This is a genomic window from Actinotignum urematis, assembly GCF_051264595.1.
GTDB classification, from domain to species: Bacteria; Actinomycetota; Actinomycetes; order Actinomycetales; family Actinomycetaceae; genus Actinotignum; species Actinotignum timonense_A.
Genome location: NZ_JBOZBG010000004.1, coordinates 57672 through 115212, shown reverse-complemented (window position 1 = coordinate 115212; position 57541 = coordinate 57672). Strand labels below are relative to the sequence as shown.

Genomic DNA, 57541 nt, shown 5'->3' with positions numbered 1-57541 from the left:
CTGTGCGCTCGTAGCTCAGTGGATAGAGCATCTGACTACGGATCAGAAGGTCGGGGGTTCGAATCCCTTCGAGCGCGCGAAGCTCCTCCTCGGTGACCCAAATCCCGGTGGGGAGCAATTTCTTTTTCCGCGCTCAAGCCCGAAGCCCCAAGCCCGGCCGCAAAACCAACCTAACGTGAATGCTTCAGGAACGCCGGCAAATTGACCGGGTTGAAACTGAAAACTCCCGGATGGTTAATATCCGCTTCCCAGGTCTGCGCCTTACCCTCCGCGGTCCAGCTAATAAGCGCGGTAGTGGCTTTGCGCTCCACATGAAAATCGATCACGCTCTCCCACGGGTACCGCCGGAAACGCTCGCCGTCCGCCCGCGAAATATTCGACAGCCCCGACTTCCCCTCCGGATTGATCACAATAAACTCGGCATCGGTCACCACCAGCACCCGGATCACCGCCGCGTCGATTGCATTCCACAGGTTCGACACCAGGAGCTTGCCAATTCTGCCCAAGAAACTTCTATACTTGCGCACCACCAGGTAGTTCGCGCCCGCCTCAATGCCGTGCTCGCGAAGAAACGCGAGAATATCTTCTTCCGTCACGCCCCGAATAACGCCCATGACCGTGCACCCTTCTCGCGACTACCGCGATACCCGAGGAGACCCCTTTCCCCGCACCCTTGCGCGAAGTTTGTCACCTCAATAATTTGAGTTTATACCTTTTTACGACGACGCACACCCGCCTCACGCCTCCTTTTCGCACAGCACCGCCGATTCACACCCAGCCCTACCCAGCCCCTCCCCGCGCCAACCATCCACCCAACTCGCACCACTTGAACATTGTCCTATCAAGATCGCTTTAGCTAACACTAAATTTCATTTAGGGTTAGAAGCATAAGTAACCACAACTCTGGATAGGACATCATGGCAAAGATGCGCAAGCTCGCTGTCGGAACACTATCCGCCCTCACGGTCCTGGGATGCGGAATCGTAGCCCCACTCGCCGTGGCGGACGTTCCCACAGCGGATAACCCCAGCCCGGCCATCGTTTCGGGCCTGGCAGTCGGTGATGGCAGCCTCATCACCCCGCAAGATAAGAACGGTAAAGACGCAAAATTCAGCGTAGGCATGCAACTGCGCGCCGCCGACGGCTCGGTTTCGAATAATTTCCCGATGCCTGTTGACCCTCGCGTGGATCCGCTCAAGCGTTTAAAGTGCATGCGGAACAATCTCATTGACCTCACGCAAACAACCCAGCTCACCGCACGAATCCAAGTGCGTAACAATACCGCTTCTCCCCTCTACGGATTCAACTACCAGGTCGGGTTGCGCGATGGCGATGCCGAGTACGATACCACTGGCAGTCAATCCGAACCGTCGGGTTTCGTCGTCGACGGCCCCAAGCTCAAAGAATTCATCACCACCTCCGGCGTATCCTCCAAAGTCACCATCTGGCTCATCCTCAAGGACGGCACCCAAAAGACCCTCGATATGATGACCGATGCGGATTGGGGCAACGTGGCAACGGTGTGGATCCGTGGCATCCTCCCGGCTTCTACCGGCCCGGATGATGTGATCACGGTGGACGTTCCGCTCAAGTTTAATCAAGACCCGGCTACGTTTACCGGCTTGACACCAGTTGCTTCACTGCAGAACTACAAGCTGGTTCTGGCTGGAACCGACTATGGCGAAGCTATGTCGAAGAAGGCCGAAGGGTATAAGCGGATTATCCGCTTCCGCGGTTTCACTCCGCTCACGCAGCCCGATAACGGCGCTGCTGCCAGCCAGCACGGCACCACCGGTAAGTTCGTGGCGGTAGAAAAATCCGATGCCGCTAATTACAGCGACCTCTCCGGCCCCTTCACCCAGGTTCCCCTCGCCGTGCAGCAGGCCATGCCCGCGGTGAAGCACCGGGATGTGAATGCCGAGAAGAAGGTGCCCTTCGCTGACGGTTTCAACCTGCAGTACCAGGCCACCTACGCCAATGGGCTACGCTCGCAATGCGAGGGCTACGAGAGCATGATCTCGAAGATTTCAACGGCCACGGTGAATTCCTACCAGATTGACCTCATGCCGATTCGGGATGCGATCCGCGATAAGGGTTACTCGGTTGGGGCAACCGCTGACCAGATCATGCCGGTCTACACCTACGGGATGTCCGCCCAGCAGCCCAGTTTCGTGGATGCCCAGGGCAATCCCATCGCGATGAACGAAGGCGCTTATGCCCCGCTCGCCGCGGAGCTCTCCAACGCACATGTGCGCCTGGTCAAGGTTATTGAGGCCAGCGATATCACGATTCCGCAACACAGTGCTTACAATTCCCGCGCTCAGCTGAGCACGATCCGCGGCCTCGCGGAGCAGGCAGCGCAGGCGGGCAACCTCGACCTGGCCACCCTCACGAGCGACCGCGATCCGCAGGCGCTCACCGATGCGAAGCAGGTCATCACCTATTCCACCGCGAATTACGATGCCCCGGATGGTACCGGCATTCCCACCCGCGTGATTATCGACGCGTCCCAGGTGGATACCGCCACGCCCGGCGTTTACCCGGTCACCTACAAGCGCGCCGTGAAAACGCAGGACGCCGCGGGTACCTGGGTGGAAGATATTGTGTCCACAACGGCGCAGGTCACCGTCACCGCGGTGAACGCTGCTTACCAGCCGGCCTCCGCCGCGCGCGAGAATCTGGATCCGGTCACCGTGAACGTGCCCGCCCCGAGTTTCACGGATGCGAACGGCGCTGCGGTCACGCCCGCGCTCAGCGTGAACGGTGCTTACGCGCTCAATGACGGCGCGACCCTGCCGAAGGGCTGGGATGTTGTGGTTAATCCGAACGACGGCGCACTCACCGTGACGATGGGGAAGGACGCTGCCACCGGAACTCACGAGCTGCCGATCAAGGTGACTTTTGCCGATGGGAGCAGCACTGTTCTCAACGCGCAGGTGAGCTTCACCCAGAAGGCTGCGACGCTCACCCCGGGAACTCCGATCCCGCCGGAGCCCACGGTTGAACCGACTGTTGATCCAACGGTGGAACCGACCACCGAGCCGACGGCAGACCCGACTGTTGATCCGACTGCTGCCCCAACGGTAGCGCCCACGGAACCGAGCGTTACACCGACCGCGCCCACAGCTGCTCCGACCACCGAACCGACCGTTGCGCCGACAGCCGCACCTGCGGCCCCGAGCACCGCACCGGCCGAACCGACGGCGCCGAGCAAGCCCGCCCGCGTCGTCAAGAAGAAGCTGCCCGCTACCGGCGCGGAGAGTGTCTGGCTGCTGGCTGGCGCTCTCGCCCTGGCGGGAACCGGTCTGCTGGTACGGCGCCGGCATAGCTAAGTAACGCCCATCCAGGCGCGGCACAGCGCCCAGCTAAGCAGCGCATAGCCAGCTACAAACAGGTGTGGCCCGGAACCGCGAAGGTTCCGGGCCACACCTGTTGAGCAACACTTTTGACCAGGCAACATCCCTTGGCAGGCAAGCCCGCTGCCAGCTAGCTGCGCCGTCGTGCTATGCAGAAACCGCGGCGCGGGTGCGCGCGCCCTCGAGTTTGCCGCGCAATCCGTGCGGGGAAATCAACCAGACCACCAGGAACATAATGCCCTGGGCCGTGACCACCGCGGCGCCGGAGGGCAGGTCGAGCCAGTAGGACACGTACAGGCCCACCAGCGCGCACACGGCAGCGAAAACCGGCGCGAAAATCAGCATGACGCGGAAGCGGTTGGTGACCAGGTACGCCGTGGCGCCCGGCACGATCACCAACGCGATAATGAGGATCGCGCCCACCGCCTGCATGGCCGTGACCACCGTGAGCGCCAGGCAGAACAGCAAAATCGCGCCGAGGCTGCGGGCGCGGATGCCGATGGCTTGCAGGTGGGTGGGGTCGAAAGCGTAGGCGGTCAGGTCGCGGCGCTTGAAGAGCAAAATCGCGAGCGCGAGCGGGGCCAGAATCACCACCTGGATCATGTCCGCGCGCGTGACGCCCAGCAGGTCGCCGAAGATCACGTGGTTGAGGTCTACATTGGAGGGATTGAGTTTGATGAGGATCAAACCGATCGCGAAGAATAAAGTAAACACTGCTCCCATGGAGGCGTCTTCTTTGACTCGCGAGGTGGAGCGCAGTAGGAAAATCAGTGCCACTGCGATGAGGGCGGCGATGACCGCGCCCAGGGAGAAGGGCATTCCCAGTACATAAGCGATGACCACGCCGGGCAGAATCGCGTGCGAGAGGGCGTCGCCCATAAGCGACCACCCGATGAGCACCAGCCAGCAGCTAATGACCGCGCATACAATTGCCGCGGTGAGGGTGACCGTGGCCCCGCGCACCATAAAGGGGTGCGTCCACATTTCAACGAAAAGTTCGTACCACACTAGCGATTCTCCTTTGCCTTGCGCAGCTGCGTGGTCGGGTCTGTGGCCGGATCCGTGGCCGGGTCTGCGCCCGAAGCGGTTGCCGGATCCGCGGCCGGATCCGGTTCGCCGTGATCGGGGACGACGCCGAAGGCCTGCATGAGGTGCTCGGGCTTCATGGCCTCGGCCACCGGGCCGTGGAAAATGACGCGGCGGTTGAGGAGGAGCACTTCGGAGCACAGCTGGGGCAGGCCGGCCAGATCGTGGGTGGCGACCAGGATGGTTACCCCGGAGGCCGCCAGTTTCTGGAGCAGCGCAATAATCATGGTTTCCGAGGGTTTATCCACCCCGGCGAAGGGTTCGTCCAGGAGCATGAGCTGGGCGCCCTGCGCGATGGCGCGTGCAATAAACACGCGTTTGCGCTGCCCGCCGGAGAGCGAGCCGATCTGGCGCTCCGCGTAGGGAGTCATTTCCACCATATCGAGGGCGTGGCGCACCGCCTCGCGGTCCTCGGCGCGAGCGCGGCGGGTGGGACCCATGAAGCCGTAGCGGCCCATGGTCACCACTTCCTGCACGCTAACCGGAAAAGCCCAGTCCACGCCTTCGTTTTGGGGGACGTAGCCGACCAGACCGGCTTTGCGGGCTCGCGCGCCGCTCTGGCCGAGGATCGTAATATCCCCGCCGTGGCGCACCGATCCCATAATTGATTTCATGAGCGTTGATTTACCCGAGCCGTTTTGCCCCACGAGGGCGCAAATAACCCCCGGGGTCAGCCCGAAGCTCACCGAGGTGAGGGCCTGCACCGAGCCGTAGCGCGCGTGAACACCGTTCACCTCAAGAGCGTATTTCGGAGTTTCTGCTGGTGTTGCCACCGTTTCTCCGCCTTTCTGCGATTGTGCGTACGTGCGAGCGGCGTTTACTTGCCGGCGGGTTTCGTGGCTTCGCTCGCGGATTCGCTGGCCTTGCCGGTCAGCCCGCGGGTAATGAGATCGGCGTCGTACCGAAGCAAATCGAGGTAGGTGGGCACGGGGCCGTCCGCCTCGGAAAGCGAGTCGACGTACAGTAAGCCGGCCACCGGAACACCGGTGTCTTCGGCAACGGACGCCATTTTGTCGTCCACGGTGGATTCGCAGAACAGCGCCCGCACCCCGGAGGTGCGCACGAAATTCTCGAGGTCGGCCTTCGCCTTGGGGGTTTGCGCGCCTTCGGCATTGACCGCCCACAGGTACTTTTCTTGCAGGCCGTGATCGCGCGTGAGGTAGGAGAATGCGCCTTCGCAGCTCACCAGCGCGCGCTGGGATTCGGGGATGGTGGCCAGGGCCGCGTCCATATCGCTGGCGATGGCATCCAGTTGTTTCTTGTAGTTTTCTCCGTTGGTGCGGTAATCCTCAGCGTGGGCGGGATCTACTTTCGCGAAAGCGGCGACCATATTATCCACGTACAATTTGCCGTTCTTCGGGCTCATCCACGCGTGCGGATTCGGTTTGCCCTGGTAATCGCCTTCCGCGATGGCCACAGGTTCGATTCCGTCGGAAAGGTTAATGCGTTCCGCGGTGGAATTCTCCACGAATTTTTCGAACCAACGCTCCAGGCCCAGGCCGTTGTACAGAATAATATCCGCGCCTTCCGCGCGTTTAATATCGCCGGGCGAGGGCTGATAATCGTGAATTTCTTCGCCCGGGTTGGTGATCGAGGCGACCTCCATATGCTCGCCGGCAATATTGCTCGCCATATCGGCCAGCACCGTGAAGGTGGTGAGCACTTGCGGTTTCTCGCTTCCCGCGCTTTTTTCCGGCGACGACGCAGCTCCGCAGGCCCCCAGCAGGGCAAGCATGCTCGCCAGCAGCGCGGCCAGGCCGGCCCGGACCGCACCTCGTTGATATCCGATTCCCATCACCATCCCCTTTCTGGCTATACTGGGCGTTGGTGCCCTGATCGGATGCACCCTGTGAGGAAGCCCAACGCTCGTAAGTAAGGGTACCCTTACTTTTTGGTGACGGAGCCTAATCCTACGCGATATCACCACCGCGCGCGAGGGTTTTATCCCGCAACTGGGACTTTCTCCCCGAGTATTCGCCACATTTTTTACTTAATATGACATCGCCCACCGCGCCGCCCTGCGTGAACACCGCAGAGCCGTACGCGAACATTACAGAGCCCTGCGTGAACATTACAGAGCCGAGCGTGAACACCGCATTTTGCTGTCGGAGGCCCCGGGTAGACTTCCCCCATGGATGAGATGGACGCTATCGGTCGGGAAATTGACACCATCGCCGCTTCCCTCGGCGATATTCCGGAAGCCGAACCCGGCGAACCGGGCTACATCATTAATACCTGGGAACGCGTGGTGACCGCGTGCCGGGCGGGAATGCGCCCGGTGGCATCCACGGAGGGGCTGCGCCTGGCCGTGGCTATCGGGCACAACCTGAAAACTGTGGAACTTTCCCCGGCGCGCGATGGGGAGGGGCGTTCCTATCTCAATCTGCGCTGCTCGGTGGGGCGGGCGGATCTCATCGATGTAACCGGCCTGGCCGGCTGGGTTTTTGAGACTTTTTCTCTGGGCGATGTGCGTATTGTCGGAGAGGATGTGGTCCTGCACCTGGCGCTGCGCATGGCCGGATTACCTTTCTCGCGGCTCACCAGCATGGTGAAGTTCCTCGTCGTCGCCGCTATTGACGCCACCGCGGTATTCGTGCGCGGTCTCGATAACGTTCCCCCCACGAAAGATGATCTTTTCGGGCCGGAGGCGGTGGCCGGCGCCGGCGATATTCTGGAGGATACGTTTTCCGCTCGCCCAGAAATGAATCCTTTTGTGGGCAATGCGCCCGGGGATGCCGATCAGTTCACGGATCCGACCGGGGTGGATGCCCGTTTTGATGAGCTGCTGGGCACGGCCGGGGTGTATCGCTGGAACGGTTTGGTTTCCGCGCTCGCTCCGCTGCTCGGGCAGCGCGATGCGGCTCAGGCCGAATACGGTTTCGGGGCTACCCTCCGGGTGGATGGCTCTGAAGTTCCGGTGGTGATGCTGCGCAATACCCTGGTGAGCGGGGCGGATAGCGCGGCCGTGACCTTGCGCCTGGGTGATGCTAACGCGGATGCGGTGCGGGAGGCAGCCCGCCAGGCCGCGGCTCTACCCCTCGGCGGAGTGGTGGTGCACGGCACGGATCTTTATTTCAGCCACGCTTTTGAAATTAGCGGGCAGCGGCCCGGGTGGATCGCCAGCCAAATCGAGGGCGCGGCGCGGTGTTCACTACTGCTCGGCCGCGGGCAGTTCTAGCACGGCTTCTTGGAGCCGCTCCCACAGATCCGCTTCGGCGTCATAAGCTTCGGCAACGATGGATTCGGGGAAGTAGGCGGTATCGCGTTCCAGGCCCAGCAGGCAAGGGTAGAAACCGCCGCGCTGGCGGTAGGCCACCCAGGCGAGGGGCGCGTGGGCTACCAGCCGGTCCCCGATGAGCACCCCGAGCCCGGAGGCGAGGGCCTGCCGGGAGCGCTGGCCGCGCAATTCGGGCAGCAAAGCACAAATATCGTGCAGGTTCTGGGGCAGTTCCCGCCCGCGCGGCACCAATTTCTTCGCTTCTTCGCGCGCTTCGTGTAAATAATTCTCATCCCCGGGGGCGAGCCAGCCGATGCTCCCTTCCGGGTAATAATCGGGATTATCGCATTCGCGCAGAGCCGGCAGCAGCGAAGCTTCCCAACCCAGGTAACGCCCGTTGGTGGCGGCGGCAATAAGCTCCAGGTAGGAACGCGAATCGGCGATGACCCCGTTATCCACGGAGGTAGCGGACCACAGGGTGAGCATCCAGGAATCTTTGGACCGCCCGAATTGGGAAAGTTGCGATTGCTGAACCCAGCCGTTGCGTTGCAGGCGGGTGCGGGCGGCCACCGCGGCCCGGCGCGAAGAAAAACGGAGGCGATTGATCCACATGCGCGGGGCAGTCAGGCGCGCAGCTTCGGCGACCATAGCAAGCAGGGCCCGATCCAGGGCAGCAGCGTCCGCCTGGTTGTCACTCTCGGGGGCCAGATGTGCTCCATGCGCCATGGCTGCTGGTACCGTCCTTTGCTACTCGAGGGCCGCGGAAAAATCACGAGGATGCTCAGGGGGCCGTCCGCGGACAAGCGTGGACGGGATGATCTCTATTGTACGCGGCGCGCCCGGCCTGTGCCGCATTCTGCCGCCAACGTGGAATACTGGTGAGGTGGTATCACAGTTCACAACATGGGAGGATGCCGCCGCGGCCCTGCGCGATACTTATGCGGGCGCGCGGGCGGATGAGACTCCGGCTTTACGATTTGTCACTCACGGGGTGCCGGTTACCGCCTGGCCCGGGCAGTCCACCCGGCGCGATAGCCGCGCCGTCGTTCATCTTGCGGCACCGGTGCTCACCGGCGCGGAGCTGCGTAAGTACGACGGCGCCGCCGCATCCGCGGCGTCCAGCACGCACGCAGCATCTGAGCCAGGCACGCAAGCAGGCACGCAGCCCGCCGCCAAAACCGGCGCGCAACCCACTACGCAATCCGATGCACAATCTGATGCGCAATCTGACTCGGTGCTTTCCCGCAATGCGGCGGCGGTGCTGGAGCATTTCGGTATTGACCCGACCGGCCCGGATCTGATCGCGGTTCTGCGCGCCGCGGATGCGCTGCCGATTGGTGGGATTCGCCTGCTGGGCGGGCGGGCGCATATTCATTACGCGGTGGCGCTGCCGGTTCCGGCTGAGCAGTTGGCCGCTTGCGCGGCTTTGGTGGCGGCGCAGGCCCGGGCGATGAGCGGCGCGGATGCCTCTCATGCGGGCGGCGCTGATGCGGCATCTCCGGCCGGCGCGGATGCGCTTTCGGATGCTACCCGGGAGGGGGAAGCTGATGTCTAAGAAGTCGGGGCGCGGAGCGTCCGATTCTCGTGATGTGACAACGGCGGCGGGCCTGTATGAGGTGCTGGTGGCTGATTACCATGCCCAGGCGCTGCCGGATGGGGTGCATTACCGTTTTGAGGTGGTGTGGCGTTCGGAGTCGGATAAACAGGAGATGATCGCGAGTTACGCGAATGTTCCCGGCTTGGGGGATGTACTGTATGTGGCGGCATCGCTGGTGGAGTCGCCAACGGAGGCACGTACTCGCGATATTTTGGAGCGGATCGGCGAGTTTTTGGATGGTGATGCGGTGATGTCGGGTGGTCACCTCCAGTTGCGGATTTGTTTGCCGATGGCCGGGCTCACGATTGAGATGTTGCGGGCGCGCTTGCGTAATCTTGCCGGCGCTGCGACTTCTATTCGCCGGGATTTTGCCGACGACGACGAAACTGGCACCTTGACCTTCGGCTACTGAGGCATATCCCGGGGCGACCTGGGCGTACTTTAGCCGTAGGCCTTCACCTACCCGCCCGCGCGGGCGTGAGCAGTATGGGCGCATTGTAGCGGTGCGGGTTTAGCGGCTCTGACCCGGGCGGCGCGGGCGGGCTCGTTTGGTTGGGCTGGCGGTGGCGCCGTTTTCCGGCCAGGGGTGGCGCGGGTAGCGCCCGCGCATTTCTGCCCTGACTTGGGCGTAGGGGCCGGCCCAGAAGCTTTCGAGGTCGTCGGTGATGGCAACGGGCCGAGCGGCCGGGGAGAGTAGTTCAAGGGTGACGGGGATGCGCCCGCCGGCCAGGCGCGGCGTTTTGGTCCAGCCGAAGGCTTCTTGGACGCGCAGGCGAACGGTGGGCCGGCCGCCCTCATAGTGGATGGTGCGTTGTTCTCCGGTGGGGATGGTGAGGCTGGCGGGAGCGAGTTCGTCCAGGTGGGTAGCTTCCGGCCAGGGCAGGAGGCGTTCAATATTTCCCGCCCCGAGGTTTCCCCAGGTGCCGCCCCGGGCGAGGGCGGCGAGTTCGGGGCCGGCCAGTTCGTCAATGCGCTGGCGTAGTGCGGTTTCGCTCATATCGGGCCAGGGTTCACCTAGGACGGTGTGGAGGAAGGCGAGACGTTCGCGCAGGGCTTGGGCTCCGGCGGTGAATTCCAGCGGGAGGGTTCCGGAGCTGGCCGCGGTGCTCACCCACGCGGTGGCGGCTGCGCGCGGGAGGCGCTCTACATCCCGGCCGGCGAGTTCGATGGCTCCCAGCCGGGTGGTTTCCCGGGCCCGCAGACGGCCTTTCCGATAGGTGATTGCGGTGCCGGTGGTGATGAGGCCGCGGCCGGCTTGGCGGGCGAGTTCTTCATCGGCGGGTACGGCGGCACGGATGAGTGCATCCGCTCGGCCTTGGCTGGCGCTCACTTCTGCGACCGCGAGCCAGGGCGTTCCAAGGAGCGGGGAGCCTTGCGGGAGTACTGCCCCGCTACCGTTGGCCAGGAGGTAGCGCCCCGAGGTGCTATCCACCGCGCGGGCCAGCAGATCCGGGTATGCCCAGGCGGTTACGAGGGCGAGGGCATCGTCACTGCGGGCCGCCCGGCTGGGTTTCCCGGAGCCAGCTGGGCCGGTTGTACCGGAACCTGCGGTATCGGTTTTCCCGCGGATGGCTGCGCCGCTGCCAGATTTCCCACTGTCACTCTGCCCGCTCTCATGCCGCCCGCTGCCGGCTGCCGTGGCTTCGCCCAGGGCGCGGCGGGCTAGTTTTTCGAGGCGCTGGGCTTGCCGGGCCCAGGCCGGTGAGACGGCGGTGGGCCATCGGGCCAGATCAGCCCCGGGCAGCCGGGGTGATTCCGCGAGCGCGGCAACGATCTGGGCGGCTGTACCTGCCCCTAACCGCGGGGTGGTTTCCAGCAGGCTACGCCCCAGGCGGGTGCTGACCGGAAGCGGGGCGAGGGTGCGGGCCAGGTCCGTAACCTGCCAGGCGCGCTCAGCGCCGGTACTCTCACCGGCGACGGCGCTCCCGTGCGTCTCGGTTCCGAGCGTCCCACCATCGGCCGCATCATCCCCGGCGTCGTGTTCTGCCACCATGCAGCCGAGGGCGGTGAGGGTGCGCATGCCAGCCGCCACGCCCGGCTGCGGGGGCGAGTCCAGGAGGGCGAGCCCCCGGCCTTCCGGGGCACCCCATACAGCTGCTTGCAGCAGAAAATCGGTGAGATCCGCGGTATAGATTTCCGGGGTGGAACGTTCGGCGAGGCGCGCCCAGGTAGCTTCGCTCATGACCCGATACACGGTTCCGGGGCCTAAACGCCCGGCGCGCCCGCCGCGTTGGATACCGGCGGCTTGGGATTCCAACACCGTAACGAGCCCGCTGATGCCACTGGCGTAATCGGTGCGGGGTTCCCGGGAAAGCCCGCTATCCACCACGATCCGCACCCCGGGTACGGTGAGGGAGGATTCCGCGATAGCGGTGGTCACAATAATGCTGCGAGTTCCCGCAACTTCACGGAGTGCGGCATCCTGTTGAGCACCGGTGAGGGAGCCGTGCAGGGGTGCCACCCGGGCAGGTAGATGCCCAAGCAAACCCACCACGTGCTCCACTTCCCGCACCCCGGGCAGGAACACCAAAATATCGCCGAGTTCCACCTCCCTAAAAGCGCGTTCCACCACCCGGGCCACGTGCGCCAGGAATTCCCGGCGCACCCCGAGTGCGCCCTCCCGCGAAATTGTGCCCAGGGGTTCTTCCCCGCGCCCGGGCGGTGCGTAGCGCAGCGTGAGCGGGTGGAGCACGCCCGGAATATCCACGATCCGCGGGGTTTCCCCGGGTGCTGCGGCCCCCGCTTCCAGCAAAGCCGCGGTGCGCTGGGATTCCACGGTGGCGGACATGGCCACCAGCAAAAGGTCCGGGCGGAAAGCGGCGCGGGCTTCCAGGGCGAGGGCGAGGGCCAGATCGGCATCGAGGTGACGTTCGTGTACTTCGTCGAAAATAAGCGCGCCGACACCGCGCAATTCCGGGTCGCTTTGCAGGCGGCGCACCGCGATACCGGGGGTGATCATTTCGATGCGGGTTTCCCGGCTCACCTGGGAATCCCCGCGCACGCTATAGCCGGCGGTAGCACCTACCGGTTCCGCGAAAAGTTCAGCCAGGCGCCGGGCCGCAGCCCGCGCGGCCACCCGGCGCGGCTGAATCACGAGGACCCGCCCGGGCTGAGTACCGCCCGCATCGGTTCCTCCACGCACGCCTTCCGCGAGCGCGCTGGCCACCAGCGGCGGAATGAGCGTGGTTTTCCCGGTTCCCGGCGGCGCGCTCACCACCGCGAGCGGCAGCGCGGCGCGCACCTCATCGAGGTGGGCTGCTACCGGCAGCGAGGGCGGGGCAGCGAGCAGGCGAGCGCAGGGATCCGAGGTCATGCTCCCATTCTCCCACGGGCCTCCGACACAATTTTCAGCCCGAACCGCAGCCTGCGCGAACGGCGCACCCCGCCCACTGAGCGTAGGCGCACCACCCGCCTCAGCCCGCGCGCGAGGTTTCCGTCAGATAGGCCAGCACCGCCCGCACCCGGCGGTTTTCTTCCCCGGGCTGCATCCCCAGCTTGAGGAAAATATTTGCCACGTGTTTGGAGACGGTTGCCCCGGTGAGGTAGAGCTCGGCGGCGATTGCTGAATTGGCATATCCACGCGCCATGAGCTCCAGGATTTCACGTTCGCGGGAGGTGAGCTCCGTGAGAAGTGACGGCGTCGTCGCCATTAATTGGGCCGCAACATCCGGATCCACGACCACGCCGCCCACCCCCACAATTTCCAGGGACCGCACGAAATCCGCTACCCGCGCCACGCGATCTTTGAGCAAATACCCCAGGCCACCGGGCGCGTCATCCTCGTTCCCGGAAGCATGCGTGACCGCGGCGCCGTTCCCGCCGGCGCTCGCACCCGCGCTTAGGCCCGCCCCGCTCGCACCCGCGGCCGGGTGGAAAAGCTCGCGCGCGTAGGCCGGCGCCACGTATTGGGAAAGCACCATAATGCCCAGGGCCGGGAATTCGCGGCGCAGGTCCACGGCGGCGCGCAGGCCGTCGTCGCTCATGGTGGGCGGCATGCGCACATCGGTAATGACCAGGTCGGGGACCTCCCCGCGGGCGGCGGCCACGCGCACCGTCTCGCTCAGCTCCGGCGCGGTGGCGGCGGTGGCCACAATCGTGTGCCCGCGCCGCTCCAGCAGCCCGCACAGCCCCTCGCGAAATAGCGCGGAATCATCAGCAACGACCAGACGCATCCGTCCCCTCCGTTCTCATATTTTCGGTTTCCGGCGCAACGTCCGGCGCCGCGACCGTCGCGGGCACGTCCGTAGCCCTCGCCACCCCGGCCCCGCTCCCCCATTCGCCGCGGTGGAGCAGCAGCGGGATGCGCGCGCGAATTTCCGTGGGCCCGCCCACCGGGCTGGAAATGCGCAGGCTGCCGCCGAAAGCCGCGAGCCGCTCGCCGATCCCGCGCAGGCCGCTGCCCGGGATAACGCCGCCCGGGCCGGTATCGGTAATGCTGAGATGGAGGTCATCGTCGGCAATAAGCAGCACGGTCGCGGTGGCGGCGGGCGCGTGTTTCGCCACGTTCGTCAGCGCTTCGGCCACCGTGAAATACGCGGCGGCGATCACGCCTTCGGGGATTTCGGGCAGCGGGCGCGGCACCCGCAGGGTGGCTGGCACCGGCGCGGAAACCACCAGGTCGCGCACCGCCGCCTCCAGCCCCAGGTCAGAGAGCACCTTCGGGTGGATTCCGGCCACGGTGCGCCGCAGTGAGGTAAGGGCGAGTTCCGCGCGGTCCTGCGCGGATGCCATGCGTTCGCGCGCGGCCGCCAGATCCGCCGAGCTCACAACGCCGTTCGCGTCACCTTCCAGCAGAAACGCCGCCTCACCCACGTCCATCGAGGTTGCGACCAGGTACTGCTGGGCGCCGTCGTGCAGATCGCGTTCGATGCGGCGCCGTTCGATTTCAAAAGCCGCGGCAATGGAGCGTTGCGCGTGCACCACGTCGCGATGATCGGATGGCTGCGCCATCCAGGTCGACGACGCCGGGGCCACGTCCGCGAGCGCCCGTCCGTTCCCGCGCCACACTATCCATGCGGCCCCACCCAGGGCCAGCAGTCCGGACAGTCCGATGATGATAGGAATCGGGCTGAATCCGCCGAGCAGCGAGAGCCCCGCCACCGCCACGAATACCAGGGCGATGGTGCCGAGGCCACCGGCGAGCACCCCGCGCATCGTGGCGCGGCGGAGTTGTTCGGCCACCACGCGGGTGTTATCTACGTGCATGGCGCTCTGCGTTGTCATACCGCCATGGTAGCCGGGCACCGCCCGCCACCACGCGCAAATCCGGGAATGGTAGACCTAGCTCTACCATAAGTGTGGAGTACGAGCCCTGCCGCCGCCGGCCAATCGGAAGTTGACTAGAGCCATGAACACAGCACAGAATCTCGCCCCGGACCTGGTGGCGAATAATCTCACGAAGAATTTTGGGAGCGTGGCGGCGCTGCGCCAGGTCTCGCTACGTATTCCGGGCGGGCAGTCGGTGGCGATTATGGGGCCTTCCGGTTCGGGTAAGTCCACACTACTGCACTGCCTGGCCGGGATTATCGCGCCCACCACCGGCACGGTGCTCCTGGGCAACGAGCCGATTTCGGATATGTCCGATGGACAGCGCTCGAAAATGCGCCTGGAGAATTTCGGTTTTGTTTTCCAGGATGGTCAGCTGGTTCCCGAGCTACCGGCCCGCGAAAACGTGGCGGTGCCGCTGCTGCTCCAGGGCAAGCCCCGGCGGGAGGCGCTGGCCGCGGCGGATATGTGGCTGGCGCGCCTCGGGGTGGAACCCGAACGCCACCGTAGGCCTGGCGAAATGTCCGGCGGGCAGCTCCAGCGTGTGGCCATTGCGCGTGCCTTGGCGGGCCAGCCGGCGGTAGTTTTCGCTGATGAACCCACCGGTGCCCTCGATCAGGCCACCGGCCATGAAGTCACCCAGATCCTGACCACCGCCGCGAAAATGAGCGGGGCCACCCTCATTATTGTTACCCACGACCCGAACGTGGCCGCCTGGTGCGAACGCCTCGTGGAGATTCGCGACGGCGTTATTCACGCCGATTCGGCTAACGTGGCCACGTCCGGATCCGCACAACCCGGCACGGCGCGCCCCGGCGCACCGAGGCCCGGCACCACCACCGCGAACGGGGGCGAGCTGCAATGAAAGTCCTCTCCTTCGCGCCCCGCCTCACTCTGGCGCGGCTGCACGCCCGCACCGGTAACGCCTGGCTAGATATCCTCGCGGTCCTCAGTTTCACGCTGGCGGCCACCATGGCCCTCACCATCGCCGGCGGCATCTTCATGTTCTATAACTGGAATTTCTATCCGAGCCTGGCCATGGCCGCCCACCTCGAAGCCCTGAGTGAGACCATGGGCGCCGGCCTGACAGAAATGTACCTTGGCCTGGCACTTTTCGCCGGGGCGCTCCTAGTTATCCCCATTTCTTCCCTGGCTTCCGGGGCTGCGCGGCTGGGTGCGCAGGATCGCTCCCAGCGCCTGGCCTCCCTGCGCCTGGTTGGCACCACCCGCAGCCAAACGATTGCGATCTCGCTGTGCGAAACGGTGGTGCAATGGCTGCTGGGCACCGCCCTGGGCACGGTGCTTTACCTGGTGACGCTGCCGGGCTGGCGCGCGCTGAGCTTCCTCGGGCTGCCCATTAATCCGGCCCAGATGCTGCTGCCGGTTCCCTTTATCGCCGCGGTTATTGCGCTGCTCTTCGTGGTGACCTTGGTATCGGCGCTCGGCGGGCTGATGCGGGTATCGATTTCACCCCTGGGGGTGGCGCGCCGCGAAACTCCGCGTGCGCTGCGGGCGTGGCGCCTGGGGGTGCTCGTCGTCGCCGGAATTATGTATGTGCTGGTGGCGAATGCGCGTGGGGGTTCTACGCCCATCGTGCAAATCGTCATGATGGCGGGCGTGCTGCTGGTCTTCCTGTTCGCGCTTTCGGTGGCGGCTTCCTTTATCATTCAGGCGCTGGCCTATCCGCTCACGCGTTCGCGCCGCGCGTCGTTGCTCATGGCGGCGCGGCGGATTCTCAACGATCCGCGCGCGGTGTGGCGTAGTGTCTCCACCCTCGCGCTGCTGTGTTTCATCGGTGGCTACACCTCCACGCTTCCCGAGCGCAGCGGTTCGGATTCGGTGGCGATTCGCTTGGTCTCCGCCGATATCGGCACGGGCGTGATGGTCACCCTCGGTTTCGGTTTCGCGGTGGTGGCGCTGTCCAGTCTCACGAATCACGCCTCCCTCGTTTTCGAATCGGCGCAGCAGACGCAGTCCTTGCGTTTCCTCGGTTTCCCCACGGCCGTTTTCACGCGGATTCGGATCCTGCAAACTTTTATTCCCCTGGTAGTAACGACGGCGCTGACCACCGCGCTCGGGGTTGGTATGTCTCTTATGACGAATTACTCGTGGGGTGCCCGCTTGGATACCGCTGCTTTCACGAAACTCGGGATCATTACGGTTCTTGGTTTGGCCATGTGCTTGGTGAGCATTCTGGTGGTCACACCGCTGGAAACTCGGGTGGTGCTGGCGCGCGGGCGCGCCAATGATTAGGGCGCTGGCAGGTGAATAACGCGGGCGGGCGGGTGAATCAGAGGGGGCTGGCAAGTGAATCAGAAGGGGCTGGAACGCGAATAATTGAGAAACAATTCAGGAATTAAGCGTGGACGCCCCGGGTATAAAGACCCGCTGGTAGCCCGGGCTCGGTGGCAGAATGGATGATGTTCAGGTCACAATTCTCAGTGCGGAGGGCTCGCTTCGCGGGAAGGAAATTCCGATGTCAGAAATTCGTGCGGCTCAGCAGGAAACGCCGGCGGATGCGCGCCGCCCGCGCTGTCTCGTAGCTTTCTTCTCGCGTGCCGGCCTGAATTTCTGGGACGGCGAGGTGCGTAACCTCGAGATCGGGAACACCAAGGTGCTGGCGGAAAAAATCGCAGCGCGCCTGGGTGCGGATACTTTTGAGATTGTCCCCGCGCACCCCTATCCCGCGGATCCGAATGAGACGCACGCCCAGTCCACCCGCGAACTTGCGGAGGGCATTTACCCGGAGCTTACGGCCCCGGCGCCCAGCGCGAGCGGGTACGACGTCGTGCTTGTCGGTTTCCCCGTCTGGTGCGAGCAGGTCCCCCCGGTGGTGCAGACCTACCTGAAGTCCGCCGGGCTCACGGACCAGCTAGTGCTGCCGTTCACCACCTGGTCCGGCTCGCCGAAGGTGGAAATCGAATCGACGTTCACGAACCTGGCCCCGGAGGCAACCACCGGCGTGCCCTTCTCCGTGCGCGGTGAGAATATCCACGAGGCCGCTACAGATAGCGCGCTAGAGGAATGGCTGGCCTCCGCGAATTTAATCTAGCGGATCCCGAGTTCGCGATCATCCTCGAGATCATCGAGGAACAGCTCCTATTCCGGTTTCTGAGCTTTTTTCACCCGCTGAACATACCCCAAGGCATAGCAGGTCGCGAGGATAATCACCGGGAACCCTCCCTACAGCAAATCCGCGCGCAGCTGCGCTGCGCTGGCCGGGTGAAGCAAAGCCGGCGGAACATCGAAGAGGGTAACCGCCCCGCGTTCCCCGCGCGCGTGCATCCGCGCCACCGCGCGGGCGCAGGCCACCAGCACCGACCCGGTGAATTCCGGATTGGAATCCAGCGCGAGGTTGAAATGCAGGGCGTGCGAAGTCCCCGGCGAAGTGGTTCCGTGCCGAATCACATCGCCGCCGTGCGCCATCCCGGTGTGCTCCGCGGCGAACTCCTCCTCGGAAATCACGTGGACTTCAGTTTCGTATTCGGCAAAGTAATTCGGCATCGTCACGATGGCCTGGCGCACTGCCTCCGGATCCGCACCGCTCTCCAAGACCACGTAAACGATCCGGCGATGCTTATCGCCCGCGCTGAGCTGGCCTTCCGTTTGCCCGGCCAGGGCCGCAGCCCGCACCTGCTCCTTGGGAACGGTGTACTGCACCGCGTTTTTCACGCCCGGCACCCGCCGCACCGCATCCGAATGCCCCTGGGACAGCCCCGGCCCCCAAAAAGTTTCCGCGTGCCCGGCCGGCAAAACCGCCTCGGCCAACAACCGCTGAAGCGAAAACAGGCCCGGGTCCCAACCAGCGGAAATGAGAGCGAGGGTGCCGGCCGCGCGGGCGGCGTCGTCGACCTGTTCGAAATGCGCAGGAATCCGCGCGTGTGTATCAAAAGAATCCACCACGTTAAAACCGGAGGCAACCAGCGGCGTTTGCGTATCGAGGTCCGATTTCGAGCCGCCGCAGTTAATAACGACGTCGATTTTGCCGGTCCAGCGGTCACGCAGCTGCGGATCGGTGAGTTCGGCGGCGGGGAATGCCGGGCCGGAGGCGGTCATCACGCCTTCGCGGCGGGTGAAGACCCCCACCAGCTCCAGGTCGGGGGCGAGACTGAGGGCCTGTTCCACCCCGCGGCCTAGATTGCCGTAGCCGTTGATCGCGATGCGCGCGTGTGTCATGCGTGTGGTTCTTTCTCGAGTTCGTCATCTGTATGCCCGGCGGACATAGCAAGAATAGTGTGACGGGCAATCCGGCATACATCCTCGAGCGACGCGCCGGTTTCCACCTGGCGAAATGCGTCGGAAATGAGGGCGCGGCTGAATGAGGTCCAAATATCAGGATGCGCGATACCGGTATCTTTCCAGCACATTTTGAGGGCGTCAGTGAAGAAACCGTGGGCTTTATCCACGCCCATTTTGGTATGCGCCGTGGCCTTCTCCGAACCTTTCCCGCGTGCCGCACGCATGAGACCCATGAGCCATTTATGCGAGTCGCGCTGGCCGGACTGGCGGATGCACGCCACCACCAGCTGCGCGAGGCGTTCGCGCGGTTCGGCATTCATATCCACCTGGCCCATCACCTTGGCCCGCCACCTGGGCACATTCCGTTCGAGCACCAGCAGCCGCAGGTCTTCAACCGACCCGACATAGCGGTAAATGGAGTTGCGCGCGATACCCGCAGCCGCAGCCACCGCCCCGGCCGAGAGCGGTTTGCCCGGCTCGTCTTTGAGAATCTTTTCCGCCGCATCCACGAGCCGGGCTATCATCATTTCCCGATGCTCGCGGACCGTTGGTGCAGAAATCTTTGGCATATCTCCTCCCAGCGTCGCCCCCTATTGTTGCGGACTCAATCGATGAGCGCAACGGTTTAACCACGCCCGGTTTTGCCTGCCCGTAGCATTCGCGCCCTCACCGCCAGCCCGAATGCCCCGCGCTCCCGCACACGCCCGCCCGCTCGATGCGAAATCCGGCGCGAGGCGCTACACTTTGTCGGTACTGCTGAGGTGACCGAGAGAGGCGATCCGGCGTGGCTGATAAAAACGCGCGTAACTCCATCCCTACTACAGAAACCCCTTCCCCTTCCCCCCATATCCCCTCATTGCAGAGCATCGGATTTGATCGGGAAAAATACATTAAGCTCCAGTCCCAGAAAATTCGGGAGCGCCGCGAAAAGATCGGCGGGAAGCTCTACCTGGAGATGGGCGGCAAGCTTTTTGATGATTTCCACGCCTCGCGGGTGCTGCCCGGTTTCACCCCGGATAACAAAATTGCGATGCTGGCCGAATTGAAGGATGAGCTGGAGATTGTGGTTGCCGCTAACGCGCGCGATCTCAAGGCGAAGCACCGCGCCGACCTGGGCATTTCTTATGAGGATGAGGTGCTGCGCCTCGTGGACGTATTCCGCGAAGCCGGCTTCATGGTCAATTCCGTGGTGCTCACCCAGTACGAGGAAGATAACCACGAGGCGCGTGATTTCCGCCGCCGTCTTATTAAATTGGGTCTCAATGTGGCGCGCCATCGCCGCATCCCGGGCTACCCCTCCAATACCGCGCTCATCGTTTCCGAGGACGGTTTCGGAAAGAACGAATACGTGGAAACGCAGCGCGATCTTATTGTGGTGACGGCGCCCGGCCCGGGTTCCGGCAAGCTCGCCACCTGCCTTTCGCAGCTCTACCACGACCACCAGCGTTCCATCACCTCCAATTACGCGAAGTTTGAGACTTTCCCGGTGTGGAATATTCCGCTGGATCATCCCGTGAATCTCGCTTATGAAGCGGCAACGGCCGATCTGGACGACGTCAATATGATCGACCCCTTCCACCTGGTCGCCTACGGCGTGCAAACGATTAATTACAATCGCGACGTCGAGGTGTTCCCGCTGCTCAGCCTGCTGCTGCGCGAACTTTCCGGGGAAACGCCGTACAAATCCCCCACGGATATGGGCGTTAACATGGTGGGATATTGTATTTCCGACGACGACGTTTGCCGCGAAGCCGCCCGCCAGGAAGTTATTCGCCGGTATTACCGTGCGCTTGTTGATGAGAAGCGCAGCGAATCTGAGCCGGTATGTTCCGAACGGATCGCCCTCATCATGGCCAAGCTCGGGGTGACCGGCACCGACCGGCCGGTGGTGCCCCCGGCGCTGCGCAAGGCCGAGGCCACGGGTGGGCCGGCCGCCGCGCTCCAGCTTCCCGATGGCAGAATCGTGACCGGGAAGACTTCGGAGCTGCTGGGTTGTTCCGCCGCTGTTTTGCTTAATGCTCTCAAGGTGCTGGCCGGGATTGATGATTCGGTCAAGCTGCTGGCCCCGGAGGCCATCGCCCCGATCCAGACCCTCAAGACGGAGCACTTGGGTTCGCGTAATCCGCGCCTGCACACCGATGAAGTGCTTATCGCGCTCTCGGTTTCCGCGGCTTCGGATCCCACCGCGGCGGCGGCGCTGAGCAAGCTGAAGGATCTGCAGAATTGCGATGTGCATACCACTACGATCCTCGGCTCCGTGGATGATGGTATTTTCCGTTCCCTGGGCGTGAATGTCACCAGCGAACCGCATTACCAGCGTAAAACGCTGTATCGGAAGTAGCCGAGCGGGCGAGTCAGCCTGCGTGGCGCGGCGGGCAGCCCGGGTGTTCGTATTCCCAGGTAGCCCGGCGTGCCGCTGAGGATAAGGCGCGGCGGCGCTAGCTGCGGTAATGAACCGTGAAGCTGGCGGCGTCACCCATATCTACCAGGTCCCCATCTTCCAGGCCGACCGCGTGATCAGGTTCGATGCGGCGCAGCGGGCCGTCCCCGTGCTTGAGGTAGGTGCCGTTATTGGAATGGCAATCCCGCAGGAATGCACCGCCCGCCTCCACCAGAACTTCGCAATGGGTGCGGGAGATCTCCTGACGCGGGGAAGGAACCGGGAGGAGTTGGGTAGCTGCCGGATCCGAGCCCGCGGCCGCGGCATCGAGGAGCGGGCGGCGCCCCATAATAATATTTTTGAGAGCCGGGCTCACCCCGCCCAGCACCACCGTCTCCCCGAAAGAGAAACGTAATTCGACCGCCGGAAGCGGGGCGGGAATGCCGGAGGAAGGATAGGGTTCGGTGGCCTGCACCGGGTAGGCTTCGGTAGCCGCGGCGTAGCTGGGCACCGGGGCGCTCTCCACCGCCGGCGCTGCTGGCACCGCTGAAGGCACCGGCGCCGCCGGTGGAAGTGGCGGTGCCGGAAGTTCCGGAACCGCCGGGTGGGCAGCCGAAGCTTCCGGGCGATCAACGGGCAGAGCTGCCGGGCGCTCAACCGCAGCCGCAGGCCGGCCGCTGAGAACCGGGCTGAGGCTAATGCGAGCGCCACCGGCGCGGGCCATGCCGCGCTCTAACGGGAGGGCCGGGCCAGGTGCGGGAGCTGCGCCGTCGTTCCCGGGGGTACCGGCGCCCCAGGCCGCGCCGTCGTTCCTACCGAATGCCGTGCTTTCCGCACCCGCAGCGCCCGCAGCGCCAACGTTCCCCACCGTCACCGTGGTGTCCTGGGTGGTGGCGGCTTCTTGCCAGGTGAGGGCGTTACTGCCGTCCGCGACCGCGCGGCCGGTGACGTCGCGAACAATGAGGCCGTGCGCGGCTACCCGCAGCAGCGGGCCGTCGGCGTAGAACAGCGCAAAATCCGCGCCCAGCGCGGACCACAGATGCGTGAGAAGAGTGGGGAAATCGTGACCGGCGCGCATCGCTTCCCACACCGCGGCTGGATCGGCAGGTAGGGCGGGCGTGAACACCGCCAGGCCGGGCACGCAGGCCAGCAGCCCATCACCGGGATAAGAATAGGACGGCATGGCTCCTCCTCGACCTGGTTCCATGAGTCACATCTCTGCTTGCAAGGATACCGCGCCCGGCAAGCGGCCTGCGCCACTTTCTGCCAGAATAGAGGTATGTCGCTCATGAATTGGGCCCTCGAGGTCGCCACCGCTCATCCCGAACTCGCCGGCGCGCTGGTCAATGCCGACGGGCCGTGGCTGGATGTCCTGCTCCCGGACGGACGCACCTTCCGCTTCCGCCCCTTTGAGATGATCGATCCGGATGCTCCCGAAGACAGCCGGCGCGCACTTCTCAACCGCCTCATCACTATTGGCGTATCCGGGGCCACCACCCCGCAGGTCACCGAAGGTGCGGCCGGGTCCGCCCAGCCGGGGGCGGCGTCGTCGGCCCGAAACGGCGCGAACGCGGGCGGCGCAGCTACCGGAACCGGTGCGGCCGCGGGAAGCAGCGCGCCCGAGATGCCCGGCACCCCTCCGGGCCGCGGCCAGAAAAACCTGTCCTGGCGGGAAATCTTCGCGCAGTTCTTCGGGACCATGGATCCGAGCGACCCGGGGTTTCCGCACCGCGACCCCGCGCTCGATGAGCTCGCGGAGGAGCAGGGTGACGCCGAGGGGCCGATTATGCCGATTGTGCGCGCCGCGGATTATTTCACGCGCGTCAACCGGCGCGAGGATGATTCCTTTATCTACCTGCCGCTCACGGATTTCGTGGGCGTGGGGCTGGCGCGCGATACCCCGGATAACATCATTCCGCTGTATTTCTCGGATCTGGATCTCATTCCGGGAACGGATGATGTGGGTCCGCTGTTTGGGCACGCCGTGGAATCGCTGCGCGGCCTGAATGCGCAATCGGGCTACGCGGCTCTGGAGCTGGTGGTCATGATGTACGCGGGCGCGCGGGTGCTGGCTTTTACCGAACCGAATAATTACCAGAGTTCGTGGTTCGCGGATGTGGATCTGGTCCAGCAGGTGGCGTACTCGATCAGCAAGCAATACAACGGCGCGCTGCCGCTGTTCGTGCCGGCTTCGCGTTCGCGCCTCTTTGTGGTGCTGGCTGATGATCCGGAGCTTCCCGCGCTCTTCAACCGTTTGCTCCAGGATTACGATATCGACGACGCTATCTACCCGCTCCCCCACACCGTGGCCGCGGACGGCTGGATGGAATGGATTCCTATGCCGGATCACCCGGCCTACGCGCCGCTGGCGAATCTGCGCGCCACCTTCCGCGGGCGCATGTACGATCACCAGCAGGAATTCCTTTCGCGCTGGCCGGAAAAGATGGGCCACGTGGCCCTCTACGAGGTGCATGACCTGGACGAAGGCGCGGTGAGCCTCACGCAGTGGCGCCGCTCGGACCACTACGGGTCCATCCCGGCGGTCGCGGATTTCATTAACTATCTTGACGATGCCGATCCGGAAGCCGCCAATATCACCATTCGCCTGGACGTGGCCCGCGATGTGTGGCCCGAAGGCTTCCAGCCGCTCGAAAATGTGTGGCCGCCGCGCTACGAGGTGTCTGGATTCCCCGATCCGGAGACCTTCCAGAAGCTGAGCGACGCGGCGCACCGCGCGTTCTAGGCGCGGGGCCGCGGGCGTGCGGCGGACCGCGTGGGGCTGTTTACGTGTGCACGCGGAACGTGCGCCGCGCCTTTACGCGCCACCCGCTATAAGTGCCCCCGCTACGCCCGCCCCCACTGCCCGCGGTAGAAGCGCCCGAGCGTTTCTTCTTTGCAGGCCGCGTAATCGCCAGATTCGATGGCCGCGCGGATGGTATCCACGAGGTGCACGGTGAAGTACTCGTTGTGGATGGTGGCGAGCGTGGCCGCCAGCGCTTCCTTCGCCTTGAAGAGGTGATTGAGGTAGGCGCGCGAATAGTTCTGGCAGGTGTAGCATTCGCAGTCGGGCACCAGCGGCCCGAAATCGGTGCGGAACTGGGCGCGGGTCACGTTGAAACGCCCGTCTGGGGAGTAGATCGCGGCATTGCGCGCCACCCGGGAGGGATTGACGCAATCGAAAGTATCCGCGCCGGCTTCGATAGCGGCGAAGAAATCATCTGGCTCGGAAATCCCGAGGAGGTGGCGGGCTTTCGTTTCGGGCAGCTCCTCGCTCACCCAGGCGCAGATGGTCCCGAGCTTCTCCTTTTCCAGGGCCCCGCCGATCCCGAAGCCGTCGAATTCCTGCCCGTCCACGCACATCGAACCGAGGTCCCGCGCGGCTTTCCGGCGCAGATCCTCGTATTGCGCGCCCTGGATCACGCCGAAGAGCTGCTGGTAGGGCTTGCCGGCGCGTTCGATGGTGAGGCGGCGGTGTTCGGCCAGGCAACGCTCGGCCCAGCGGCGGGTGCGCTCCAGGCTTTTCTCCTGGTAGGCGCGGGAATTGAGGAGGGTGGTGAGCTCGTCGAAGGCGAACATAATATCGGCGCCGAGCTGGTGCTGAATCCCCATGGACACCTCCGGGGTGAACCGGTGGCGCGAGCCGTTGAGGTGGGAACGGAACCATACGCCGTCGTCGTCCACATTCGCGAGGCGCTCTTTATCGCGCGCGAGTTCGGTATCCGCGCGCCCGGCGTTTTTCCCGGCGTACTCGTTGCTGAGTACTTTTTTGAAGCCGGAGCCGAGCGAGAGCACCTGGAACCCACCCGAATCCGTGTAGGTGGGCCCGTTCCAGTTCATGAAAGCGGATAGGCCGCCGGCGGCATCCAGGATCTCCGGGCCGGGTTGCAGGTAGAGGTGGTAGGCGTTCGCGAGCACGGCCTGCGCGCCGATACCGCGCACCTGCTCGGGCGTGAGCGTTTTGACGGTCGCTTTCGTGCCCACGGGAATGAACGCCGGGGTCGCGATATCGCCGTGCGGGGTGTGAATCACGCCGGTGCGTCCCAGCGGCCGCCCGGTGAGGTCACCCACGCGCGCGTCCAGGCGCGTCCCGATCGTAAATCCTGTTGTCACGCTCTCACCTTTCTGTTGCGGTGCGGTTCTTGTGTGCGGCACGCGCGTTATGCCCGGGCGCCGTGCCGCGCGCTCGCGTTGTTTTTAGTACGACGACGCCGCCACCGGCCCGCTGCCTATCGTAAGCCTTCGTGGCGTTTCACCACACCAACCACGGCGTAGGTCAGCGGGAGGAACACCACTTCGATACCGACTTTATAGAGCCACCCCACCAGGGAGAGGTTGACGATGGACCAGAATTCGACGTTGCCGGCCGCGATATCCGCGCCCCAGGCCACGAAGCAGAAAATAATGGTATCCAGCAATTCGCCCACGATGGTGGAGGAAATGAGGCGCACCCACAGGGCGCGTTCCCCGAAGCGGCGCTTGATCCAGACCAGCACGTATGAGTTGGAGAGCTGGCCGAAGAGGAAACCGAAAACGGAGGCCGCCACGAAGCGCGGCACCACGCCGAGCACCGCTTCGAAAGCTTCCTGGTTGGCGTAATCCGGGGCGGGCGGGGCGATCTGCACCAGCCAGAAACAGCAGGAGGCCAGGATCTGCACCCCGAAAGCGAGGATGATCGTGCGGGAGGCGACTTTGAAACCGTAAACCTCCGAAAGAAGGTCACCGATGATGTAGGTGAGCGGGAAGAGCATCGCGCCGCCGTCGAAATAAAGATCAAGACCACCAATATTCAGAGTGATGAGCTTCGTGGCGCCGATATTGGAAATGAGGAGGAAGGAGACGAAGAAAACCGCCACGTACACAAAGAGATGGGAACGGGCGACGTCCGCGAAGCGTGCGGCGGTGCCGGTAGCGCCCGGGGTGGTGGCGGCGGTGCCGGTGGTGTTCGGGCTGACGTTATTCGGGGTGACCAGGCCGTCCGCGAGCGCGGGGGCAGGAGTGGCGGGGTGTGAATCAGGATGCGTGCTGGCGCCGTGCGGCGCGGTGGACTGCGAGCTCATCGTGACCTTTCCATGCGTGTCGAGAAAATATGGTTATGGTGTCCGGCTCTGCCACCGCACGGACGGTCATGATTATAGCGGGATGCGCGCACATGGGCATGCGTATCCAGATATTCCCGCGCAAGACCACTTCCACTAGGATTCAGAAGGAAGGAGGGCACTCGAATGGCATCTATTACACATGTGGCCGGATATATTTTGCAGCGCTGCGGGGATATGACCACCATGAAAATGCAGAAGCTCGCTTTTTACAGTCAAGCTCACTGCCTCGCCACGCGCGGGTATCCTCTTTTCCCGGAGGATTTCCAAGCATGGCGAGGTGGCCCGGTTAGCCCCGCGCTCTTCAACCAGCACCGCGGAAAGTTCATTATCCGCAAGGGCGAACTGGATAGCACGATCACGGCCGATGAAGCGCAAATCGTGAACGAGGTAGTTGATCGCCTTGCCCAGCTCAGCGGCAATCAGCTTTCGGCTCGCACCCATAGCGAGGACCCCTGGAAGAATATGCGGGAAGGGCTTTCACCCATAGAAATTGGAGACCGCCTCATTTCCAAGGAGTCGTTGCAAAGCTACTACAGTCAGCACCCGGTCCTCGGGTAGCGCATTCCCCTCGCCAAAGAATTGGTGAGGGGATTTTTCTGCGATCTTTGGGAGATAGCATCACTGCACTAGAGGACCCATGGTGCTCAAGGGAAGAACGTGAACACCACTTGGCAACGTGAATGCGGTGCGGCCGCCGGTCACCACCGCGAGGAAATCGGGGGCCTTCACCATACGGGCATCGCGCAGCCGGAGTAAATTGCGCTCCCCCGCGCCCACAGCGCGATCCGATTCGCCGAGTTTCACTTCGATGCCGGCCCAGTGTCCATCGCTGAACTCCAGCAGAATATCTACTTCTAGGCCGGTATTATCTCGGTAACCAAAACAGGTGGCACCAATCTGTTCTGCATAGGTGCGGATGTCCCGGACCGCCATTGATTCGAAGATTTGACCGAAATATTCGGGATCATTTGCGAGTTCTTCCGGGGTTGCGCGGAGGGCCGCGAGCGCCAGAGATGGATCGCAGAAATGCAGTTTCGCCTGTTTGCGGAGTCGGGTCTTTGAGCGCAAGGAGCCGCTCCAGGGCGGGAGTTCCTCGACGATGAAAATCCGGGTGAGTGCATCGAGGTAGCTTCGTACGCTTTGCGGGGAGAGCTGGCCGCCGTCCGCGGAAATGTCTTGGGAGAGGGTGGTAGCCGGGGTTTCACTTGCGATATTGCGAGCGAGGGAGCGCAGTAGGCGCCGCACCCGTTCCGGGTCGAAGCGGGCGTCCACCTGCGCGAGGTCCGCATGCGCGATATTGTCCACGTAGTTTTGGACGAATCGGATAAAGGCAGGATTTTGCGAGGAAACAAGGAAGGGCCAGCCGCCTCGCACCGCTTCGGTAGCGAGTTCGGGGTAGCTAAGGGCCCCGGGGACGTGGCGAACCTGTACGGCGGTGCGTAGCTCGCTCAGGGTGATGCGGTCTTCCCGCGGATACGCTTCACCGAGGGCCATGGGGCGCATGCGTACCCGAGAGAGCCTGCCGGCGCCGGTGTGGCGGGTAATCGAATCTGCCGGAGTGGCCGAGCCCGATAAAATAAACTGGCCCGGAGCACGCCGCGCGTCGATTTCATGGCGGATCTCGTTCCAGAGGATCGGGGCGAGCTGCCACTCATCAATAAGCCTGGGAACATTGCCTTCCAGAACTCCCTGAGGATTGAGTTCCGCCAGGCGCTGGTTAGATGCCTGGTCCACGCGAAATTCGGACTTAGCGTGGAATATGCCCGTTTCGGTTTTACCGCAGCCACGCACACCTTCAATCACCACGCCACCCATGATTGCCAGGTCTTGTTGCAGCATTGTATCGACCGCACGCCGAATATAAGCCATGTTTTGAGCGTAGTGACTCCTCGCCACTTTGTCACTTCTGCAAGTCTTTCGCTATCACTATTGCAACCATTTCGTTATCACCTTCGCAAGTATCTCGGTATTATCTTCGGACCGTTGAGAGTCTTGGCATCCACTCTCATGCACAGCAATCCAGCTCACGGGCCCGCCGGCTATACTTTTCGGCAGGAGCTCGTGACATACCGGGCGCAAGGAAAGATTGGATCAATGAGCGCTTTCGAACCGTACCCGCAGCGGGGACCGCAACAGAACCAGCAGTATCCACTTCCGGGGCAGCCGTATCAGGGGCCGGGACAGCCGTACCCCACCGCTCCGGAGGCGTATCCCACAGCCCCGCCCGCTTACTACCAAGAGCCGCAATTCCGCACGGTCAATAAGATCGTTTACGTGCTCCTTGCTTTCTTCCTGGGCGGCTTCGGCGTCCACCGTTTCCTGCGCGGGCAGGTAGGTATCGGAATCTGCATGATTCTCTTTAACTGGCTCACTATCGGCATTTGGGCGCTGGTGGAGTTCATTATCGGCTGCGTGAAGCTCAGCAAGTACCCCGGTGACGATTTCATCTTCACCCAGAGCGGGGATTGGATTTACTAAGAAAGGGGTAGCTTGTGGACACGATTCGTCTCACCTTTGACGCGGAGAATGACATCGTCACCCTAGAAACGGCTGACACCACCCTGGAAGCTGATTTCCCACCTCGCGATAAATATGACTTCGAAACGGGCGCAAAAGTATCCGTCATTGTCTCTGCCATGATGCACGCCTTGTCCCTGGATCCTAATACCAGCAATGCGGAAAAGGACTTGTGGTGGCGCCTGGACGTTAACCCCGAGGACATTCTCAACCACTACAAGAAGGAGAGTGACTGGGATACCACGTTCTCCTTTACCTTCGTTGGTAAAAATCCCCACGAGAAACGGGACGGGTGCATCCAACACGTATATATCGATGATGGGAGCGGAGATATTCGGGCCTTCGCGGATAGTTCTCCTGAAGATAAGTGGAACGATGATTACGAGACCATCGGCTACACGAATCGGAATTCCTATTTCTGCCCCGATTCAAAACTGGGATTCACCATGAATGAAGGGCTCAAACTCGGGTACAAAGCCATCGATTATTGGATGGTTCGTGCCACTACCGGGCCGGATAGCGGCCAGTGGAAGCTGGAGTTCCGCCTACCCACCGTCTGGAAACGTCCGCCGCTACAGCCATTGGGCTGGCATTAGTACACCAACCGCAGCGTGGGGGTGTCGCCGTCGCGGCTCTGGGCAATGGCGATGGACTCATCAGCGGCGGTGCCCAGAGTTTGCCCTGGCATGAGGGTTGCGCCGTCGGAAATAATATATCCGGCGGTGTTCGCGAGCAGTTCGTACACGGCCTCGCGCGGGCGGTGACTGTCCTTCACCTCGAGGTCGAGGTGCCCGAAAAGCGGCAGGCCCACGGTGCGCCCGGATACTACCTCGCCGGCGCGCATCGGCACGTAAATCCACAGTAGGAACGGGGCTGCGGCGTCGATCCGGTAACCGGTCACCACATCGGCGGGGTAGATGATGCCCAGCTCGGGGCGCGCCATGCCCACCGCGGCTTCCTCGCCCATGAGCGAGCGGATCACGGCCGTGTACACCCGGTGCAGCGTGTGCATGGAGGTACGACGACGCGCCGCGAACTCGTCACTCACCGGGTCGGGCATGTCCTCCCCGGAGCGCGCCATATCGGAGAAAAACGTCATCATAATGTGGAAAGCGTGCGGCGGGGTGGCGCCCTCCAGCGCGGCCGGCCCGGACACGGGCGTGAGCAACACCGTCACACCACTGGCCAGAAAATTGAAGACCTGCCCGCCGGGGAGCTCATCCAGGTGGACATCGAGGGCCTGGCCGTCCACTTCCACGCGTTCCAACGCCGCGCGCACGTCAATCGGCGCACTAAAAAGGGCGACGGCGCCCAGGTGGTCAGGGGCAACAGGATGAATAGCGGACACCGGAACTTGAGCCATGTGCCCTATCGTAGCGGCTTGGCCAAGGTGGGCGCGATGCGGGGAATCTCCCCGGGGCTGATGCGGGTTTCCTTTTTGCGCGCGTGCCGGTGCGGCTTCGCAGAAATACAGTCTTCCCTCCCCACGCGAGGCCCACTACACTGGAAACGAAAGAAACGAAAAGGAGGTGTGATGTGACCACTGTTTCACATGATGACAAAATCGCGCAGATTGATCCGGAGATCATGGATCGAATCCGCCGGCTTCTCGCTAAGTCACGCAGGGTTGGATTGACCTTTGACGGCGTCACTATCGAAATTCCGCCGCTGCTGCGCGCGCAGATTTCGATGGCTGTGCAGGAGGAACCTAATGGGGATAGGGAAATCTCCACTCAGGAAGCTGCCGATCTGTTGAATATGACCCGCCCAACCGTGGTGAAGCTATGCGAGGAAGGCGCAATACCGTTCCGGAAAATTACAACCCATCGCCGGCTCTGGCTCTCGGATGTTCTGAACTATCGCGAAAAGCAGCGGCAGCAAACTCGTGAAGCTCTCGATGCTCTCATGGCAGATTCCTACGCCATGGGCGATTACGACGAAGACCCCGAAGTCATCGACCAGGCAATCCGCGAGATGGGCAGTGGGAACTAATGCGCGCGGCTTTTCTCGATGCTTGCGTGATCGTCCCCTCGCGCCTGCGGGACGTTCTCTTTGAGATCGCTTTCATCGGCGTTTACCGTATCTCTTGGTCACCCGGAGTAGAAACGGAATTGATCAGGACTGTCTCGCGATTGCGGAGGGAACGCGGAATTCCTATACCAGCAACTATTGAGTATTCCGCCCGTCTGCTGCACCAAATGAATCATGCTTTTCCAGTAGCGCGAGTCGGGATCCTTTGTGACTCGATAGAGAATTATGGCGATCTGCCTGATCTCGGTGATGCACATATTATTGAGGGCGCTCTCCGAAGCGGATCAGATGTGATCGTCACGTTCAACCTCAAGCACTTTCCGTCTGCGCTTCTTCCCAATAATCTCACCGCGCAACATCCTGATGAATTCCTCCTTGAACTGTGGTGGGAGAGTCCTTTACCCATCGCCCAAGCTATTCGAAATATCGCGCGACGCACTGGGCACAAGGGTCACCGACTATCAGAACGCGAGGTAGCGGCAGGGATCGCCACCCACACACCGCACTTCTCCACGGAAGTGCTCAAATACCTTCCGCTTTAGAAGTCATAGGATTCCATGCACGGTCGATGGTTGGACTACTTTTCGACCGCTGCTTACAGATACAGTCTTCCCTACCCACCCACCCGGGCAAGGGCAGTTACACCAGAAACGAAAAGGAGGTGTGCCATGACGACTTCGGATGATCAGAAAAATACTCAGGTAGATCTGGAGGCGATGGATCGAATTTGCCAGCTCCTCGCTCACGCACGCAGGGTCGAATTGGTTTTTGATGGTATTGCTGTAGAAGTTCCGCCTCTGCTGCGCGCGCAGATTTCAATGGCCGTGCAGGAGGAACCCGATGGGGATAGGGAAATTTCCACTCAGGAAGCTGCCGATCTGCTGAATATGGCCCTCCCGACCGTTGTGAAGCTATGCGAGGAAGGCGTTATACCGTTCTGGAAAATTACCACCCATCTCCGGCTCTCGGATGTGCTGAACTATCGCGAGAAGCAGCGGCGGGTGGCAAAGGAAGCGCTGGACGATATCTCGGATATTACGTACGAGTTGGGTCTTTATGACCAGACTCCCGAGGATGTCGAGGTAGCGATGCGCGAACTCCGCAAGATCCGTAAAGGCATCTAAATGGGCGCGGCTCGCGTATCGGAGCCATAGATGCAAACACGAAGTAATTCACTTGAACGGACACAGACTTGCGTGCTACGGTCAAGCCAATAGTTCAGCCTGCCCAAGTTTTCTTGGTGTGGGCTGATCCTCTTTTCACTCTGCTTATCTCTGGCGCAACTGGATAACCTGCGATTCGCCACCGTCACCGAACTTGCCCACAGTAGCGGTATCGGCAGCGGAATCGAGATGCAGCCAGGAGTTGATCCATTCCGGTTTGAGCCCCAAAGTTTCGGACATCCTAAAAGCCAGGGCTTTCTTGCCGAATACTCGCTCCGCCGCTTGCCTGAACAAGGAAGGCTTTTCCGGAGGGACAATCACCGGCTCGCGCTTACGCCAGCCGGCATTGGCCAACTGAATCTGTAGGCTCCGGAAACGGTGCTGCGTAATGATCCCAAGGCGCTGGGCACGCACTGCGGTGGCTGCCACACTGATTCCGTATTCTCGCCTGATATCGAGCAAGCTACGTAGCAGCGTCGTTTCATTAATACGCGCCCGCGCCACGGACTCCGGAAGCAAAAGCGCCCCCGCAAAATCGTAGGCACGGCGTTCTTGCGGAGCGCGAGTGGAATGAATCGGCTGGGAAAGATCCTGATCGAATAGAAGGTGCCCAAGTTCGTGAGCGAGGGTGAGGCGCTGGCGCGCACCCTCCGTACGGTGCACAATACTGACCGCTGGGCGAGTATTTTCCCTGCTAGGCAGGGAAATCGCGAGGTGTCCGGCGTCTTCGGCGTCCTCCAGTAAGGGGTACACCACAGCAACCCCAAGAAGCCCGAGGATATGGGTGACATTCTGAATCGGCTCCGTGGCACTGAGCCCAAGAACCTTACGAGTCTGTTCAGCGACCTTTTCCACACCCAAGCCCGCAGCAAGCAAATCAGTACTGGGAAAATCGAGGTACCCAGATTCTCGTGAAACTACATCCCAGGCGCGGTTAACTTCTCGCGCGAGCTGATTGACCTTGCGTTCAGCGGTTACTGTGGCGGTACTAGATTTACGGAAAGTCGCGGTTGTGTTGGCGAACTTCGAATCATCTACCGCGAAGAAAGACAGTGGCGCATGGAGACCTTCCGCTGCCCGCACCGCGTGCTCCTCTGAAAGCATGTTTTCTTTCCGGAGCACCTTGGAGATAAAGGATTGGCTCACGCCCAGCAGGTCACTAAGATCCTGCTGACTCACTCCCGTGATATCTTTCAGAGCTCGAAGCCTCTCGGCTCTAACCCAGCCGTCCACTATTGGCTGCACTCCAATTCTCCGTTTGCCGGACTATCGTTTGCCTGCCTCCCATAGTAGTCGTAGCCATTGTCTTCGCTGGCGTACTGCCACTTTTCTTCTTCACTCACTGCAATTTCCGTAGAAATAGGCATTGATACCCACGTAGGTATCGGAATCCGATTTTCTCCAGGGCCTGTAATCATGACCAAGCGGCATTTACAACCTTCGATTTGACCATTTTGATCCCGATAATCCCAGTAGAAGACGAATTTATAAGGATTTTCGTGTGGCAAAGGTTCAACATCGATAGGTATACCTATCGCAACCTGAACCTCTGCGGAGTTGCATTTCTCCCGTTGGCTACCAAGATATTCTTCGATAGCCAAGGCCGAGTCGTTTGAGCGTTCTTTCAACATCCGAACTTCAACGCCCCATTCAGGCTTCACGAGTAACAGCTCTCCTAAGCACTGCGACTTCCCCCGAATCTGCCATCCTTCGAGCCGCTGAGAGTGCTTCAAGTAGTCGCGAAGTTCACTTCGTATTATTAGCCCAAAAGCATGCGGATCCTCTTTACGAGATAGTCCAGCTAACCGAATCCCCATATTCGCGAAAGCTGCCGCCATACCGTCACTAAGGACCTCGTTGAGTTCATTGAAAACATCGCGAGCAAGACCGTGAACCTCGTCAAAGGGATCCCGACCGAAGCTATTACTACTCATGGTTATATTATAACCATGAATGTAATACCCTTGCACACAGCTCCGCAGCGAGTCTCCGTCCCAGCGGACATGACGTAGATGACCGATTTTCTGTCGCAAGCCCCCTCTAAGATAGGAACGTATCGCCCAGGCCGCCGCACCTGCGCCGCGCCCGGGCCCGTCCGCGAAAGGAGCCGGCCGTGGCCATCACTCTCCAGAGTATTGAGGAGCACGTCAAGAAACTCACCTCCCGTGCGCCCTTCACCCGCGATTTCTTCTTCGACCTCCTCCTCGCTTACGGCATCTCCAAATCCAGCGTCACCCGCCTGCGTTCCACCACCGCCAGCTCGCTCAACGTCGCGGCGAACCCGGAGCGCGATATCGTGTGGAAAAACAAGATCTACCTGGCTGAAACCAGCCGTGACCTCATGGCCGCCGCGCTGGAAATGAAAACCAGCGAAGCCGCGCTCCGCTTCAATACCCGCTTCGTCATCGCCACGAATTACGAATCCCTCGCCGCAATTGACACCAAAACCGGCGATTCTCTCAGCATCCCCCTCGCCAAACTCGCCAGCGATTTCACCTTCTTCCTCCCCTGGGCGAATATGGAGAAACAACATTTCTCCTCGGATACCCACGCGGACCGCCGCGCCGCCGAACACATGAGCAAGGTGTACGACGAACTCCTCGCCGCCAACCCCAACCTCTTCCACGAGGACAAATCTCCCCACAGCCTCAACATCTTCTTCACTCGCCTTCTCTTCTGTTTCTTCGCGGAGGATACCGGCATCTTCGCAAAAGGCCAGTTCACCAGCGCGGTCGGCTCACACACCCAGCGCGACGGCTCTGACACCGCCGCATTCCTCACCGCACTTTTCCACGCGCTTGATACCCCAAGCTCCGCAGATAAACCCGTCTACTTGCAGAGCTTCCCCTACGTCAATGGTCGCCTTTTCCGTATTAATAACGACGACGCCGCCTCTTTGACAGTCCCCCAATTCACCAAGCACGCGCGCGATTCGCTCCTGGAGCTCGGCACCCTGGATTGGTCGGAAATCAACCCGGATATTTTCGGATCCATGTTCCAGGCGGTGGTGGATAAGGATCAGCGCGCTAATCTGGGCCAGCACTACACCTCGGTGCCCAATATCCTCAAAACAATCAAGCCGCTTTTCCTGGATGAACTCTGGAACGAATATGACAAAGCCTGCGAATCGGTACCCCGCCTCAAGAAACTCCTCACAAGAATTTCAAAAATCAAGCTTTTTGATCCGGCCAGCGGCAGCGGCAACTTTTTAGTTATCGCATATAAGGAATTGCGGAAGCTCGAGCATGCCATCCTAGACCGCATCGATTCCCTTTCTTCGGCAGGCCGCTGGGGTCTGCTCGGCATGGGTGAAGAAGAAAAGCTCGGCGCTGCCACCCTGGGCTTCGGATCCTCGGTTATCAATATTGAGAACTTCTACGGCATCGAAATTGATGACATCTCCGTGGAGATGGCCATCCTTTCACTCTGGATCGCCAAGCACCAGATGAACCAGGAGTTCAAAGCCAAGTTCGGCCTGGATATTCCCCTCATCCCGCTCAAAGAAACCGGGCACATCGTGCATGGCAATGCCACCCGCCTCGACTGGAACGAGGTCTGCCCCAATAACGGAACAGATGAAATTTACATTATCGGAAATCCGCCTTATGTAGGAAGTACGTACCAGACCAAGGATCAGAAAGAGGACTTCGCCTATGTTTTCGATAGCGCGAAGTACCCGAAGAAGCTTGATTACGTTGCCCTATGGTTCATTAAGGGTGCCAATTACATTCGCGGCAGCCGGGCCAAGCTCGCTTTCGTGACCACGAATTCCATCACCCAGGGTGAGCAGGTTGCCCTGCTCCACCCCCATGTTTTCACGGGCGGTATTGAAATCGGCTACGCCTACACCTCCTTCAAATGGAGTAATAATGCCTCCCATAATGCGGGAGTGACCGTAGCAGTTATTAGCCTGCGCAATGAATCTTCCGAGCCGAAATACCTCTTCACGGACCTGGTGCGAACTCCGGTTGAGAATATTAACGCCTACCTCATTAGCGGTCCGGATATTTATGTCCCTTCCCGTCGTACAGTTCTTTCACCCACATTGCCGAAAATGACCAACGGTTCAAAACCTACTGACGGAGGAAACCTCATCCTCTCCCCAGATGAGACCGCAGAAGCGTTGACAACAAACCCTGAACTCGACCAAGTTATTAAAGCTTTTGCGGGGGCTGATGACTTCATAAACGGAAAAGACCGCTTCTGCTTGTGGATCGAACAAGAAAATGTCCCGAAACTCGGTGGCATCGCTTTCGTGAAGAAGCATCTAGATCGCGTTGCTAAATTCCGGTTGTCAAGTAGGAAAACAGCAACTCAAAACCTTGCTAAGTCCCCGTGGAAATTTGAATTCACGAGCTACAAGCCAACCGACTCAATCATCGTTCCACGCCATTCTTCCGAACGCCGATCTTACGTGCCCATCGGATATCTTGATTCGAACACTGTCATCTCCGATGCTTCCTTCGCTGTTTACGATGCTGAGCCGTGGCTGTTCGCCTTGCTAACCTCGAAAATGCACATGGCCTGGCTACGTACCGTTGGCGGGAAGATGAAAACCGACTTCCGGTACTCGAATACCTTGGTCTATAACACTTTCCCCGTGCCAGAGTTGTCGGCGTCGTCGAAAGAAGAACTCACAAAACGCGCGCTACGCGTACTCGATGTACGCGAATACCACTGCGAAAAAACCTTAGCCGAGCTCTACGACCCGGACCACATGCCGCGCAACCTCCGCGAAGCACACGAAAAAATTGACGAAGCAGTCGATAGACTTTACAAGAGCACCCCGTTCGCATCCGATGAGGAACGCCTCGCGGTGCTATTCGCGAAGTATCAACAGATGATCGAAGCAGAAGGGAAATAGCCGTGGCCACCGAAAACGTTGTGGACGTGACCTATGCGCAAACCGGGAAATCGGTTGCGACCGATGAGCTCGGGATGCGGGAAATGCAGGCTCGTGCCTATGAACAGCGCGCCTCCCAGTACCTGCTCATCAAAGCGCCCCCCGCTTCCGGGAAATCGCGCGCGCTCATGTTTATCGCGCTCGATAAGCTCTTCAACCAGGGCCGGCGCAAGGTCATCGTGGCGGTACCCGAACGCTCCATCGGCGCATCCTTCGCGCCCACCGACCTCACCACCTACGGCTTCTTCGCGGACTGGGACGTCAAACCGGCAAACAACCTGTGTACACCCGGCAGTAACGAATCGAAAGTCGCCGCATTCCTGCGTTTCCTGGAAGGGCCGGATGCCACACTCGTCTGCACGCACGCCACCCTGCGTTTCGCCTTTGAACAGGCCAAACCCGAGGACTTCAACGGCTGTGTGATCGCGATTGACGAATTCCATCACGTCTCCGCAGACCTAGACAACAACCGGCTCGGTTCCGTGCTGCATGCCATTATGGAGCAGTCCGACGCACATATCATCGCCATGACCGGCTCCTATTTCCGCGGTGACTCCGTGCCTGTGCTGGACCCGAAAGACGAAGCGAAATTCACGCCCGTCACCTTCAACTATTACGACCAGCTCAACGGCTACCAGTACCTGAAAACACTAGGGATCGGCCACCACTTCTACCAGGGCCGTTATACCGACGCCATCGCGGAAGTGCTGGACCTCGACAAGAAAACCATTCTGCATATCCCGTCCGTGAACTCCGGGGAATCCACCAAGGACAAGTACGAAGAAGTTGGGAAAATCCTCGACATTATCGGCGAGGTGCTTTCGCCCGAAGAAGTTGCGCAGGTAGAGCCGCGTTTCCCCGGAGATGACTGCATGATCTTCGTGCGGCGGCGTGACACCGGTGCCGTGCTGCGCGTGGCCGACCTTGTGGACGATAGCGATGAGAAAGCGCGCGCTAAGACCCTGGTGTACTTGACTGATGTGGCCGCGAAGAATCGCGACGCCGCCGATATCATCATCGCGCTCGGCATGGCGAAAGAAGGTTTCGACTGGCCTTTCGCCGAACACGCCCTCACGGTTGGCTACCGTGCCTCCCATACCGAACTCATCCAGATCATCGGGCGCGTCACCCGCGATAGCCCCGGGAAAAGCCACGCCCAGTTCACCAACCTTTTGGCCGAACCGGATGCCACCCAAAACGAAGTGACACTTACCGTCAATAACGTTTTGAAAGGTATCACCGCGGCGCTGCTCATGGAACAGGTGCTTGCCCCGAACTACAACTTCCGAGCCAAGCGGAACACAGACGAAACCCCAGATCCCGGCACCCTGGAAGTCAAAGGCCTGGTGGAGCCCACGACGAAGCGTGCCAAGGAGATTATCGCCACCGGTATTGATGACCTCAAGGCCAATATTTTGCAAGATGACCAGGTGGCGCGGGCCGCGGCCGGAGCTGCGGAACCCGAAGTCATCAACAAGGTGCTTATCCCGCGCATCATTCGCCAAACCTACCCGGACATCACTGAGAAAGAAGTCGAGCAAATCCGCCAGCATGTGGTGGTCTCCTCCGTGATCAAATCTGGCGAAGTGCGGACCGTGGGTGACCGGCGTTTCGTGGAAATGGGGAATAAGTTCGTGGATATCGATGAGATCAATATCGACCTCATCGAATCCATCAACCCCTTCCAGAAGGCCTTCGAAGTGATGTCCAAGCAGGTCTCCAGCCCGGTGCTGCGCATCATCCAGGACGCCATTGCCGCCACCCGCATCACCCTGAAGCCGGAAGAAGCAATGGAGATGTGGCCCGCAATCACCGACTGGGTCAAGGTCAATGGCCGCCGGCCGGACGTCCGCAGCGACGACCCCACCGAGAAAATGTATGCCGAAGGCCTGCTCATCCTGCAACGTGAAAAAGCAAAGCATGATGCTGAGAAAGCCGCGGCCGAAGCAGCAGCTGAAGCTGCGGCTGGAGTGGAGCAGAGCGAACCCGCGACAGTGCGCAGCGGCGGCAAGCACGCTGAAGATGTGCCGGTGCCGGCACGTACCGCGAGCGCCGATGCTTCACAGGGAGATAAGAACTAATGGCTGATTTCGATTTTGAAGCGGAATTCGCGAAGATCCTCGCCTCCGATACCGAAGGGCTGCTTGACGCCCCTCCCGCCCCGCGGCGTTTCACCAGTGAAGACCGGCTAGAACGCGCCTTCCTGGAAATCGTGGATTTCCGGGCCAAAGAAGGGCGCGAACCCGATCCGCACACCCGCTCTATTGGGGAGCGCAAACTCGGGGCGCGCCTGGAGGGAATCCGTGCCGATCCCGAAAAGCTTGAGAAGCTCAAGGATCTCGACACGGAATTCGGGCTGCTCACCCGCGAAGAAGCCCCGCAGAGCATCGACGATGTTCTGGCCTCCGATGAATTCAACCTCCTGGACGACGGATACGGGATCACCGATGTGTCCCGGCTCCCCGCTGCGCCGCCGCGGACTAATACAGCGCCGGACTACGTGGCCAAACGCGTGAAAGCAAAAGAGTTTGAGAAGTTTGAGCCACTTTTCAAGGCGAAGCATGCACAGCTATCGGCCGGGGTCGTGGAGCAGAAGCCTTATAAGAGTCTAGACACCGGCATCAACGCGATTCGTGAGGGCCTGTACTTCGTACTCAACGGAGTCATGGGATATGTAGCTTTCCAAGGAGACGACGAAAAACACCTTACCGGCGGTGAAATCCGCACCCGGCAACGGTTACGCGTCATTTTCGAAAACGGGACCGAATCTGATCTCTTCCGCCAATCCCTCGCGGGACGAATGGGAGAGGAAGATGGCCGGATCATCACCCAACCCGCCGATGTTGCTTACGACCTTGCCTACGCCGAACCCTCGGCGGATGTTGAGGCCTCTAGTGAAATTACCAACGAAGCTTCCCCGGACGAAACTCCAACCGGGTGGATCTATGTGCTGCGTTCCCTCTCCACAGATCCGCAAATCTCCAGCCTGCGCAACCTCCACAAGATCGGGTTCTCGCGCGGGCCGGTAGAAAAGCGCATCGCCGGGGCGGAACAATCACCTACCTACCTCATGGCACCCGTCGAAATTGTGGACACATACGTCACCTACGATGTGAACGCCGCGAAATTGGAGCATCTGCTCCACCAGATCTTCGCGGACGTAAAAGTATCCCTCTCGCAAATCGATAGCGAGGGCAGAAACTACGACCCGAGCGAATGGTTCATCGTCCCCCGCGAAGCCATCGCCACTGCCGTTGAGCTCATTCAAAACGGGGAAAACACCCGATACCGCTATGACAAGGGGAGCGAGAGTTTTATCCGTCTAACTATCGACCGAGCCCTCTCATAAGGAGCCTAACCAAAATGACATCCCTTTCTATTATTCGTTTGAATGTTCACTTCGAAACTGTTTTTCATATCGTTGCAAATAACAGCACGGCACTCAAACAATCAACCGCCCAATAAACGGTCCGCGCCCCATCCGTAGGCTAGGAGAATCATGATTAAAAACATCAACCTTGAAGCTTTCCCCTGTTTCGACGTTGACGCCAGACTCAACAACCTCGAAACTATTAACCATATCTATGGACCGAACGGCTCCGGCAAAACGACAATAAGTGAGTTTTTGACAACCTTATCGCCTGAAGGTAACCAGGCGGTTCATTGGGGAGGCAACCCCGATACAATTCGCGTGTATAATAGGAGTTACGCTCGATCCGTCTTTGCGAAACCAGAAGGTGAAGAACCGGGTGTATTTCTTCTCGGTGAAGACAGTGCTGAAACCCTTAAGAAAATTGACAACCTCACAGTAGAGCAAAATAAAATAAACACCAAATTAGCGAATTATAAGGCCGACCACACCAACACCGCTGAAGAATTAGAGACCGAAAAGAAGGCCCTGCAAGAAAAAATTTGGGAACGGCTCGGTTCAATCCCCGATGTTTTAAGGCAGAAAATGCCGAAAACAAAAGGAAATAAAAGGAAATGCCTTGAGGAAGCTCTGCGTGTAGCGTCCGAACCTTACAACCCTCAAGACGGAACCTTTGACAGTCTCGAAAAAATGGCAAACGACCTAAACCAAATGAGAGAAACTGAAAGTGCCATTAGCACATGCCCGCCCCCTCCTTCGACCTTTCGGAATGCACAATACTTCTATTCCTTGCTCAGTAAACCGATCGTCGGGAGCGCTGACGTTCCGCTATCTGCATTGGTTAATTCCCTCTCAAATTCCGATTGGGTTAGGGAGGGAATTGACTACCTTAATGATCAACACAATATTGACAATGTTTGCCCATTCTGCCAACAAGAAGTTTCAGAAGAATTAAAATCTAAGATCGAGAGCGTATTCGACGCCACTTACCGAAACGCTATCGCAGCCATTCAAAGCTTCAGGACAATTTTAGATTCCGCACATCAGCAAATTACAGCTTACGAAAGGGAACATGTTGGAAAACTAGCTCGTTTCACACCGGTCGATCACGTTACTTTAGTTTTCGAGAATCTAAAAAGCGCAATACGCCAATTGCAAAGCAGCCTCACACAAAAACTCGCAAGCCCCTCGGCGCCAATCACCCCGGTAATGATCGCTGATAAATACGATGCGCTGGATCGACTCGTAACTGAGGCTAATCTCGATATCAGTAATTTAAATGACCGGTGGAAGAATTCGGAAAAAGAGTGGGAGAGAATCCAAACACAATCCTGGAAAGTCTTCGTGAATGAACACCTCAAGGATCTAATCGACTCATTTAATCGTTTGGAAGGAATACTAAATCAAAAGCTTGCAGGACTCTCCAAGAAGATTAACGGAATGGAATCCGACCTTACCGAGATAAGCAACAATTTAACGGATCTCCACTCGCGTTCAACCTCAAGTCAGCGCACAATCGAACTGATAAACAACCTTCTTGAGGATGCACGTTTCCGAAGTTTTAAACTCTGTTCCGCTTCCGGAAATTCGGACGGCTATAGGTTAATCCGACCGAATGGCGACCTGGTTGATATTGAATCATTAAGCGAAGGGGAGCGAACTTTCGTCACATTCTTATATTTCTACCACTCCCTATTTTCGGTTAAGCAGGATGACGAAACGGACCGCATAGTCGCCGTAATTGATGACCCTATTTCAAGCCTCGACTCTGAGATTATGTTCGTCGTTTCCTGGCTCATCAGACGACTCATTAAACAAGTTAAAGAAGGAACGCATGACCGCGTGAAGCAGCTTATTATCCTTACACACAATAGACGCTTTCATAATGAGCTTTGTGTGCAATATAGGAATCAAACTCCAAAAAATGTCGCTTTTTATCGAATTCGTAAACTTTCCCCCGGCGCAAATCGTATTCAGGGACCCGAGAAAAAGAATCCTATACGCAATTCTTACCAGGAGCTCTGGGACGAAGTAGCAATTGCAAAGTCTAGTCCATATTGCGGAAAACCCTGGCTCCCTAACGTTCTTCGTAGGATTCTAGAAACGTACTTTGTAGATCTTGTTGGCCTGCATAACTTAAATTACCTTGGAGAAGACCTCTCGCTCGAGGAACAGGTAATGCATAAGGCACTTATTGCCTGGACTAACACTGGGTCACATTCCATTATAGAGGCGGACGACTATCTACCCGAATCGGAAAATACCGATCTCTGGTTAGATCTTTTTAGAAATGTTTTTTACAAAGAGGGGAATGGTGCGCACAGGTATCACTATGACATGATGATGGCAGGAGCGGAAAATAATGGTAAATCCTAAGTCCGCCTCCAAAGAGCGGGTAAAAAGCAGGCCGTCAGATATGGCCCAGTGATGCTCTTTCTCCCCCTCGGCACCCCAGTTCGTGTGCGGTAGAGGCCTGGATCAGAGCTGACGACGGATGTCATTGGCAACCACTTTTCTATTAGCCCGAGATCCACAACAACACAACAGTGGCGGGGCCCGTTCGGTAGTACCCGAACAAGCCCCGCCACCTACGGGAGATACGCCAACCACTCTTCGGAACAATCCGCGCCGGAATGCCCAGGAAAGCAGGATGGCTTAGTTAGCTACCTTCACCTCCTCTTCCTCAGCGATCTTCAGGTCAGCCTCGAAACGCAGGAACAGCGTGCAGATGAATGCAACGAGGAAACCGACCAAGCAGGAAATAACGAACAGAACGAAGCCATTACCGAAGAACACCGGCAGCGTGGCAAGCGACGGAATCGCGAAGCCCCCGGCCTGTGCACCCGAGATACCAGCAATAGCGCCACCAACGCCGCCGCCAATACACACGGCAATCATTGGAGTCTTCCGCGGAAGATTCACACCGAACAACGCCGGCTCGGTAATTCCAAACAACGCTGAGATCACCGAAGATGCACACACCGTGCGCGTCTTTCCGTTCTTCGACCGCAGCAACACCGCCAAAGCGGCACCAGCCTGCGCGAAAATCGACGGGCCGAACAGAGCCAACACCGTATCGTGCCCCAGCGCAGCAACATTATTCATCGACACCAGCATGATGCCCCAGTGCAAACCGAAAATAACCAGAAGCTGGAAACATGCACCTAGAACCAAACCAGCGGCAGCCGGCGAAAGATCGTACAAGAACTCGTACCCGGCCGCCAGGCCGTTACTAATCAGGGTGCCGATAGGCCCGAAAGCCATCAGCGTGACCAGCCCGACCAGGATCACCGAAATGAACGGGGTGAGGAACCCACGAATCACCTCTGGGAAAATCCTGTCCAGACCCTTCTCAACAAAGGCCAGCAAACCGACCGTCATGAGAATCGTGATAACGCTGGAATGGTAGATCGCGCTAAAGACCGGGATGCCCAGGAAGTACATTGTTGTGCCGGATTCCAGCGTCTGGTTCAAATCCGGGTACAGAAGCACACCCGCAATCACCACAGCCGTATACGGATTAGCCCCGAACTTCTTAGCCGACGTAAATGCCAACAAGACCGGCAAGAAATAGAAAACGGCGTCGCCCATAGCAGCAAGAATCCGGTAGGTATCCGAGGCATCACTCAACCACCCGGCCGCCACGCAAATAGCCAAAATACCCTTGAGAATACCCGCGGCAGTCAGCAGATTAATGACGGGCAAGAAAATCGCCGCAACAGCGTCAATGATTTTATCGAAAGTCTTTTTCTCACTCATGGCTGTCCTCCTTTCGGTAGCCCGTGATTAATCAATCTCGCCCCGTGCCCACCGCACCAGGAATTCCCTCAGCTCATCGAAAGCAGGGCTCCGGCCCGCCCGAACATAGAAGCCGGAATTCGCTACCCCGAGAAGCAGCGATTCTTCGCTGGTGAGGCCAAGGGAGCGCCCAGTGAGGAACCCGGAGTTGAAATTATCCCCGCCGCCCGTCGTGAGCGTAGGATCGGCGCAATACGGTCCATCCACAGCCACATCCTCGCGGGCATTGCTGAGAACCGCACCATCAACCGGATGAATAACAATCTCGCTAATTCCAACCTTTTCCCGCAGGAAACACGCAAGCTCGTGAAGATCCGCGAAGTCATCCTTCGCTGCCCCGTAGCGACTAGCGACCTCGTAGGCTTCCTTCTTATTGAGGCCGAGCGTGGTATCGAAGAACTCCTCGTACTTACGGATCGTTGCCATAACGCCGAGAACGTCCTCAGTTGTGCGCTTAGTCGGATCGGAAAGATCGAAGAACATCATCCGCCGCTCACGGTTCTTCATCTTGGGAAGAACTTCCTCAGCAATCCCATCCCAGATACTGCCGACGTTGATCAGCAAGGTCCAATCAGCAAAAGCTACAAGATCCGCGCGGTCAAAGACCTCCACCAGGTGCTCAAGCGTCGTCGCCTCAAGGAGGTTCTCCCAGCTCACCATCTTGAGCGGCTCCAGCTGGCTGGAAATCACTTTGCCGTCGGTAAATTCCAGTGCGTCAGAAACCCCGGGGTCGGAGAAGGAAATAACCTCCTCGGCCATATTCGCAAAATCCTGGAAAACAGGATTCACTCCCCCCAGGCCCAGCGCACCCATATACGTCACCCGATTACCCAGGGTCGCCAACGAATTAGCCAGAATCGTTGCCACTCCCCCGAGCTTGGTAGTAACAGGCACCATCTCAATATTCATACTCAGCCCGGCGGCATCAATAAATTTTTGCCCGTATGCAGTCAGCGTTTCCACCCGCTGGTACTCATCCGGCCCGAGCCGTTTATCAACAACATGGGTAATACGGTCAATGAAACCGTCGTATCCAACCGGAATATTGGCATGAGGCGTCTTTGCCTCTAATTTCTTTGCCAGATCAATGATCGCTTCGTTGCTCATCATCTCACCTTTCTTGTGTTATAAATTTTCTCCGCGACTGCGGATCACATCGCGGTACCAGAAAAAGCTCTTCTTCCGAGTCCGTTTCCCGCTCCCGTGGCCTGCGTCGTCGAAATCCACGTGAACAAAGCCGTACCGTTTACTCATTTGCCCCGTTGATTCAGCAATAAGATCAATGCACCCCCACGTCATATACCCGCGCAGGTCCACACCATCGGCAAGCGCTTCTTTGAGTTGCTCGATATGTGCACGCAGGTATTCGATGCGGTAATCGTCTTCGATGCGCCCGTCTTCTGTCACAACGTCGACGGCGCCGAGCCCATTTTCAACGATGTACATCGGAAGTTGGTAGCGATCCCAGACCAGGTTGCAGGCAATCCGGATCCCAATCGGATCCACCAGCCAGCCCCACTCGCTTTTCTTGAGATACGGGTTGGGAACGCCAGCAAGATTATTACCCTCAACCCCGCCATGCCCTTCGGCGCTGATGCAGCTCGAGGAATAATAAGAGAAACCAATAAAATCAACAGTTCCCGCACGCAGCAGATCGGCGTCCTCGGGCTCCATCGTGATGGAAATACCCTCCTCGACCATATGGCGTTTCATATAACCGGGGTACTCCCCACGCACGGCCACGTCCGAACAGAACCAGCACTCGCGCTGAAGGGACTGTAGATTCGCGAGATTATCTTCCGGTGAGCAGGTCAGGGGATAGCTCGCCGGGCCGGCAAGCATGCATCCCACGTGGTTCTCCGGGTCGATCTGCCACGCAAGCTTCACCACTTTCGCGTTGGCAACGAAAATATGGTGCATAGCCTGATATCGGGCCTGGAGACGCTCGGGAGAATTCGTTTCCCGCGGGAACGGCCCCTCCGGCGGCAGGATTCCGGCCGAAGTGGCCTCACCAAAAGCGGTCAGGGTCAGATTCACCTCGACGAATGGAATCCAGTACCGCACTTTTCCACGAAACTCACGCATGATCGTTTCGCAGAACTTCAGATAAAAATCGATGGTTTTCCGGTTCGACCAACCTCCGTATTTTTGCGCTAAATACAGCGGCGGTTCGTACTGCGTGATCGTGACCATCGGGGTCATTCCACGCGCAATACATTCGTCAATCAGCGCGCGGTAGAAATCTAAACCTGCCTGATTGGGAGTTTCTTCATCACCCCGGGGGAAGATACGCGTCCAGCTAATGGAGAAACGGTAAACGTTAAATCCCATCTCGGCCAGGAGGGCAATATCTTCACGCCAGTGGTGGTAGTGATCCGCCGCAACATGGCTCGGATAATGCTTGTGCGGATCAAGCGAGAGGGAAAACTCCCGCTTCGTTGTTCTACTTCCTACACTCAGATGATCCCCGATTGAGGGGCCACGCCCGTCCTCATTCCAGCCGCCTTCGCACTGGCTAGCAGACGTGGCCCCTCCCCATAGGAAATCTTCAGGGAAACGAGTGGTACTTACATGAGTCACTTTTCTTCCCTTGTCGAGCTGTCATATCTATTTACCCGCCGGCGGGTTAATACCAAGAACAACCGGCGTGGAGCGATAACCAACGCCCATGCGATCAATACCAAGATCAATGAGCTCGAGGAAATGCTCGCGAGTGCGAATGCATCCCGAACCCTTCACAGCGATCTTGCCCTCAGCGGCCTCGATCATGGTTTTCACGACTTCCACCGTCGCGCCCTTGTTTTCAGCGCCGGTGAAGAACCCGGTGGAGGTCTTAATGAAGTCAGCACCCGCGAGGATTGCCGCCTTCGTTCCCTCCGCAACCTGGTCCAAATTCAGGGAATCCGTTTCGATAATGACCTTGACCTTGGTATTCCACTTATGGGCCGCGGCGACGACGGGTTCAAGATCCTTGACAACATCATCGAGACGGCCGGTGCGCAGCCAGCCGTAATTGGCAACAATATCCAGATCCTCAATATCCCACTTCGAGCAGTAATGCTCGGTGAGCATTTCCTTCGCCTCAGTTGTGGCGAGCCCGAAAGGGAAGTCCGCCACCACGCACAGGCCGGTATCGGTTCCCTCGACCATGGGAGCCACAATCGGGAGGGACGCCGGGTTAATGCAGATCGTCTTGCACCCGAAATCAATGCCTTCCTGGGTGTATTTGCGAATATCATCATCGGTGAATTCGGGCTTGAGCACGGACTGATCAATGTAGCGTGCCAATTCAGCCTGAGTCATATCTACGGCTTTGCGTGCGGGAATCACTATTTTCCTTTCAGTAGTAACACGTATTGAACTGCATTGTTCTATACGTACCGTACTTTTATGTTTTAAAATAACCCCGAAAGCATCGCCTGTCTACGAAATTCGCGGTAATGTTAGCTTTGTACCGTACAAAGCTAGGAGACCGTTGGATACCCTCACTGCCATCGCCAGCCAGCCGCTGAATACCGAGTCCGATCACCCGCTGTACCGACAATTACAGGAACGGATCGTGCAGCTGATCGCCACCGGGTTCCTCACCGAGGGAACCGCGTTGCCGACCGAGCAATCACTATGCGAGTCCTTTGGACTTTCACGGGCCACGGTACGTAAATGCTTCGAAGGTTTGGTGAAATCGGGGCGCGTGATCCGCAAACGCGGTAAGGGGACGTTCGTATCCAAGGGTAACGATAGGCCCGGCTTAGATACCGCCCTCAATTTTTCCGCTGAGATGGCGGGCTTCGGTAAGGCGCCGTCGTCCCACGTGGTGAGTTTCCAGCAAGTGGAAGCACCCGACTGGGTCAGCGAGCTGCTCGAATTGCGGGAGAGCAACGCGGTTTGGCAAATCGAACGTGTGCGCTTGGCCGATGATATGCCGCTACTCCTCACCACTGCCTATATTCCGGTGGAGCTCTGCCCGGAATTGAGTGAAGAAGAGCTGGAGCATTCGCTCTATTCCGCGATTTCGCGCCACTCTGGAACGCTTCCGGAACGTGCGGACGAGGTGTATGAGGCGACGACACTGAACGCCGTCCAAGCCAAGCAACTTCAAGTGCCCGCTGGTTCCCCGGCCTTGAGAATTCTCCGCCATTCCATCGATTCGCAGGGGCGGGTATTCGAACTTTCTGTCATTATCGCGCGTGCTGATCGCTATAAGCTCGCGGTAACAACCACGAGCCGGGGCGCTCGCCTGCGGAAAAATATCACGTAAAGTGACGCTGATTTTTCACGATTTCGAAAATAGTTCAGATCCCCTCAATTACTGGATTCATCTCCATCTACATGCTACGCTTTTTCCATCTGGTCTAAACGTTGACCCTCCACTATCCGGAGAGTGCCGATGATTAGACCTTAGGGGTTCTTACCCCTTATAGATCATGCAGTTCCGCCGCTGTGTAGCCCAAGGGAAGCCAGCGGCGGAACTTCCCTTATCCGGGAGGTGACCAGTATGGCGAACCCGCGAAAGACTTTCCCGAATGATCGAGTAGGTCGGGAAACCCTAACCGCGATCATGGTTGATGGCGGCTTCTACAGGCATCAAGCCTACGACCTCTTCGGTGATAAGACTCCTGAACAACGTGCGGTAGAACTATTTACATACTGTATGCGCCACATCGCGCATAACCACTCGAACTTGTACCGGATCTTCTATTACGACTGCCCACCCTCCACTAAGACAGTTTTCCACCCGCTGCTCAGAAAAACGATAAATCTTGGCAAGACCGAGCAATATAGATGGAGTGAAAGGTTCTTCGAAGAACTTGCATCTAAACGAAAAGTAGCTTTGCGAAGAGGCGAAGAACTCTCCACCGGAGGAGGATATCGGCTTCACCCCGATAAATTGAAGAAACTCTGCGCCGGAACCATGAGCGTCGACGAGATACAAGAAAGTGATCTAACTCTTGAGATTACGCAGAAAGGGGTTGATCTTCGCCTAGGAATAGATATCGCCGATATAGCAAATCGCGGTCTCGTTAATCAGATTGTCATGATCGCCGGCGATAGCGATTTTGTTCCCGCGGCAAAATACGCTCGGCGCAGCGGAATTGACTTCATTCTTGATCCAATGTACTCCCATATCACCAAGAGCCTCAATGAACATGTTGATGGACTATATTCTCCCGTGAAGGCCCCACCCGCAAATTCACAAGACGCTTTGCATGTGTCGAATTTAGGTGCTAGCAAGCGAGGATCTCGGTAGCACCCTCAGAGGCGACGACAACTCGCTTACGGTGTTTGCGGACAGGCCGCTCGTTTCGTCTCCGCGCCATCTTCTGCTCCTAAATCTTTCTAGGAAGCGCTCCGACGCGGCCACTCAGGTAGACATCCCGCAAAGACATCCCCTTGCGCAGCTCCTGCGGCGCATAGTCAGAAAGCGCCACAAGCTCAGATGCTTGGCCTGCGCCATCGACCTTTTCCGTCAACCACACCTCATCCCGGCGAATCAATTCCTGATCGAGTAGCTCCGTTTCATGCGTCGTAAAAATCAGCTGCGTGTGCGTATCCTTGGAGCACCCCTCCAAATAGCGTTCCACCAAAAGCCGGGTCAACGCGGGGTGAAGCGAGCGTTCCAACTCATCCACCACATAAACACGGCGAACGCCCGGTGTCTGCAAATCAAGAAGCATCGGGAGGAGGTCAATGAACCTCTGGGTGCCGTCCGACTCCTCGAGAATTTCGAAAGTGACGCCCTCAGCATGCAGAGTTTTTAGAGCCCTCACCGTCATCTCTTCCGGTGAGTCTTCTTTCTACGTAAAGAGATACCGCTCTTTATAGGCCGAAGCAAGAACATCCCTACCGCCAGCGGCGATCTCCATAATCTCCATGAGCTCTTTCGGCGTGAAAGGAACCCGAGATAGATCCACTTCCTGCGTAAAGAGCGATTGAATTCCGGTATCACTTTGAGAAAGTACCGCAGAAATAGCTCCACGGAAGGTGGAATCGCTGTCAAGATTACCGAGTAGTGGTATGTACTGGGAATCCGGTTCGACGATCTGCAAAGTATCGAAGAACCACCGGAAAGCCGCCTGAATGAAAGCCGGTGCGCGGTCGTCACGCCCAATCACTCCTAGGAGCGACGTACTCTGATACACGGTTTTCCCGAAGGAAAGCAGTACGTCATCCCCGGAATACTTCTCCCCAAAGGTAACGAAAGACGCGGGGGATCCCTGCGGGTTGTTCCGTTCAAAAACCAGATCGAAGCTGCCATCGAAAAGAACCTGATGAAGGGACTCTTTTACCACACGTGCATTCGTTGCCGCCACGTAATACCGCGCGATTTTCTCACGACCATCCACCGACACTGAGTATTCAATCGTAAATTCACACGGCAGCTTGGCATGCTCCCCAAAAGCATGTGGGGTGAGCGGTTCGCGGGTATCCTGCCGAACCGAAATAAGCCCGCGGAGCGCCTTGAAAGCGCGAACTAAGGCCGATTTCCCCGAGGCGTTAGGGCCGAAAATCGTGGTGAGCGGAAGCCACCGGGCACGTTGAAAATGCATCAGCGTTTCTGAATGCTGCCGCTCTCTGGTGGCTTGTAAATCTAGCGTTGCCTCATCCCTAAACGATGCAAAATTCTTGACAGTAAAGCTTCTCAGCACCCTCTCACCTCCTACAGCGGTTGTAGTAAGAATCGTACTACAACCGTATTAATTTAGGAGGCAATCCAAGACGATGACACGCCGGCACAAGACCCACTTTTATCTATCAGCCTAATTTCCTAACAGACCCAGCCACCTTGAAAATAAAGAGGGGCGGCGTTTGCACGCCGCCCCTCAACGGCGGGATCAAGCAACCCGCTCACCTCAGGTTGAGTGATACACATGCCGTGGTGTGCACGCCGAAATGGCGACACAGGTCCGTTAATGTAACAACGAGTGAGTACTTGTATAAGTCTAAACGCATGCGCAACAATACTTGCGATTATCGCGACACCAAGCGCCGTGCCATTACTCACATTTAATGGTGATTAATTTAAATTCAGCATATTGATGCCCTGGGGAGCTTTTAGGAGCGCCTTATTCCGCCATCTCCCAGGTAAATCTGCAAGCTACCTGAGTGCGTCTCTCGGCAACAGCGCCAGTTCAGGCCTCTTCCCCCTCGGGCTCGCGCTGCTGCGGCGCGTGCAAATCCAGGAAATGCGGCCCGCGCGCATCCAACTCCTCCATATAGGCCGCGCCCCATTGCATCCACGGGTCCTTGGAAAGATGGTCATTGGTGAAACGCAGATCGTCCGAAACTTCGGTGGCGCAAAAATCCGGAATTTTCAGATCCACCACCGGCGCGCGCCGCTCCACTTCCGCAATAATGAGCCCCGCGTTTTGCCCTCCAAAAGCATCGAATTCCCACCCGTCCTCATCAATCCACAGGGAGAAACGATTCTTGAGGACCAGGTCCACCGAGCGCCGCAGAATCTGCACGGCCACATCGGTATCAATTTCCATTTCCTTCTCGTAGCGTTCCGCGCTCACCACCGGGGATTTCACCGCCACCGAGGCGCTCGCCGGGCATCCCGCTCCCAGCATCCGCGCGAGCGCACGGCGTTCGTAACCACCGCGGAAGTCGGCTGCGTCGTCGAACTCATCAAAGGGCACGAACGCATCGGGGAAACGCACCCGCACCCGCACCGCGTAGCCGTCTTGCGCGAAGGTGTATGCCTGGATGATGACCTGGGTGGAAGCGTGCTCGGCGACGTCGTCGGGGAGCTCACGCACCAGGAATTTACGTTCGAATTCGAAATCGGCATCCGCGTCGACGCCGGGGCCGTGGCCGGGTTCCATCATGCTTCCATCGTAGACGCGCGCACCCACGTGGTGAAACAGCCACGCCATCGCACCCGCATCCCGGCACAATAGGAGGATGACTCAATTACCTTCACCCGAGCTCATCGCCGCAGCCGCCCGCACCCTCGCGGGCACGGTGCGCCGCACCCCGCTGCAGCTATCAGAGCGCCTCTCCGCCACCCTTGGCCGGCCCGTTTACCTCAAACGCGAAGATACGCAGGTTGGGCGCAGCTATAAAGTGCGCGGAGCATACAACGCGATTCACGCGCTCGGGGAGAAGGAACGCGCCGCCGGGGTGGTATGCGCCTCCGCCGGCAATCACGCGCAGGGAGTGGCGTACGCCTGCAACCACCTGCAGATTCACGGCAAAATTTTCCTGCCCGCCACCACGCCGCGCCAAAAACGCGAACGCATCCGCGATATCGGGGGCGCCTGGGTGGAACAGATTATTGGCGGACCTACGTTCGACGCCGCAGCCGGCGCCGCCCTGGCTTACGCCTCTGCGCACGGTGCAACCTTCGTGCATCCCTTCGACGCCGCCCCGATTATCGCCGGGCAGGGCACTGTCATCGCCGAAGCTTTTGAGCAGTGTGTGGAGCAAAGCGGACAGGAACCCGAAGCGGTACTGGTGCCGGTGGGCGGCGGTGGGCTGCTGGCCGGCACCGCGATCTGGGTGAAAAACACGCACCCGCAGACCCGCGTCATCGGGGTGGAACCCACCGGTGCCGCCTCCATGCAGGCCGCTCTGGCCGCGGGCGGGCCGGTCACCTTGGAGTCTGTCGATAATTTCGCGGACGGCACCGCAGTGGCGCGCGTGGGAGACCTCACCTACGCCGCGGCGCGCGATCTGGTGGACGGCTTTATCACCGTTCCCGAAGGCGCGCTGTGCACCGAAATGCTCGAGCTCTACCAGGTGGAGGGGATTATTGCCGAACCTTCCGGCGCACTCGCCCCGGCCGCGGTAGGGCGCCTGAACACCCTGGTCGAAACCCGCGTGGGCGCTAGTACCGGCGGCGCGTGCTCTAGTACCGGCGACGCGGGCTCCAGCGCGGGTGCCGGAACAGCAAACGGGAACGACGCCGCTATCTCCGGCAGTGGCGCAGATCCCGCCGCCACGCCGCGCCCGCTCATCGCGGTGATTTCAGGTGGAAATAATGACGTGTCCCGCTACGCCGATATTTTGGAACGGTCGATGGTCTACGAAGGGCTGCGCCACTACTTCCTCGTGACCTTCGCCCAGAAACCCGGGGCGCTCAAGGAATTCCTCGACCGCGTGCTCGTGGCCGACGAAGACATCGTGTACTTCGAATACACGAAGAAAACCAATCGCGAAACCGGCCCGGCGCTGGTCGGTATCGATATCCAACACCCGGAAAACCTCGCTGACCTGCTGGATCGCATGGATCGCTCCGGAATTGATATTCACAAGGTCGAACCCGGCTCGCCTGAATTCCGTTTCTTTATCTAGGCTCGGCACCTGGCCGGCGCTGCGTCGTCGTACTTAAAAGCCCTGCGCAAGAAGCGGGTACAATACCGGCCAGACGCCACCCTCCGCGAAAGGACCCCCATGGCATTCCGTAGCGCCGCCGCACGCATTTTCCGCGCCTGCTCCCGTTGGACGTTTGTGCACGAACCCCTCGCGCCGAAAACAATCCTCATCGGCGCCCCGCATTCCTCCAATTGGGATGGCATTTACGATATTGTCGCGTTTTGGAGTTACGGGCGCTCCATGAAATTCCTGGTCAAAAATTCGCTCGTGCAGGCCCCGGTGCTGGGTGCGGTGGTACGTGCCGTCGGTGGAATTTCGGTGGATCGCAAGCATCCCAGCGGAATCGTGGGCTCGCTGCTCGAACAGGCCGAACGCAGCCAAGAATTCTGCGTGGCGCTCGCCCCGGAAGGCACCCGGAAGGACGTTCAGTACTGGAAATCCGGTTTCTACCGTATGGGCCTGGCCGGACGCCTGCCCATCACCCTCGGCTTCATTGATTCGCGCACTAAAACATACGGGTGGTGGAAGCACCTCTACCTTTCCGGCGACGTCGAGGCAGATATGGACATCATCCGCGATTTTTACCGCGATTTCGTGGGGAAGAACGGCATCAAGCGCTCGGTGCCGCGCTTGCGCGCTGAGGACGACGCCGCAGCCCGCGCCCACCTCCTCGACGGCATCGACCTGGACGAAGCACGTGCTTTTGCGATTCGGATGAATCGGGAAACCGGCGGGGTGGGGATAACCGAGTAGCGGCCGGGGCCTACCGCGGTGGCGCGGCGTGAGCGGCCGGGGCCGCTGAGCTACCGTTTACCGCGCCCGGTGCACCGCCTCGAGCAGCGCACTGATCACGGTATGCGGATCACGACCCAGCGCATCGTGCTGGTAATCATCACTCACCAGCGCGGTCAGGCCGCGGATCCGCCCCGCGGTTTCCAGGGAAATATCGGCCGGCACGTACATATCCTCACGGAAAATCCACGCCGCCACCGGCACCTGGTTGCCACCCAGTACATCCGGGCGATACAGATCATGCCAGGACGTGCGGAAAGCCAGCTCATTAGCCGCGCCGCGCAGCGGGAGCAGCGCCGGATCCTGCTCGAACTGCCAGGGGAAAACACTTTCCCCTGAGAAGCGGAAACCGTGGCCTTCTTTACGCAGATCAGTTTCTCCCACCCCGCCCATCGCGAGCGCGGGAATAGCAAATTCGGGGAATTCCCCGCGGACCCGGTGCGCGGCCCAGGCCAGCGGGCCGGTGCCGGATTGCGCATAGATCGCTTCCTGGAGCGCGAAATAGAGCGGGGCGCGCGCGGCGGACACCGCTTCGCCCACGCGCTGAAGGAAACCGGGACGCAACCGGCGTTGCCCGCGGAAGGACCAGACCGGGTCTTCAAGCAGGTAGTGGAGCTGCTCGAAGCCGTGGGTAAAGCCGAGGCGCTGGCCGAGCTGGCGGAACCGCGCCGGGGTGAGGCGCTCCCCGGTAGGCAGAATTTCTTCCACATCCGCAAGGTGGGTGGCGATATACCAGGCGGTATCCTCGTCATCCGGGTAGCGCTCGAAATAGGCGCGATGCCGGGCGGCCAGCCGCGGGAAAGTCTGCCGGTACACGGCTTGCGGGCCCTCGTCCAGACTGGGCAGCCCGCCGGTGATCATGGCTTCACGCAGCCCCGCGGGTGCGTAGGAAAGATAGGAAACCGCGGCGAAACCCCCGAAGCTTTGCCCCAGCACACTCCACGGTTCATCGCCTTGGAGGTGGCGGCGCAGGTGTTCGGCGTCGTTCACAATAGAGTCCTGGCGGAAACAGGACAGCAGCGCGGCCTGGGCGGCGGGACTGCCGGCCGCGGTAATGGTGAGGGAATCGAGCGGATACGAATTGCCGGTGCCGCGTTCATCGAGCAGGACGAGGCGATAGTGGTTGAGTAGCAGGTCCTGCCAGCCGCTCAGCCCCGCCGGGCGCGGTGCCGCGTGACCCGGCCCGCCTTCCAGATACACCAATCGCGGCGCATCCTCGCGGCCGGCCCGCACGATTTCCCGCGCAAACACCGTGATAGTAGCGGGAACATGGGCGATATTTTCATCCGGGGGCAGCTCGGTGAACGCACCAAAGTAATCAAGGGGCACCTGGATGCGGTGCTCGATGACTGTGTAGCCCTGAAAACGATAGGTAACCGCGCTCATACCGTGAAGATTACCTGAGCGAGGCGCAGTTCTCGCCGGCTGTACGGTAGCTCTCATTTCTGCGGGGCCGCAACGGGCAAGAAGATAGAATAATAAATACGTACGGTTAATGCGAAGGCGCACGTTCAAGGAGGAACTGTGGGTAAGTGGTTCGATCAGGCTACGGAAATTGAGCGCTTACGGAAGGAAAATAAACGCCTGCACGCTGTTATTGCGCAGTTGCGGGCGCGGTTGGGCACTGTTTCGGGCGACGACGCCGCAGCTGACTACGGGGTCAGCGCTGAAGAACGTGCTTTGGCTGCCAGTGGGCGCACGGTTGAGGCCATCAAAGCCTACCGCGAGCGCACCGGCGCGGATTTGGTGACCGCTAAAAATGCCATAGATTCGCTCTGAGCTGTGAGTAAGCCGCCCAGGCGCCGGGGCGAGTGGCTCGGGGCTTCCCGGTAGCTATAACAGCTACTCTCACATCTACTCTAAACTACTCTAACGTCCGGTGTGAGAGTAGAAATCCGCGCCATAGCAACGTTTTCTCGGGGTCTCCCGAAGCTACTCTAAAGCTACTCTAACAATGTTAGAGTAGATGCATGCTGCAGCGTAGCGTGGAAAGCCTTCTCACTCTTCCGGTTCATGAAGCCGTGGAAGAGCTCCTTCGTTTGCCAGAAGACCAGTGGTACGAACGAAAAAGCGGATCCATCCAACCCAAGGATCTTGCGGAGGATATTGTCGGCATGGCGAATGCGGAGGGCGGCGTTATCGCCGTCGGTCTTCATAACGGCTCCCCGGCACCGGTTTCCGATAAAGCAGCAAATGCGATCCGGCAGGCGGCTATCGACTTTACCAATCCGCGGGTCCGGATTGTTATTGATGACATAGTTATCGAGGGCGGGCGGATAATGCTCCTAAGCGTTCCTCCTAGCCGCGATGTTCACGAAACTAATAAGGGTGATTGTTTCCAACGGATTGGGGACGAAACACGAAAACTCACTTTCCGGCAACGCCAAGAACTTGAGTGGGATCGTGGTTTCGTTGGCTTTGATGGCGCTCCCGTTCCCGGCGGAGAGCTGGATGATCTCGACGAAGAACAATTGGAAGCTTACCGCGCCCTCCTCAGCTCATCCTCGGGAACCAATGCGCTACGCGCCCGCGACCTCATTGATCGTGATGGTCAACTGCGGGTAGCCGGCTACCTTCTTTTCGCAAAAAATCCGCAGCAGGTTTTTCCGAACGCCTACGTGCGAGTGGTCAAATATTCCGATAATGAGCGCGGTGCCGGGCGTTTCCAGAACGTAGAAGCCGGGAAAGATATTCGCGTAGGCGGCCCCCTCCCGCAGCAAATTACGGAAGCCAGCCGCATTATTGAAGAATTCCTGCCGGGGCACCGCCGGCTCACAGATGCGGGCACATTTGCCGATGTGCCGATTATTCCGCGTGAGGCATGGCTGGAAGGCCTGGTCAATGCCGTGGTCCACCGTTCCTATGGCATCGCGGGCGACCATATTCGAGTGGAGATTTTTCCGAACCGTATAGAATTCACCAGCCCCGGGCGTTTTCCCGGTCTGGTTGATATTTCCCATCCGGAAAAAATTGGCCGCAAAGCCCGCAATCCGCGTATTGCCCGAGTTTTCTTCGATATGGGTATCACTCAGGAGCTGGGCGAAGGCATCCGGCGTATTTTCGAAGAAACCCGCCGGGCCGGGCTGGCCGAACCGCTTTACGTGCAATTATCCGAGGCCGTACACCTCACCCTGCTGGCCAGCAACGCGATTCCGGAGGAAATCATGCGGCAGATCGGGCCGAGCGGCCGCGCGATTCTCGACGCCCTGCGCCTGGCCCAACAGCCGTTGGGAACTGGGCAAATCACCGAGCTTGTGGACCTTGCCCGTCCAACTGTGCTCCGCCACCTCAACCTGCTGCGCGATGCCGGCGTGCTCCGCTGGAATGGCAAATCCCCGCGCGATCCCCGCGCCACCTGGGAGCTGCTATAAAGCTACTCTCACATCTACTCTAAACTACTCTAACGTCCG

50 protein-coding genes and 1 tRNA gene are annotated in these 57541 nt (G+C 59.6%); 26 read left to right on the top strand and 25 right to left on the bottom strand.

The window, feature by feature from the left end:
* The first annotated feature begins 4 nt into the window (after positions 1–4).
* Positions 5–77, top strand: a tRNA-Arg gene (locus ACRQDJ_RS03750).
* A gap of 93 nt (positions 78–170) precedes the next feature.
* Here the strand turns inward: ACRQDJ_RS03750 and ACRQDJ_RS03745 are convergent.
* A complete protein-coding gene (locus tag ACRQDJ_RS03745) occupies positions 171–614 on the bottom strand; it encodes a hypothetical protein (protein WP_087070228.1) in 444 nt (147 codons plus the stop codon).
* A 303-nt stretch (positions 615–917) separates the two neighbouring features.
* On the opposite strand from ACRQDJ_RS03745, the gene ACRQDJ_RS03740 reads away from it, so the two are divergent.
* Positions 918–3332, top strand: coding sequence for a YPDG domain-containing protein (locus tag ACRQDJ_RS03740; protein WP_101595557.1), 2415 nt, complete (start codon positions 918–920; stop codon positions 3330–3332).
* 171 nt (positions 3333–3503) lie between these two features.
* Here ACRQDJ_RS03740 and ACRQDJ_RS03735 read toward each other — a convergent pair whose 3' ends face one another.
* From ACRQDJ_RS03735 to ACRQDJ_RS03725, 3 genes are read right to left on the bottom strand one after another with little or no spacing between them, the layout of a single operon-like run.
* A complete protein-coding gene (locus ACRQDJ_RS03735; RefSeq protein WP_035277154.1) occupies positions 3504–4340 on the bottom strand; it encodes a metal ABC transporter permease in 837 nt (278 codons plus the stop codon).
* Between the two features lie 23 nt (positions 4341–4363).
* On the bottom strand, positions 4364–5215 hold the full coding sequence (locus ACRQDJ_RS03730; RefSeq protein WP_087070226.1) for a metal ABC transporter ATP-binding protein: 852 nt from the start codon (positions 5213–5215) through the stop codon (positions 4364–4366).
* Between the two features lie 44 nt (positions 5216–5259).
* Positions 5260–6237, bottom strand: coding sequence for a metal ABC transporter substrate-binding protein (locus tag ACRQDJ_RS03725; RefSeq protein WP_087071150.1), 978 nt, complete (start codon positions 6235–6237; stop codon positions 5260–5262).
* A 336-nt stretch (positions 6238–6573) separates the two neighbouring features.
* On the opposite strand from ACRQDJ_RS03725, the gene ACRQDJ_RS03720 reads away from it, so the two are divergent.
* Positions 6574–7620 (top strand): hypothetical protein, encoded by a 1047-nt coding sequence (locus ACRQDJ_RS03720; protein WP_087070224.1) that lies wholly within the window; start codon positions 6574–6576, stop codon positions 7618–7620.
* Here the strand turns inward: ACRQDJ_RS03720 and ACRQDJ_RS03715 are convergent.
* Complete coding sequence (locus tag ACRQDJ_RS03715; protein WP_087070223.1) at positions 7594–8385, bottom strand: ribonuclease E inhibitor RraB; 792 nt, start codon at positions 8383–8385, stop codon at positions 7594–7596. The genes ACRQDJ_RS03720 and ACRQDJ_RS03715 overlap by 27 nt on opposite strands.
* Positions 8386–8473: 88 nt before the next feature.
* On the opposite strand from ACRQDJ_RS03715, the gene ACRQDJ_RS03710 reads away from it, so the two are divergent.
* The gene (locus ACRQDJ_RS03710) at positions 8474–9214 is read left to right on the top strand and encodes a hypothetical protein (protein WP_101657654.1); all 741 of its coding nucleotides are present in this window, start codon (positions 8474–8476) and stop codon (positions 9212–9214) included.
* A complete protein-coding gene (locus ACRQDJ_RS03705; protein WP_143231834.1) occupies positions 9207–9668 on the top strand; it encodes a hypothetical protein in 462 nt (153 codons plus the stop codon). The genes ACRQDJ_RS03710 and ACRQDJ_RS03705 overlap by 8 nt, the downstream gene beginning before the upstream one ends.
* A gap of 99 nt (positions 9669–9767) precedes the next feature.
* Here the strand turns inward: ACRQDJ_RS03705 and ACRQDJ_RS03700 are convergent, their stop codons facing one another.
* The 3 genes from ACRQDJ_RS03700 to ACRQDJ_RS03690 all read right to left on the bottom strand — a co-directional run bounded on the left by ACRQDJ_RS03700 (position 9768) and on the right by ACRQDJ_RS03690 (position 14479).
* Complete coding sequence (locus ACRQDJ_RS03700) at positions 9768–12569, bottom strand: ATP-dependent RNA helicase (RefSeq protein ID WP_435717788.1); 2802 nt, start codon at positions 12567–12569, stop codon at positions 9768–9770.
* 100 nt (positions 12570–12669) lie between these two features.
* Positions 12670–13428, bottom strand: a complete 759-nt coding sequence (locus ACRQDJ_RS03695; RefSeq protein WP_284904019.1) for a response regulator transcription factor — start codon at positions 13426–13428, stop codon at positions 12670–12672.
* Positions 13409–14479 carry a sensor histidine kinase gene (locus ACRQDJ_RS03690; RefSeq protein ID WP_284904017.1) on the bottom strand — a complete coding sequence of 357 codons (1071 nt, stop codon included), beginning with the start codon at positions 14477–14479 and terminating at the stop codon, positions 13409–13411. Before ACRQDJ_RS03690 ends, ACRQDJ_RS03695 begins: the two co-directional genes overlap by 20 nt.
* Positions 14480–14603: 124 nt before the next feature.
* On the opposite strand from ACRQDJ_RS03690, the gene ACRQDJ_RS03685 reads away from it, so the two are divergent.
* From ACRQDJ_RS03685 to ACRQDJ_RS03675, 3 genes are all read left to right on the top strand, one after another.
* The gene (locus tag ACRQDJ_RS03685) at positions 14604–15386 is read left to right on the top strand and encodes an ABC transporter ATP-binding protein (RefSeq protein WP_284904014.1); all 783 of its coding nucleotides are present in this window, start codon (positions 14604–14606) and stop codon (positions 15384–15386) included.
* On the top strand, positions 15383–16774 hold the full coding sequence (locus tag ACRQDJ_RS03680; protein ID WP_435717787.1) for an ABC transporter permease family protein: 1392 nt from the start codon (positions 15383–15385) through the stop codon (positions 16772–16774). The genes ACRQDJ_RS03685 and ACRQDJ_RS03680 overlap by 4 nt, the downstream gene beginning before the upstream one ends.
* A 223-nt stretch (positions 16775–16997) precedes the next feature.
* Complete coding sequence (locus ACRQDJ_RS03675; protein WP_284904010.1) at positions 16998–17573, top strand: flavodoxin; 576 nt, start codon at positions 16998–17000, stop codon at positions 17571–17573.
* Between the two features lie 131 nt (positions 17574–17704).
* Here the strand turns inward: ACRQDJ_RS03675 and ACRQDJ_RS03670 are convergent, their stop codons facing one another.
* Positions 17705–18697, bottom strand: a complete 993-nt coding sequence (locus tag ACRQDJ_RS03670) for a diaminopimelate dehydrogenase (protein ID WP_435713204.1) — start codon at positions 18695–18697, stop codon at positions 17705–17707.
* Entirely contained in the window at positions 18694–19329 is a 636-nt protein-coding gene (locus tag ACRQDJ_RS03665; RefSeq protein ID WP_284904006.1) for a TetR/AcrR family transcriptional regulator, read from the bottom strand. Before ACRQDJ_RS03665 ends, ACRQDJ_RS03670 begins: the two co-directional genes overlap by 4 nt.
* Positions 19330–19616: 287 nt before the next feature.
* Here ACRQDJ_RS03665 and ACRQDJ_RS03660 point away from each other — a divergent pair, with 287 nt between their 5' ends.
* Complete coding sequence (locus ACRQDJ_RS03660; RefSeq protein ID WP_159455036.1) at positions 19617–21101, top strand: DUF1846 domain-containing protein; 1485 nt, start codon at positions 19617–19619, stop codon at positions 21099–21101.
* A gap of 97 nt (positions 21102–21198) precedes the next feature.
* On the opposite strand, the gene ACRQDJ_RS03655 is transcribed toward ACRQDJ_RS03660, so the two are convergent.
* Complete coding sequence (locus ACRQDJ_RS03655) at positions 21199–22323, bottom strand: FHA domain-containing protein (protein ID WP_284904005.1); 1125 nt, start codon at positions 22321–22323, stop codon at positions 21199–21201.
* 96 nt (positions 22324–22419) lie between these two features.
* On the opposite strand from ACRQDJ_RS03655, the gene ACRQDJ_RS03650 reads away from it, so the two are divergent.
* The gene (locus tag ACRQDJ_RS03650) at positions 22420–23883 is read left to right on the top strand and encodes a hypothetical protein (protein WP_284904004.1); all 1464 of its coding nucleotides are present in this window, start codon (positions 22420–22422) and stop codon (positions 23881–23883) included.
* A 101-nt stretch (positions 23884–23984) separates the two neighbouring features.
* On the opposite strand, the gene tgt is transcribed toward ACRQDJ_RS03650, so the two are convergent.
* Complete coding sequence (tgt, locus tag ACRQDJ_RS03645) at positions 23985–25220, bottom strand: tRNA guanosine(34) transglycosylase Tgt (RefSeq protein WP_284889982.1); 1236 nt, start codon at positions 25218–25220, stop codon at positions 23985–23987.
* Positions 25221–25366: 146 nt separating this feature from the next.
* The gene (locus ACRQDJ_RS03640; protein ID WP_284904002.1) at positions 25367–26197 is read right to left on the bottom strand and encodes a queuosine precursor transporter; all 831 of its coding nucleotides are present in this window, start codon (positions 26195–26197) and stop codon (positions 25367–25369) included.
* 165 nt (positions 26198–26362) lie between these two features.
* Here ACRQDJ_RS03640 and ACRQDJ_RS03635 point away from each other — a divergent pair, with 165 nt between their 5' ends.
* The gene (locus tag ACRQDJ_RS03635; RefSeq protein ID WP_016442005.1) at positions 26363–26797 is read left to right on the top strand and encodes a Panacea domain-containing protein; all 435 of its coding nucleotides are present in this window, start codon (positions 26363–26365) and stop codon (positions 26795–26797) included.
* A gap of 60 nt (positions 26798–26857) precedes the next feature.
* On the opposite strand, the gene ACRQDJ_RS03630 is transcribed toward ACRQDJ_RS03635, so the two are convergent.
* The gene (locus tag ACRQDJ_RS03630) at positions 26858–28108 is read right to left on the bottom strand and encodes an ATP-binding protein (RefSeq protein ID WP_284904000.1); all 1251 of its coding nucleotides are present in this window, start codon (positions 28106–28108) and stop codon (positions 26858–26860) included.
* A 225-nt stretch (positions 28109–28333) separates the two neighbouring features.
* Between ACRQDJ_RS03630 and ACRQDJ_RS03625 the strand changes: the two genes are divergently transcribed.
* Positions 28334–28717: a TM2 domain-containing protein gene (locus tag ACRQDJ_RS03625; RefSeq protein WP_016442007.1), complete on the top strand. Its 384-nt coding sequence runs from the start codon at positions 28334–28336 to the stop codon at positions 28715–28717.
* 14 nt (positions 28718–28731) lie between these two features.
* The gene (locus ACRQDJ_RS03620) at positions 28732–29352 is read left to right on the top strand and encodes a hypothetical protein (protein ID WP_284903999.1); all 621 of its coding nucleotides are present in this window, start codon (positions 28732–28734) and stop codon (positions 29350–29352) included.
* Here the strand turns inward: ACRQDJ_RS03620 and ACRQDJ_RS03615 are convergent.
* Entirely contained in the window at positions 29349–30119 is a 771-nt protein-coding gene (locus ACRQDJ_RS03615) for a DUF4261 domain-containing protein (RefSeq protein WP_435717786.1), read from the bottom strand. The genes ACRQDJ_RS03620 and ACRQDJ_RS03615 overlap by 4 nt on opposite strands.
* A gap of 173 nt (positions 30120–30292) precedes the next feature.
* On the opposite strand from ACRQDJ_RS03615, the gene ACRQDJ_RS03610 reads away from it, so the two are divergent.
* From ACRQDJ_RS03610 to ACRQDJ_RS03600, 3 genes are all read left to right on the top strand, one after another.
* Entirely contained in the window at positions 30293–30748 is a 456-nt protein-coding gene (locus ACRQDJ_RS03610) for a helix-turn-helix domain-containing protein (RefSeq protein ID WP_435717785.1), read from the top strand.
* Positions 30748–31329 carry a PIN family toxin-antitoxin system gene (locus ACRQDJ_RS03605; protein WP_320757435.1) on the top strand — a complete coding sequence of 194 codons (582 nt, stop codon included), beginning with the start codon at positions 30748–30750 and terminating at the stop codon, positions 31327–31329. The genes ACRQDJ_RS03610 and ACRQDJ_RS03605 overlap by 1 nt, the downstream gene beginning before the upstream one ends.
* 126 nt (positions 31330–31455) lie before the next feature.
* The gene (locus ACRQDJ_RS03600) at positions 31456–31911 is read left to right on the top strand and encodes a helix-turn-helix domain-containing protein (protein ID WP_320757434.1); all 456 of its coding nucleotides are present in this window, start codon (positions 31456–31458) and stop codon (positions 31909–31911) included.
* 144 nt (positions 31912–32055) lie between these two features.
* Here the strand turns inward: ACRQDJ_RS03600 and ACRQDJ_RS03595 are convergent, their stop codons facing one another.
* Together ACRQDJ_RS03595 and ACRQDJ_RS03590 are read right to left on the bottom strand one after the other, a co-directional pair.
* Positions 32056–33129, bottom strand: coding sequence for an XRE family transcriptional regulator (locus tag ACRQDJ_RS03595; protein WP_493927489.1), 1074 nt, complete (start codon positions 33127–33129; stop codon positions 32056–32058).
* Between the two features lie 53 nt (positions 33130–33182).
* A complete protein-coding gene (locus tag ACRQDJ_RS03590; protein WP_320757433.1) occupies positions 33183–33884 on the bottom strand; it encodes a hypothetical protein in 702 nt (233 codons plus the stop codon).
* A gap of 179 nt (positions 33885–34063) precedes the next feature.
* On the opposite strand from ACRQDJ_RS03590, the gene ACRQDJ_RS03585 reads away from it, so the two are divergent.
* The 4 genes from ACRQDJ_RS03585 (at position 34064) to ACRQDJ_RS03570 (ending at position 42599) form a co-directional block, all read left to right on the top strand.
* A complete protein-coding gene (locus ACRQDJ_RS03585; RefSeq protein WP_320757432.1) occupies positions 34064–36814 on the top strand; it encodes a class I SAM-dependent DNA methyltransferase in 2751 nt (916 codons plus the stop codon).
* A 2-nt stretch (positions 36815–36816) separates the two neighbouring features.
* Positions 36817–38934, top strand: a complete 2118-nt coding sequence (locus ACRQDJ_RS03580; protein WP_320757431.1) for a DEAD/DEAH box helicase — start codon at positions 36817–36819, stop codon at positions 38932–38934.
* Positions 38934–40202, top strand: coding sequence for a GIY-YIG nuclease family protein (locus tag ACRQDJ_RS03575; protein WP_320757430.1), 1269 nt, complete (start codon positions 38934–38936; stop codon positions 40200–40202). The genes ACRQDJ_RS03580 and ACRQDJ_RS03575 overlap by 1 nt, the downstream gene beginning before the upstream one ends.
* Before the next feature lie 150 nt (positions 40203–40352).
* Entirely contained in the window at positions 40353–42599 is a 2247-nt protein-coding gene (locus ACRQDJ_RS03570) for an AAA family ATPase (RefSeq protein ID WP_320757429.1), read from the top strand.
* Between the two features lie 279 nt (positions 42600–42878).
* On the opposite strand, the gene ACRQDJ_RS03565 is transcribed toward ACRQDJ_RS03570, so the two are convergent.
* From ACRQDJ_RS03565 to deoC, 4 genes are read right to left on the bottom strand one after another with little or no spacing between them, the layout of a single operon-like run.
* Positions 42879–43982 (bottom strand): PTS transporter subunit EIIC, encoded by a 1104-nt coding sequence (locus ACRQDJ_RS03565; protein WP_320757428.1) that lies wholly within the window; start codon positions 43980–43982, stop codon positions 42879–42881.
* Between the two features lie 27 nt (positions 43983–44009).
* Positions 44010–45131, bottom strand: a complete 1122-nt coding sequence (locus ACRQDJ_RS03560) for a PfkB family carbohydrate kinase (RefSeq protein ID WP_284903981.1) — start codon at positions 45129–45131, stop codon at positions 44010–44012.
* A 15-nt stretch (positions 45132–45146) separates the two neighbouring features.
* The gene (locus tag ACRQDJ_RS03555; RefSeq protein WP_284903980.1) at positions 45147–46601 is read right to left on the bottom strand and encodes a glycoside hydrolase family 1 protein; all 1455 of its coding nucleotides are present in this window, start codon (positions 46599–46601) and stop codon (positions 45147–45149) included.
* A gap of 27 nt (positions 46602–46628) precedes the next feature.
* The gene (gene deoC, locus ACRQDJ_RS03550; protein WP_435717784.1) at positions 46629–47324 is read right to left on the bottom strand and encodes a deoxyribose-phosphate aldolase; all 696 of its coding nucleotides are present in this window, start codon (positions 47322–47324) and stop codon (positions 46629–46631) included.
* A gap of 172 nt (positions 47325–47496) precedes the next feature.
* Here deoC and ACRQDJ_RS03545 point away from each other — a divergent pair, with 172 nt between their 5' ends.
* Positions 47497–48279, top strand: a complete 783-nt coding sequence (locus ACRQDJ_RS03545) for a GntR family transcriptional regulator (protein WP_320757424.1) — start codon at positions 47497–47499, stop codon at positions 48277–48279.
* A 237-nt stretch (positions 48280–48516) separates the two neighbouring features.
* The gene (locus ACRQDJ_RS03540; protein WP_320757423.1) at positions 48517–49269 is read left to right on the top strand and encodes an NYN domain-containing protein; all 753 of its coding nucleotides are present in this window, start codon (positions 48517–48519) and stop codon (positions 49267–49269) included.
* A gap of 79 nt (positions 49270–49348) precedes the next feature.
* On the opposite strand, the gene ACRQDJ_RS03535 is transcribed toward ACRQDJ_RS03540, so the two are convergent.
* The 3 genes from ACRQDJ_RS03535 to ACRQDJ_RS03525 all read right to left on the bottom strand — a co-directional run bounded on the left by ACRQDJ_RS03535 (position 49349) and on the right by ACRQDJ_RS03525 (position 51850).
* Positions 49349–49795, bottom strand: a complete 447-nt coding sequence (locus tag ACRQDJ_RS03535; RefSeq protein WP_435717783.1) for an AAA family ATPase — start codon at positions 49793–49795, stop codon at positions 49349–49351.
* Positions 49796–49816: 21 nt separating this feature from the next.
* Complete coding sequence (locus ACRQDJ_RS03530; protein WP_435717782.1) at positions 49817–50668, bottom strand: AAA family ATPase; 852 nt, start codon at positions 50666–50668, stop codon at positions 49817–49819.
* Between the two features lie 483 nt (positions 50669–51151).
* A complete protein-coding gene (locus ACRQDJ_RS03525; RefSeq protein ID WP_320757421.1) occupies positions 51152–51850 on the bottom strand; it encodes a CYTH domain-containing protein in 699 nt (232 codons plus the stop codon).
* A 76-nt stretch (positions 51851–51926) separates the two neighbouring features.
* Here ACRQDJ_RS03525 and ACRQDJ_RS03520 point away from each other — a divergent pair, with 76 nt between their 5' ends.
* Together ACRQDJ_RS03520 and ACRQDJ_RS03515 are read left to right on the top strand one after the other, a co-directional pair.
* Positions 51927–53318 (top strand): pyridoxal-phosphate dependent enzyme, encoded by a 1392-nt coding sequence (locus ACRQDJ_RS03520; protein WP_320757420.1) that lies wholly within the window; start codon positions 51927–51929, stop codon positions 53316–53318.
* Positions 53319–53417: 99 nt separating this feature from the next.
* Positions 53418–54092, top strand: a complete 675-nt coding sequence (locus tag ACRQDJ_RS03515) for a 1-acyl-sn-glycerol-3-phosphate acyltransferase (protein ID WP_320757419.1) — start codon at positions 53418–53420, stop codon at positions 54090–54092.
* Positions 54093–54149: 57 nt separating this feature from the next.
* On the opposite strand, the gene ACRQDJ_RS03510 is transcribed toward ACRQDJ_RS03515, so the two are convergent.
* Positions 54150–55517, bottom strand: coding sequence for an alpha/beta fold hydrolase (locus ACRQDJ_RS03510; protein WP_284901156.1), 1368 nt, complete (start codon positions 55515–55517; stop codon positions 54150–54152).
* Between the two features lie 138 nt (positions 55518–55655).
* On the opposite strand from ACRQDJ_RS03510, the gene ACRQDJ_RS03505 reads away from it, so the two are divergent.
* Positions 55656–55910: a 50S ribosomal protein L7/L12 gene (locus tag ACRQDJ_RS03505; protein ID WP_320757418.1), complete on the top strand. Its 255-nt coding sequence runs from the start codon at positions 55656–55658 to the stop codon at positions 55908–55910.
* Between the two features lie 191 nt (positions 55911–56101).
* Positions 56102–57502, top strand: a complete 1401-nt coding sequence (locus tag ACRQDJ_RS03500; protein ID WP_320757417.1) for an ATP-binding protein — start codon at positions 56102–56104, stop codon at positions 57500–57502.
* The last annotated feature ends 39 nt before the right edge of the window (positions 57503–57541 follow it).

Excerpts from the sequence above, each read along its gene's own strand:
- ACRQDJ_RS03745 (WP_087070228.1), bottom strand. The coding sequence starts at position 614 with ATGGGCGTTATTCGGGGCGTGACGGAAGAAGATATTCTCGCGTTTCTT.
- ACRQDJ_RS03740 (WP_101595557.1), top strand. The coding sequence starts at position 918 with ATGGCAAAGATGCGCAAGCTCGCTGTCGGAACACTATCCGCCCTCACG.
- ACRQDJ_RS03735 (WP_035277154.1), bottom strand. The coding sequence starts at position 4,340 with ATGTGGACGCACCCCTTTATGGTGCGCGGGGCCACGGTCACCCTCACC.
- ACRQDJ_RS03725 (WP_087071150.1), bottom strand. The coding sequence starts at position 6,237 with ATGGGAATCGGATATCAACGAGGTGCGGTCCGGGCCGGCCTGGCCGCG.
- ACRQDJ_RS03720 (WP_087070224.1), top strand. The coding sequence starts at position 6,574 with ATGGATGAGATGGACGCTATCGGTCGGGAAATTGACACCATCGCCGCT.
- ACRQDJ_RS03715 (WP_087070223.1), bottom strand. The coding sequence starts at position 8,385 with ATGGCGCATGGAGCACATCTGGCCCCCGAGAGTGACAACCAGGCGGAC.
- ACRQDJ_RS03710 (WP_101657654.1), top strand. The coding sequence starts at position 8,474 with ATGATCTCTATTGTACGCGGCGCGCCCGGCCTGTGCCGCATTCTGCCG.
- ACRQDJ_RS03705 (WP_143231834.1), top strand. The coding sequence starts at position 9,207 with ATGTCTAAGAAGTCGGGGCGCGGAGCGTCCGATTCTCGTGATGTGACA.
- ACRQDJ_RS03700 (WP_435717788.1), bottom strand. The coding sequence starts at position 12,569 with ATGACCTCGGATCCCTGCGCTCGCCTGCTCGCTGCCCCGCCCTCGCTG.
- ACRQDJ_RS03695 (WP_284904019.1), bottom strand. The coding sequence starts at position 13,428 with ATGCGTCTGGTCGTTGCTGATGATTCCGCGCTATTTCGCGAGGGGCTG.
- ACRQDJ_RS03690 (WP_284904017.1), bottom strand. The coding sequence starts at position 14,479 with ATGACAACGCAGAGCGCCATGCACGTAGATAACACCCGCGTGGTGGCC.
- ACRQDJ_RS03685 (WP_284904014.1), top strand. The coding sequence starts at position 14,604 with ATGAACACAGCACAGAATCTCGCCCCGGACCTGGTGGCGAATAATCTC.
- ACRQDJ_RS03680 (WP_435717787.1), top strand. The coding sequence starts at position 15,383 with ATGAAAGTCCTCTCCTTCGCGCCCCGCCTCACTCTGGCGCGGCTGCAC.
- ACRQDJ_RS03675 (WP_284904010.1), top strand. The coding sequence starts at position 16,998 with ATGTCAGAAATTCGTGCGGCTCAGCAGGAAACGCCGGCGGATGCGCGC.
- ACRQDJ_RS03670 (WP_435713204.1), bottom strand. The coding sequence starts at position 18,697 with ATGACACACGCGCGCATCGCGATCAACGGCTACGGCAATCTAGGCCGC.
- ACRQDJ_RS03665 (WP_284904006.1), bottom strand. The coding sequence starts at position 19,329 with ATGCCAAAGATTTCTGCACCAACGGTCCGCGAGCATCGGGAAATGATG.
- ACRQDJ_RS03655 (WP_284904005.1), bottom strand. The coding sequence starts at position 22,323 with ATGCCGTCCTATTCTTATCCCGGTGATGGGCTGCTGGCCTGCGTGCCC.
- ACRQDJ_RS03650 (WP_284904004.1), top strand. The coding sequence starts at position 22,420 with ATGTCGCTCATGAATTGGGCCCTCGAGGTCGCCACCGCTCATCCCGAA.
- ACRQDJ_RS03640 (WP_284904002.1), bottom strand. The coding sequence starts at position 26,197 with ATGAGCTCGCAGTCCACCGCGCCGCACGGCGCCAGCACGCATCCTGAT.
- ACRQDJ_RS03635 (WP_016442005.1), top strand. The coding sequence starts at position 26,363 with ATGGCATCTATTACACATGTGGCCGGATATATTTTGCAGCGCTGCGGG.
- ACRQDJ_RS03630 (WP_284904000.1), bottom strand. The coding sequence starts at position 28,108 with ATGGCTTATATTCGGCGTGCGGTCGATACAATGCTGCAACAAGACCTG.
- ACRQDJ_RS03625 (WP_016442007.1), top strand. The coding sequence starts at position 28,334 with ATGAGCGCTTTCGAACCGTACCCGCAGCGGGGACCGCAACAGAACCAG.
- ACRQDJ_RS03615 (WP_435717786.1), bottom strand. The coding sequence starts at position 30,119 with ATGGCTCAAGTTCCGGTGTCCGCTATTCATCCTGTTGCCCCTGACCAC.
- ACRQDJ_RS03605 (WP_320757435.1), top strand. The coding sequence starts at position 30,748 with ATGCGCGCGGCTTTTCTCGATGCTTGCGTGATCGTCCCCTCGCGCCTG.
- ACRQDJ_RS03600 (WP_320757434.1), top strand. The coding sequence starts at position 31,456 with ATGACGACTTCGGATGATCAGAAAAATACTCAGGTAGATCTGGAGGCG.
- ACRQDJ_RS03590 (WP_320757433.1), bottom strand. The coding sequence starts at position 33,884 with ATGAGTAGTAATAGCTTCGGTCGGGATCCCTTTGACGAGGTTCACGGT.
- ACRQDJ_RS03575 (WP_320757430.1), top strand. The coding sequence starts at position 38,934 with ATGGCTGATTTCGATTTTGAAGCGGAATTCGCGAAGATCCTCGCCTCC.
- ACRQDJ_RS03570 (WP_320757429.1), top strand. The coding sequence starts at position 40,353 with ATGATTAAAAACATCAACCTTGAAGCTTTCCCCTGTTTCGACGTTGAC.
- ACRQDJ_RS03565 (WP_320757428.1), bottom strand. The coding sequence starts at position 43,982 with ATGAGTGAGAAAAAGACTTTCGATAAAATCATTGACGCTGTTGCGGCG.
- ACRQDJ_RS03560 (WP_284903981.1), bottom strand. The coding sequence starts at position 45,131 with ATGATGAGCAACGAAGCGATCATTGATCTGGCAAAGAAATTAGAGGCA.
- deoC (WP_435717784.1), bottom strand. The coding sequence starts at position 47,324 with ATGACTCAGGCTGAATTGGCACGCTACATTGATCAGTCCGTGCTCAAG.
- ACRQDJ_RS03540 (WP_320757423.1), top strand. The coding sequence starts at position 48,517 with ATGGCGAACCCGCGAAAGACTTTCCCGAATGATCGAGTAGGTCGGGAA.
- ACRQDJ_RS03535 (WP_435717783.1), bottom strand. The coding sequence starts at position 49,795 with ATGACGGTGAGGGCTCTAAAAACTCTGCATGCTGAGGGCGTCACTTTC.
- ACRQDJ_RS03525 (WP_320757421.1), bottom strand. The coding sequence starts at position 51,850 with ATGATGGAACCCGGCCACGGCCCCGGCGTCGACGCGGATGCCGATTTC.
- ACRQDJ_RS03520 (WP_320757420.1), top strand. The coding sequence starts at position 51,927 with ATGACTCAATTACCTTCACCCGAGCTCATCGCCGCAGCCGCCCGCACC.
- ACRQDJ_RS03515 (WP_320757419.1), top strand. The coding sequence starts at position 53,418 with ATGGCATTCCGTAGCGCCGCCGCACGCATTTTCCGCGCCTGCTCCCGT.
- ACRQDJ_RS03510 (WP_284901156.1), bottom strand. The coding sequence starts at position 55,517 with ATGAGCGCGGTTACCTATCGTTTTCAGGGCTACACAGTCATCGAGCAC.
- ACRQDJ_RS03500 (WP_320757417.1), top strand. The coding sequence starts at position 56,102 with ATGCTGCAGCGTAGCGTGGAAAGCCTTCTCACTCTTCCGGTTCATGAA.